Source organism: Syntrophorhabdaceae bacterium, assembly GCA_036504895.1.
Lineage (GTDB): Bacteria > Desulfobacterota > Syntrophorhabdia > Syntrophorhabdales > Syntrophorhabdaceae > PNOM01.
This window is the reverse complement of record DASXUJ010000103.1, coordinates 1-57,671: the sequence shown is the minus strand read 5'-3', so window position 1 is coordinate 57,671 and position 57,671 is coordinate 1. Positions and strand designations below refer to the sequence as shown.

46 protein-coding genes (1 of these 46 running past the window's edge) are annotated in these 57,671 nt (G+C 53.5%); 8 read left to right on the top strand and 38 right to left on the bottom strand.

Annotated features, from left to right (window positions below):
* From VGJ94_14870 to VGJ94_14840, 7 genes are all read right to left on the bottom strand, one after another.
* Positions 1-1,075 carry the start of a xanthine dehydrogenase family protein molybdopterin-binding subunit gene (locus tag VGJ94_14870; protein ID HEY3277898.1) on the bottom strand. Its footprint begins 1,235 nt before the window's first position, so only the first 1,075 of its 2,310 coding nucleotides appear in the window; the start codon lies at positions 1,073-1,075; its stop codon lies off the left edge, out of view.
* Positions 1,072-1,557: a (2Fe-2S)-binding protein gene (locus VGJ94_14865; GenBank protein ID HEY3277897.1), complete on the bottom strand. Its 486-nt coding sequence runs from the start codon at positions 1,555-1,557 to the stop codon at positions 1,072-1,074. The genes VGJ94_14870 and VGJ94_14865 overlap by 4 nt, the downstream gene beginning before the upstream one ends.
* A 21-nt stretch (positions 1,558-1,578) precedes the next feature.
* Positions 1,579-2,448 (bottom strand): xanthine dehydrogenase family protein subunit M, encoded by an 870-nt coding sequence (locus VGJ94_14860; protein HEY3277896.1) that lies wholly within the window; start codon positions 2,446-2,448, stop codon positions 1,579-1,581.
* 105 nt (positions 2,449-2,553) lie between these two features.
* On the bottom strand, positions 2,554-2,814 hold the full coding sequence (locus VGJ94_14855; protein HEY3277895.1) for a hypothetical protein: 261 nt from the start codon (positions 2,812-2,814) through the stop codon (positions 2,554-2,556).
* Between the two features lie 321 nt (positions 2,815-3,135).
* A complete protein-coding gene (locus tag VGJ94_14850; protein ID HEY3277894.1) occupies positions 3,136-4,746 on the bottom strand; it encodes an FAD-binding oxidoreductase in 1,611 nt (536 codons plus the stop codon).
* An 11-nt stretch (positions 4,747-4,757) separates the two neighbouring features.
* The gene (locus VGJ94_14845) at positions 4,758-6,074 is read right to left on the bottom strand and encodes a (Fe-S)-binding protein (GenBank protein ID HEY3277893.1); all 1,317 of its coding nucleotides are present in this window, start codon (positions 6,072-6,074) and stop codon (positions 4,758-4,760) included.
* 10 nt (positions 6,075-6,084) lie between these two features.
* The gene (locus VGJ94_14840; protein ID HEY3277892.1) at positions 6,085-7,542 is read right to left on the bottom strand and encodes an FAD-binding oxidoreductase; all 1,458 of its coding nucleotides are present in this window, start codon (positions 7,540-7,542) and stop codon (positions 6,085-6,087) included.
* 370 nt (positions 7,543-7,912) lie between these two features.
* Between VGJ94_14840 and VGJ94_14835 the strand changes: the two genes are divergently transcribed.
* Positions 7,913-8,371 carry a MarR family transcriptional regulator gene (locus tag VGJ94_14835; protein HEY3277891.1) on the top strand — a complete coding sequence of 153 codons (459 nt, stop codon included), beginning with the start codon at positions 7,913-7,915 and terminating at the stop codon, positions 8,369-8,371.
* Positions 8,372-8,606: 235 nt separating this feature from the next.
* On the opposite strand, the gene VGJ94_14830 is transcribed toward VGJ94_14835, so the two are convergent.
* The 8 genes from VGJ94_14830 to VGJ94_14795 form a co-directional block, all read right to left on the bottom strand.
* Positions 8,607-10,529: an FAD-dependent oxidoreductase gene (locus VGJ94_14830; protein ID HEY3277890.1), complete on the bottom strand. Its 1,923-nt coding sequence runs from the start codon at positions 10,527-10,529 to the stop codon at positions 8,607-8,609.
* 78 nt (positions 10,530-10,607) lie between these two features.
* Positions 10,608-12,146: a 4Fe-4S dicluster domain-containing protein gene (locus VGJ94_14825; protein ID HEY3277889.1), complete on the bottom strand. Its 1,539-nt coding sequence runs from the start codon at positions 12,144-12,146 to the stop codon at positions 10,608-10,610.
* 18 nt (positions 12,147-12,164) lie between these two features.
* Positions 12,165-13,043, bottom strand: a complete 879-nt coding sequence (locus VGJ94_14820) for a DUF362 domain-containing protein (protein ID HEY3277888.1) — start codon at positions 13,041-13,043, stop codon at positions 12,165-12,167.
* A gap of 94 nt (positions 13,044-13,137) precedes the next feature.
* Positions 13,138-13,992: an NAD(P)-dependent oxidoreductase gene (locus tag VGJ94_14815; GenBank protein HEY3277887.1), complete on the bottom strand. Its 855-nt coding sequence runs from the start codon at positions 13,990-13,992 to the stop codon at positions 13,138-13,140.
* A complete protein-coding gene (locus VGJ94_14810) occupies positions 13,989-14,807 on the bottom strand; it encodes a radical SAM protein (GenBank protein ID HEY3277886.1) in 819 nt (272 codons plus the stop codon). Before VGJ94_14810 ends, VGJ94_14815 begins: the two co-directional genes overlap by 4 nt.
* Positions 14,808-15,040: 233 nt before the next feature.
* The gene (locus VGJ94_14805; protein ID HEY3277885.1) at positions 15,041-16,411 is read right to left on the bottom strand and encodes an HD domain-containing protein; all 1,371 of its coding nucleotides are present in this window, start codon (positions 16,409-16,411) and stop codon (positions 15,041-15,043) included.
* A gap of 6 nt (positions 16,412-16,417) precedes the next feature.
* On the bottom strand, positions 16,418-17,002 hold the full coding sequence (locus VGJ94_14800; GenBank protein HEY3277884.1) for a hypothetical protein: 585 nt from the start codon (positions 17,000-17,002) through the stop codon (positions 16,418-16,420).
* Positions 17,003-17,131: 129 nt separating this feature from the next.
* Positions 17,132-19,525: a PAS domain S-box protein gene (locus VGJ94_14795; protein ID HEY3277883.1), complete on the bottom strand. Its 2,394-nt coding sequence runs from the start codon at positions 19,523-19,525 to the stop codon at positions 17,132-17,134.
* A 200-nt stretch (positions 19,526-19,725) separates the two neighbouring features.
* Between VGJ94_14795 and mnmG the strand changes: the two genes are divergently transcribed.
* The 5 genes from mnmG (at position 19,726) to VGJ94_14770 (ending at position 27,188) form a co-directional block, all read left to right on the top strand.
* Positions 19,726-21,588: a tRNA uridine-5-carboxymethylaminomethyl(34) synthesis enzyme MnmG gene (gene mnmG, locus VGJ94_14790; GenBank protein ID HEY3277882.1), complete on the top strand. Its 1,863-nt coding sequence runs from the start codon at positions 19,726-19,728 to the stop codon at positions 21,586-21,588.
* Positions 21,589-21,590: 2 nt separating this feature from the next.
* Positions 21,591-22,262, top strand: a complete 672-nt coding sequence (locus tag VGJ94_14785) for a reductive dehalogenase domain-containing protein (protein ID HEY3277881.1) — start codon at positions 21,591-21,593, stop codon at positions 22,260-22,262.
* The gene (gene carA / locus VGJ94_14780; GenBank protein ID HEY3277880.1) at positions 22,259-23,356 is read left to right on the top strand and encodes a glutamine-hydrolyzing carbamoyl-phosphate synthase small subunit; all 1,098 of its coding nucleotides are present in this window, start codon (positions 22,259-22,261) and stop codon (positions 23,354-23,356) included. Before VGJ94_14785 ends, carA begins: the two co-directional genes overlap by 4 nt.
* Positions 23,349-26,585 (top strand): carbamoyl-phosphate synthase large subunit, encoded by a 3,237-nt coding sequence (carB, locus tag VGJ94_14775; GenBank protein HEY3277879.1) that lies wholly within the window; start codon positions 23,349-23,351, stop codon positions 26,583-26,585. Before carA ends, carB begins: the two co-directional genes overlap by 8 nt.
* 165 nt (positions 26,586-26,750) lie before the next feature.
* On the top strand, positions 26,751-27,188 hold the full coding sequence (locus VGJ94_14770; protein ID HEY3277878.1) for a CBS domain-containing protein: 438 nt from the start codon (positions 26,751-26,753) through the stop codon (positions 27,186-27,188).
* Between the two features lie 130 nt (positions 27,189-27,318).
* Here the strand turns inward: VGJ94_14770 and VGJ94_14765 are convergent, their stop codons facing one another.
* The 4 genes from VGJ94_14765 to VGJ94_14750 form a co-directional block, all read right to left on the bottom strand.
* Positions 27,319-29,091: a phosphoenolpyruvate carboxykinase (GTP) gene (locus tag VGJ94_14765; protein HEY3277877.1), complete on the bottom strand. Its 1,773-nt coding sequence runs from the start codon at positions 29,089-29,091 to the stop codon at positions 27,319-27,321.
* A gap of 227 nt (positions 29,092-29,318) precedes the next feature.
* Positions 29,319-30,104, bottom strand: a complete 786-nt coding sequence (locus VGJ94_14760; GenBank protein HEY3277876.1) for an ATP-binding cassette domain-containing protein — start codon at positions 30,102-30,104, stop codon at positions 29,319-29,321.
* 126 nt (positions 30,105-30,230) lie between these two features.
* Positions 30,231-31,022 carry a 3-oxoacyl-[acyl-carrier-protein] synthase III C-terminal domain-containing protein gene (locus VGJ94_14755; protein HEY3277875.1) on the bottom strand — a complete coding sequence of 264 codons (792 nt, stop codon included), beginning with the start codon at positions 31,020-31,022 and terminating at the stop codon, positions 30,231-30,233.
* Positions 31,023-31,471: 449 nt separating this feature from the next.
* On the bottom strand, positions 31,472-33,526 hold the full coding sequence (locus tag VGJ94_14750; protein ID HEY3277874.1) for an acetate--CoA ligase family protein: 2,055 nt from the start codon (positions 33,524-33,526) through the stop codon (positions 31,472-31,474).
* A gap of 307 nt (positions 33,527-33,833) precedes the next feature.
* On the opposite strand from VGJ94_14750, the gene VGJ94_14745 reads away from it, so the two are divergent.
* On the top strand, positions 33,834-34,277 hold the full coding sequence (locus tag VGJ94_14745; GenBank protein ID HEY3277873.1) for a CBS domain-containing protein: 444 nt from the start codon (positions 33,834-33,836) through the stop codon (positions 34,275-34,277).
* A 236-nt stretch (positions 34,278-34,513) separates the two neighbouring features.
* On the opposite strand, the gene VGJ94_14740 is transcribed toward VGJ94_14745, so the two are convergent.
* From VGJ94_14740 to VGJ94_14675, 14 genes are all read right to left on the bottom strand, one after another.
* Positions 34,514-36,061 carry a long-chain fatty acid--CoA ligase gene (locus VGJ94_14740; protein HEY3277872.1) on the bottom strand — a complete coding sequence of 516 codons (1,548 nt, stop codon included), beginning with the start codon at positions 36,059-36,061 and terminating at the stop codon, positions 34,514-34,516.
* A gap of 115 nt (positions 36,062-36,176) precedes the next feature.
* Entirely contained in the window at positions 36,177-37,478 is a 1,302-nt protein-coding gene (locus tag VGJ94_14735; protein ID HEY3277871.1) for a TRAP transporter large permease, read from the bottom strand.
* Positions 37,471-37,956, bottom strand: a complete 486-nt coding sequence (locus tag VGJ94_14730) for a TRAP transporter small permease (GenBank protein ID HEY3277870.1) — start codon at positions 37,954-37,956, stop codon at positions 37,471-37,473. Before VGJ94_14730 ends, VGJ94_14735 begins: the two co-directional genes overlap by 8 nt.
* Before the next feature lie 44 nt (positions 37,957-38,000).
* The gene (locus VGJ94_14725; GenBank protein ID HEY3277869.1) at positions 38,001-39,032 is read right to left on the bottom strand and encodes a TRAP transporter substrate-binding protein; all 1,032 of its coding nucleotides are present in this window, start codon (positions 39,030-39,032) and stop codon (positions 38,001-38,003) included.
* Between the two features lie 325 nt (positions 39,033-39,357).
* Positions 39,358-41,064, bottom strand: a complete 1,707-nt coding sequence (locus VGJ94_14720; GenBank protein HEY3277868.1) for a 4Fe-4S binding protein — start codon at positions 41,062-41,064, stop codon at positions 39,358-39,360.
* Entirely contained in the window at positions 41,061-41,732 is a 672-nt protein-coding gene (locus tag VGJ94_14715) for a heterodisulfide reductase-related iron-sulfur binding cluster (GenBank protein HEY3277867.1), read from the bottom strand. The genes VGJ94_14720 and VGJ94_14715 overlap by 4 nt, the downstream gene beginning before the upstream one ends.
* Positions 41,729-42,208, bottom strand: coding sequence for a 4Fe-4S dicluster domain-containing protein (locus tag VGJ94_14710; GenBank protein ID HEY3277866.1), 480 nt, complete (start codon positions 42,206-42,208; stop codon positions 41,729-41,731). Before VGJ94_14710 ends, VGJ94_14715 begins: the two co-directional genes overlap by 4 nt.
* A gap of 37 nt (positions 42,209-42,245) precedes the next feature.
* A complete protein-coding gene (locus VGJ94_14705) occupies positions 42,246-43,199 on the bottom strand; it encodes a 4Fe-4S dicluster domain-containing protein (protein HEY3277865.1) in 954 nt (317 codons plus the stop codon).
* A complete protein-coding gene (locus VGJ94_14700) occupies positions 43,189-43,596 on the bottom strand; it encodes a hydrogenase iron-sulfur subunit (GenBank protein HEY3277864.1) in 408 nt (135 codons plus the stop codon). Before VGJ94_14700 ends, VGJ94_14705 begins: the two co-directional genes overlap by 11 nt.
* 167 nt (positions 43,597-43,763) lie before the next feature.
* A complete protein-coding gene (locus tag VGJ94_14695; GenBank protein HEY3277863.1) occupies positions 43,764-45,452 on the bottom strand; it encodes a CoB--CoM heterodisulfide reductase iron-sulfur subunit A family protein in 1,689 nt (562 codons plus the stop codon).
* A 15-nt stretch (positions 45,453-45,467) separates the two neighbouring features.
* Entirely contained in the window at positions 45,468-48,170 is a 2,703-nt protein-coding gene (locus tag VGJ94_14690) for an FAD-dependent oxidoreductase (protein HEY3277862.1), read from the bottom strand.
* A complete protein-coding gene (locus VGJ94_14685; protein HEY3277861.1) occupies positions 48,170-49,099 on the bottom strand; it encodes an electron transfer flavoprotein subunit alpha/FixB family protein in 930 nt (309 codons plus the stop codon). Before VGJ94_14685 ends, VGJ94_14690 begins: the two co-directional genes overlap by 1 nt.
* Positions 49,096-49,872 (bottom strand): electron transfer flavoprotein subunit beta/FixA family protein, encoded by a 777-nt coding sequence (locus VGJ94_14680; GenBank protein ID HEY3277860.1) that lies wholly within the window; start codon positions 49,870-49,872, stop codon positions 49,096-49,098. The genes VGJ94_14685 and VGJ94_14680 overlap by 4 nt, the downstream gene beginning before the upstream one ends.
* Positions 49,869-50,963, bottom strand: coding sequence for a (Fe-S)-binding protein (locus VGJ94_14675; GenBank protein ID HEY3277859.1), 1,095 nt, complete (start codon positions 50,961-50,963; stop codon positions 49,869-49,871). The genes VGJ94_14680 and VGJ94_14675 overlap by 4 nt, the downstream gene beginning before the upstream one ends.
* Positions 50,964-51,349: 386 nt before the next feature.
* Here VGJ94_14675 and VGJ94_14670 point away from each other — a divergent pair, with 386 nt between their 5' ends.
* Positions 51,350-52,492 carry an acyl-CoA dehydrogenase family protein gene (locus VGJ94_14670; GenBank protein HEY3277858.1) on the top strand — a complete coding sequence of 381 codons (1,143 nt, stop codon included), beginning with the start codon at positions 51,350-51,352 and terminating at the stop codon, positions 52,490-52,492.
* A gap of 73 nt (positions 52,493-52,565) precedes the next feature.
* Here the strand turns inward: VGJ94_14670 and VGJ94_14665 are convergent, their stop codons facing one another.
* From VGJ94_14665 to VGJ94_14645, 5 genes are all read right to left on the bottom strand, one after another.
* A complete protein-coding gene (locus VGJ94_14665) occupies positions 52,566-53,711 on the bottom strand; it encodes an acyl-CoA dehydrogenase family protein (protein HEY3277857.1) in 1,146 nt (381 codons plus the stop codon).
* 482 nt (positions 53,712-54,193) lie between these two features.
* Positions 54,194-55,495: a TRAP transporter large permease gene (locus VGJ94_14660; protein HEY3277856.1), complete on the bottom strand. Its 1,302-nt coding sequence runs from the start codon at positions 55,493-55,495 to the stop codon at positions 54,194-54,196.
* Complete coding sequence (locus VGJ94_14655; protein HEY3277855.1) at positions 55,488-55,976, bottom strand: TRAP transporter small permease subunit; 489 nt, start codon at positions 55,974-55,976, stop codon at positions 55,488-55,490. Before VGJ94_14655 ends, VGJ94_14660 begins: the two co-directional genes overlap by 8 nt.
* A gap of 71 nt (positions 55,977-56,047) precedes the next feature.
* Positions 56,048-57,073 carry a TRAP transporter substrate-binding protein gene (locus VGJ94_14650; protein ID HEY3277854.1) on the bottom strand — a complete coding sequence of 342 codons (1,026 nt, stop codon included), beginning with the start codon at positions 57,071-57,073 and terminating at the stop codon, positions 56,048-56,050.
* 362 nt (positions 57,074-57,435) lie between these two features.
* Positions 57,436-57,671: TRAP transporter large permease subunit (locus VGJ94_14645; GenBank protein ID HEY3277853.1), on the bottom strand; the 236-nt coding region annotated here is incomplete at its 5' end.

The window sequence follows — 57,671 nt, the reverse complement described above, 5'->3', positions numbered from 1 at the left end:
GAAGGGTATTGGTGTAAACCCTGTAGCCGTCATAACGGTATCCGCCCCATCTGTAGGGGAAGGAGTGGAAGAAACCCGTCAGGTAGAGAGCTGTTGCGCCCATACCGGTGTATGCGCCGCCGTTGCTCACGACCCTGGACTCACGGGCGAGGAACTTACCGTCTTTGGAGACGCCGGTGCGGACCCAGTAGTGCATGGGGGTCCTGCGCTTGGAAGCGATGAAGTCTTCTTCCCTTGAATAGATAACTTTTACAGGCCTGAAAGTCTTCATGCTGAGGATGGAGGAGCAGAAGATTGCGCCGTCGAGCTCGAACTTACCGCCGAACCCGCCGCCCACGTACTGTGCGATCACGCGGATGTCGCCCTCTCTCATGCCGAGAACGCCTGCCATAAGGCCCTGCATATAATATGCGGACTGGTTTGAGTGCCAGATGGTGAGTTTCTTGTCAGGGGTGAAGCTTGCTACTGCCGCTCTTGTCTCCATGCACATATGTGCCTGGCCGCCGCAGAAGAAGTGGTCTTCCCTGATGTAGTCTGCTTTTTCGAATCCGGTCTCAACATCGCCCCACTCGATGTGGCGGGTGACGTTGATGTTTCTCTCGACGCCGTCGTGAAGCTCGGGGGCGCCTTTCTTCATTGCCTCATAAGGCTCGAATACGCCTTCGAGAACCTCATACTCTACTTCGATGAGGTCGAGGGCCTTCTCTGCGATCTCGTCAGTCGTCGCTGCGACTGCGCATACCGGCTCGCCGATGTAGCGGACCTTCTCTACAGGAAGGATCTGCTCATCGCAGAGCTCGTTGAACCGACGCCAGATACCCTGTTTTACGCCGAGGGTGTCCTTTCCGGTAACTACAGCCTTTACGCCGTTCATGGCGAGGGCTTTGCTTGCGTCTATCTTCAATATCTTTGCGTGGGGATGGGGGCTCCGGAGGATTCTTCCATAGAGCATACCGGGCAGCTTTACGTCAAAGCTGTATGTGGCGCGGCCCGTTACCTTCGCCCAACCGTCGATATTGTGGACGTGAGTATTAATAACGTGTAATTTTTCCTTCGCTAGACTCGTGGTTGTCATAGTGAATCCTCCTTGTACATACCTTTTGCCACTCGCTCGACAGCACGAACTATACTATTGTAACCTGTGCAGCGGCAGATATTTCCTTCAATAGCTTCTTTGATTTCGTCGGGTGAAGGGTTCTTGGTCTCGTTCAACAGCCCGGTAGTTGCCATGAGCATACCGGATGTGCAGAAACCGCACTGATAGGAGCCCTCGTCGAGAAAGGCCTTCTGGATCGGAGCCAGCTTGCCGTTCGTCTCGAGACCCTCGGACGTGGTGATCTCCTTGCCTATGCACTGCATGGCAAGCACTGAGCATCCCTTGACCGCAGCGCCGTCTACCAGCACGGTGCATGCGCCGCAGGAGACCGTCTCACAACCCCTCTTCGTTCCCGTAAGGCCTATGAAATCCCTGATAGCCTCGACGAGAAGAGTCTTGGGGTTGATGTAAATCTCATATTCCACTTTATTGACTGATAACTTTATCTCATATTTTTCCATATCGTCTATGCCTCCCTACCCTTATTTCACTGCCTGTTCCCAGGCCTGCTTTGCCATGCGCTTAGACAGGACTTTGATCAGGTGGCGCCTGAAGTCGTCGGACGCGTGGATATCGGACACAGGGTCTGCATCGGCGCCTGCTGCTTCTCCGGCCGCTGCAAAAATTGCGTCATCGGGTTTCTTTCCGATGAGAACCTTCTCTGCGCTTGTCGCACGGATCGGGGTCACGCCTGCGTTACCGAGAACGATTCTTGCGTCAGTGATGGTTCCGCTTGCATCGACCGTCACTTTCGCAGCCACACCCACAACGCCCATGTCGTTCTGGAGGAGGTTGAACTTCTTGTATGCGCAGCCGGTCTTCGGGGCCATAGGAGGAACCTGGATTTCGACGATCATTTCGTCATGTTCCATGGCTGATTCGAACAGGTCGGTGTAGAACTCTCCGAGATCATAAACCTTCTCGCCCTTCTTGGATGCTACCTTTACTTTTGCGCCAAGAGTAATGAGAACGGGAGCCGGGTCGCCGGCCGCATCGGCGTGAGCAAGGTTGCCGCCGATTGTTCCCCAGTTACGGGTCTGCGTAGAGGCGAGCCTTTCTTCCATTTTTGGCAGGATCGGGTACTTCTCTTTCAGCAGTTTTGAGAATTCGATGGATCTGTGGGTCGTCGTTGCGCCAATTTTGAGGCCCTCTTTGTCGTCGTACTTGATGTAATCAAGTTCTTTCAATCCCTTGATGTCGATCAGGTAGTTCACTACGATAAGGCCCTGCCGCATGACGATAAGAAGTGACTGGCCGCCGCAGATAATCTTACAGTCATCCACGTGGTCGGTGAGCATGGCCAGGGCTTCCTGAACCGTGCCGGGTTTAAGGTACGTAAAATCATGTATCATGCTTATCTCCTTTCCATAAGACTTTCGCTGTCCTCAGCTGTACTTCGTCATTTTTGAATAGTCCGAACGGGCAAACCGGAATGTCCGGGGACTAATACCTGTAGGTCACGTTTTTTCGCCTTTCCATACTATCTTTGCTTCATTGAGGTTTTCATCTCTGTCTTCAAGGTTTGTGCATCGTTTCTCGCTGTACACGAGTTCCGAAGGAAACTCGAATTTCAGATGGGTACACCCATACGTGGGCTTCGGCTTCACTCCGTTCTGATATCGCGCTGCAATACAAAGCTGTGAGTGCCTGCCGATATAGATCGGGCACTCACGGCACGACCGGCTTGAAAATGGGCAGGCAGTTGAAACTTTTGTCATCTTGTCACCTCCTTCAAACGCATACTTTATTGTGTCTAATTTGAACCCAATTTATAATATCGGCTTGTCTTCCGCCGCTGTTTCCGTTGTTATATTAGGCACCCGAATTCACCCGGCATTTTGAGTATACAATATGTTTTATCCGTATATCAAGTAATTTTGTAATCCCTTTCCATAACTTTCTGTTCATAATTATGAACAGTACTCTCGCGGCGGTCTGACGCTCAAGAAAACTGGACAGGCCCATTGATGAGAAGCCTGCCCAGTCTCAGAACGTAAGGTGCTCTACCGGCTCATGCCGATATCTTTCTCAGCAACTTCCTACCACTTGGGCATGGGGAGCTCTTTCGGGGCTTCCCAGTCCTTCATGGGTTTCATCCACTCGGCGCGGTCCACAAACTCGTCATGCGCCAGAGGTACCGGCGGATGGCATACCCACAGAGGATCGAATTCGTCCTTTATTTTGAGCATCCACTGGTGGTAATTCGGTCCGTACATCGGGCCCGTGAGGTACATGGGCTGGTGAGGTCCGAGCAGGGAGGTATAGAACCGCTCCCTGATGTTCATCTTAGAGGTTTCGAGATAGAACTGGTCGACGCCGTTGGTGTCCTCATCCTGATCCCAGTAGACGAGAAATTCCGAGTATCCCTGGTGGCCGCACTCGAAGCTCTGGAACCAGCCCGGATCGCCGTAATCGGGCATAAGGGGCGGAGTATATCTCTTCTTGGTCTCCGCATAGCTTTCGCCATGAGTCGTCGCCTGAGAGAGAGACTCGATAATATAATCGACCGACACGTAGGAACCGCACATGAGCCACATACCCGCGGAGTCGGCATTCTTGATCCACGACTCATCGAGGGGTCTCGTTGCTCTGGGTACTGCGCCGCATTCGGCCATGATGTCATTCAATACGTTTTCGTCATACTGCATCTGCTCTTCCGAGGTGTAGCCGATAAGAAGGACGCGGACGATGAAGAAATTCTTGATCGTATCCTCGTTCTCCTTGCCCCACAACTGCCAGAACTCTTCCTTGCACTCCGCCTTGTTGATAGCGCGCCAGAAGAGAGGCACCTTCGTGATGGCGCCGGCAATCTCTGCCTTTCCCACCTCGAACATGGCCTTTACCTGGTCTGCCTTGCTCGGCACCTGATAGTTGATCCATTTCACGCGGTTGGTGGGCAGCGCAAGTCCCGTATTGGGAGAGATCCCCGTGGGAACGAGCGGCTCCGGCTGGAAGGGCAGGGTCTTTATTGCCATCTTCGTCACGATACCGAGACAGCCGCGGACTCCCGTGAAACCCCTGAGTATCGCCCTCAGGTCCGGTCCCGGTCCGTCGCCCCAGAAGGGGTCGTCACCGTTCGCCAGGGAACCCATCTTGACCAGCTCGCCGTCAGGCAGAACGAGCTCAGTTCCGAGAATACGCCTGTGGGGAAGGCCGATCCTGTGGCTCAGAGGGGACCAACCGTCGCCCAGCAGGTTGGCGATCGCCGATGCCTGCGCGCCGCCGCCGCCGATAACTACATAAGCGCCTTTGTTAAGGCACTCCTGCTGGATCGGGGAGTAGATCACGCCTGCGCCGACATTGATGCAGAAATGTTTCTCGTCGATTTCGAAGTCATTGAGTCTCTTCAGGTCGATAAGAAGCTCGTTTTCGACATGGCAGTGTGAACGGGGGCCATAGAAACCTGTCGCGTACGGTACGTAAGGAACTTTATACCGGTTGCATATCTTTACGATTTTCTGTACATCTTCGGTTGTCTTCGGTAATGCCACCGCGTGAGGAATGGTGGTCATGACCCGCTCATATCCGAGACCGCTCTCGTAGCCTCCGGGCCCTGAGCGGTAGCCTTCACACAGTGCCGGATCTTCGGAGATATATTTAGCCCCGACTACCTGCTCTATTGCATTGTAAGCTGCTTTCACTATACTCATAGCCTTCCTCCTTATAATTCAACTGCGGCAGATATGAGCTCCGCAATATCCATTACTTTCACGCTGTCGCCATTCTCTTTGACTGCCTGGGAGAAATTGCTCTTGCACCATGGACACGCGGCCACGACGGCCTCGGCACTCACATGCTTCACTTCATCGATCCTGTGTTTTGCCGATACTGAGGCGAGATCAGGATAGGCCTCCATGGTCCCCCTGCCTGCTCCACAGCAGAACGCATTCTCTCTCGTCCTGGGCATCTCGACGAATTTTGCGCCGGGTATGGCATTCAGGATGTCTCTCGTCTGGATATAGAGACCCTTGGTCCCGCGCCTTCTCTTCAGTTCGGGCTCCACACAGCCCATCCAGCCCCGGGTGCCTTTCCATTCGATCCACGGATCGGCAAGTCTGCTCACGCCGCAGGAATCATGGTAGGTAAATCGTACGTCCACGGGCTTGGTGAGTTTCAACGAACCGGCCTTGATTGCCGCATCGGCGAACTCTACCAGATGAATTACCTCAAAACCGAGGTCTGCCGTGTTGATGTTGAGGAGCTTCGGGTAATCTACTTTCCACATGCGGTAGCCTTCCGCGCAGCTCAATACGACTTTTTTCGCTCCTGATGCCTTTACTGCTTCGATATTGCGTTTCGCCAACTCCCTGGCCTCGTCGAGCATACCGACGGAGGAGAGGGTATTTCCACAGCACCACTCATCTGCCATCAGCATGAAGGGCGTTTTGGAGGCGTTGAAGATCTTCGCCGTCGCCTTCGCGATCTCAGGGTGTCTGTAGGAGGCGGAACAACCGACGAAATAGAGCATGTCCGCTTTGTCGGCAACCTTGATGTCTTTTGTGATCCATTTCTTTCTGTTCTCGTGGGGAGCGCCGAATTGATTATGTTTGGTGGCGATGTTCTTGGCAATCTCTTTGTGCGCCGGCATCGGGCCCGCGCCGTCCTGCACTGCCCTTACTCTCATAGCCTCGAGGGTCAGACCTATTTCAAGGTCGAGGTTACGCTTGCAGGCTACGTCGCACGCGCCGCATAGAGGATCTGCGTAGACTATTTCGAGGAGCTTCGGGGTCCACTCCAGCTTCTTATCGATAATGCCGAGACCTATTCTCATCTTACCGAAAGCTCCATAAGAGTCGAAATCGTTCCAGTAATTGCTCGGGCATCGTACCGACCAATTCACGCCCGGCATGTAGGTATGCTCGACCCAATAGCAGCCTTTGCACTTGATGCAATGGTCCATGTCATACCTGAAAGTATCCAGTTTCCTTATATCAAGATCTACTGGTGTTTTTGGTGTATCATAGCGATCGCTTGGCATTTTTCCCTCCTTAGAAGACCAAATTTCCGGGGTTGAGAACGTTCTTCGGATCGACGACTTTCTTCACCCGTTTTAAAGCTGCCGTATATCCTGCGGCCTTGTCGAAAACCATGGGGGCAAGGACTCCATACGGCCTTGAAAAGAATGCGCCTTCGTTGAACAGCGCTGTTGCTGCGTCTTTATATATTGCTGCCACAAGCTCTTTTTCCTCTGCGTCATCGGCATCATAGAAAAAGCTGAACTCTACCTGGCAGGCCCTGTTGTGCTCGATAGGCTGAATGTGGCTTCCTATCTCGCCCATAGGATAATCGTATCTCGAGGCCACGAGCTCCATGACTTCCATGAACATGGGCACGCGATTCGGTTTCGTAATGAAGAAAAGGTTCTGACATCCACCCTTCACACTGTTCTTCCAGTAAGGCACGTCCGTCGGCCACGGCGCCCTGAGCATGGGCATCAGCTTACGGCCGAGTCCGGGAAAACCGGGCAGGTTGTCGGTGAGACCCATTTTCGGGAACTCATTTTTCAATACATCGGTAAGGAACTTCTCTTCATAGGCGAGCTTCTCTTCCGGCCTTCTTACGAGACCGCTGATAGTGAGAATGAGGGCCCAGGGGGGAAGCTTCGCTCTCAGTTCGTCGAAATCTTCACCCGAAGCGTCGGCCGCGATAGCCGCGAGGTCTACATTGTTCAACAGCAGACATTCCTGACCGATCCTTCTGGGAAGGATCCTGTAAAGGAAATTGATTGCATATTCAAGATCATAGACCGGCGCGAAGAAGATCTTGTCCATGGTGGGGATTGTCTCCATTTTCAAGCTCATCCAGGTAACGATTCCCATGGTTCCCTGGGCCTGCTGAAAAAGCCTGTAGAAATCGAGGCCGGGTCCGGAAGGATTGGCGCCTCTTGATTTTGAATCGGGAAATCCGTTTACGCTTGCGGAGCCGCATCTGAACAATTCACCGGTAGGCCATACGACTTCGATCGACTGCATGGGCTCGCCGTAATCATACACGATATTGGTGGGCACTTCCCTCTCCAATGTATCGGTAAGCACGGACCGTTCTCCATGGGGAAGCAACGGCATAATTACCCTGTGGCCTTTCTTGGCCAGCTCTTTGGTGAGCTGTTCCCACGTGACGCCCGCCTCGAACCTTACCAGACGGTTGTCAGTGTCGATTTCAAAAATCTTGTTCATTCTCTTAAGGTCGACGACAAGGCCGCCCTGCTTCGGTATGCTGCTGCCGTGAAAATGGACCGCGGAGCTTACCGGGACGACGGGAATATCCTTTTCGTTTGCCCATGTTACAATCTTACCTACCTCTTCGGAGCTTCCGGGCCATACTACGGCATCGGGGAGGCCGGGAGGAAGGAGGCTGTAATCCCGCGAATATTTCTCGCGATCCTTCATGCTGTCACTGACGTAATCGTTGCCTACAATCTTTGCAAGCTCATTCTTGATTTGCATTGTACCTCCTTGTTCTTAACCGTTTTTTCTTCTCTTTGTACTACACTTCGTCCGCACTACCCACTGCTCTTTATTTAAGACTGAATTGCCGGTCCCTCGGAGTAACGGACCTCGCGCACCGTTATGGGATTTTGCCTCTCCTTCGGCCGCCCGTCCCTTTAAGGACGGGATCGCGCGAGCCGGCCGGATAAGTCGGAACCTGGTCCCTGCCCCGGTGTATTATTCGAATACCATAAGGAACAATAAAAAGTCAATACGTTAACTATCAATATATTTACTGTCAATGCATTTATCTCTGGAGAATCGATTCGCAAGCTGCTATAATGCAGAATCCTTCAAGCATTATTTATAGTCAAGATGAGGTGACAACATGGGAATTACCTATCGAAGCGACCTGAGCGCCGATGAAAACGTGCTGATGGCCCTCGTAAGGGCCGCAGAGACTTTCAAGAGAGTGGTCTCCAATATCTTCCGGAAGCATTCGCTCTCTTTTCCCCAATATAATATGTTGAGGGTACTCGATGCATCCAAGGGCGGGCAGAGCCGCATCACCCATGTGAGCAGGATCATGCTCGTGCCGGTGGCCAATATGACCGGCATCGCGCGGCGTCTGGAGAAAAACGGTTTCATAGTCAGGAAGTCGGATCCCACCGATGAACGGGTCACCATCCTTGAGATCACGCCAAAGGGAAAAAGGACGCTCACCTATATCGAGAAGGAGCGTGACGATTATATGCACGCCATGCTGAGAGAGTTTGCCGACGACGAGAAACTCGCCCTCCTGGAGCATCTCAAACTTCTTATTAAAAACAGCAGAAGAATACCCTGAGAACTCTTCGGCTCCGCCCCTGAACATAAGATGGAAGTGCGTCAGGCGCCCCTCGAAAGGGGGAAGGGAATATCGATGATTTCGACGGGACATTCGGGGGCGCAAAACCCGCACTCCTCGCAGAGGTCCTCCCTCACATGAGCCTTGCCGTCCTCTCAGGTCAGGGCCCCCGGAGGACACACCTCCACGCAGTTTCCGCATCCCGTGCATTCTTCCTTATCGATAACAGGTATCATCAGATTTTCATCCCCACGCGATAACCGTCATGGATCGCGTTATTTATTCGTCTCGGCATCTTGCCGTCTCCGATATAATAGACTTCCCGTGCTGACCCGTCCCATACCGCTCCCGGCTCCTGCCTGGCATTTACTATGCCTTCACAGGCGATCGTGGTCTCTCCCGAAGGACCTGTAATCCGGATCCCCTCTCCGGTAATGTCAAGAATGCGGGTACCCGTCAGGAGCCTGACCTTCTTCTCCTTCATAAATCTCACGTATTGCCATAGATAGAAGGGGTTCACGTCCCGTCCGAGGCGGCTCCCCTCTTCCAGAATGGTGATCTCGAAATTGCCATTCCGCAGGAGGAATACGGCAACCCCAAGCCCTACCCCTTTTCCCCCTATGATAGCCAATCTCCCGGGAGGCTCTACCCCCTGGAGCATGACCTGTTCCGGTGAGAGCACCTGCATGGCGGACCCGAGGGGCGCCGGAGCTGCGCCGTGGGCCATAACCACCACATCCGCCCCTTCCCCGGCAATCATTTGAGGCGTACATTCAATGCCGAGACGGAAGTCGACCCCATGACGCCTGCATTGGCCTTCGAGCATGCGGACGGGCCGCAGAAGCTCCGCGGCCCCCTCGTCGACCTTCGCTGCGAGAAGCACCGCACCCCCGAGCAAGCCGTTCTTTTCGAAAACCGTTACCTTGTGGCCCCTTTCAGCGGCCACGGCCGCGCATTGAAGACCTGCCGGACCGCCGCCGACCACAATCACCTTCTTCGGCGCCTCCACTTTTGAGAAACCGTAATATCCCCATTCAGGATCCCTTTCCCTGCCCAGGGTGGGCCGGACCGAGCACCCGATGGGCTGGTGGAAATAGAGCCTCGAAAAACAGAGATTGCAGGCGATGCACGGAATGATCTCCTCTTCTCTCCCTTCCCGCGCCTTCTTCGGAAGCTCCGGGTCCGCGATCATGGGACGGCACGCCTCCCAGAAGTCAATCCTCCCCTCGGAAATGGCTTTTTCGGGTATGGAGGGTAGAAACTGGCGAAAGGCCATCATGACCGGGACTTTGACCTCTTTCTTTATTGCCTCCGCCACGTAAAGCCAATGGCCCATCGGCACGTCTCTCGTAATCACCGACTGGGACGATTCGTGCCACCCGATGGTAACACTGAGATAATCCGCGCCGGCCTGTTCCGCGATCTTGAAGCTTTCCAGGCTCTCTTCAAAACTGTTCCCTCCCCTGTCGTCGAGAAGCTCGAGCCCGCAAAGCCGTATGCCCACGGGGAAGGTATGACCGACCTCTTCCTTGATTGCGCCGAGTATCTCTACCATAAGGCGGCAACGGTCCCGGATATTTCCCCCGTATGCGTCCTCTCTTTTATTGGTATAGCGGGAGACGAAAGTGGAGATGAGATACCCCACGATCCCTGAAATCTCTATCATGTCGTACCCCGCATCAACCCCTCTTCTCGCAGCTTTCACATGGTCCGTGATCGATTGCCTGATCTCTGCCGCGGTAATCTCCCTTGGTTTCTTGAAGTACGAGAGCTTCTGTGCGACGGGCGAAGCCATGAGGCTGTAGTCAAGCTCCACCCCGCCTTCTCTCCCGCAGTGCAGGATCTGCAGGCACGAGAGGGCCCCGTTGTCTCGTATCACATCGGCAATACGCGCGAGACCCGGAACAAAGGCATCGTCATAGATAGCCATCATTCCCTTAAAGCCCTTTCCCTCCCCCTTCGGGTCCGGATAGGCGCCCTGGGTCGTGACAATGCCGGCGCCGCCCCTCGCCTGGGCCTCCATATAGGCTATTTCCCTGTCACTGACAAAGCCGTCTCCAAAGGGAAAATTTGTCTCCGTTGCTGCATATTTGACCCTGTTCTTTGCGGTAAGTTTCCCGATCCGGCCCGGGGAAAAGATGTGGGGGTATTTTTCCATGTCACGTCCTTGCGGTTAATTTTTAAATCATGTCCTGCACACGTTTAACACACGCTAAAATGGAGTGTCAAGCACTTATTATTGCTTGATTTTCCGCTTCACCTTCGCGTAGACCTCTACCGCGGATTTCCCCTCCAGGGGGCAGACATACTCGCAGATCCCGCATCCGTTGCAGAGGTCCTCCACGATGTAAGGCTGCTTCACCGTGACAGTCTTCCCCTCAAAATTCTTCATTTCCACAGGTTCGGTCCGGATGGCCTTCTCGGGGATGGGACAGTGCTCTTCGCACACAATGCAATCTATCTTCTTCGCATAGGGGAGACAGTGGTTCTTATCGAAGGCGGCAGCGCCTATGATATTTTTCTTCTTCTTTTCCAATGGTTGGTTCGGTATGGCCCCGGTGGGGCAGACCTGGCCGCAGAGGTTGCAGTTATACTCACAATAGCCGAGACGGGGGATCAGGACGGGCATAAAAAAGCCGTAGAGGCCGGCCTTATGATAATCGGGATAAAGGGCGCTCTTAAGGCACACCTTCATACACTCACCGCACCGCACGCATTTTTTCAGAAACTCCGCCTCATTTTGAGCCCCCGGCGGCCTCAAAAGCCTCTCCTGATTGGAGGGGGAAGAAAAGGAGAAGGCGCGGCTGAGAAAAAACCCGGAGGCAAGTCCGCCCAGGAGAACTCTTCTCTCCATCACGGGGGGTGCCTCCTTCGCGACTGCCCCTTTTGGCCTCTTCAACGTGAAATTGACGCGATGGAACCTACATTTCACCTCACACTCCATGCAGAGTATGCATTCTTCCTTCTTGAGAATCTCAGAATCGAAGCTGGTGGGGCATATGTCGGCGCACTGTCCGCAATCGGCACAGACCTTTCCCGGACGCCGTCTGAAAATGGAAAATTTACTCAATAAACCGAGGAGGGCGCCGAGAGGGCAGAGGTTGCGGCACCAATTCCGGGATTCATACCTTTCGAGAAAAAGGATGAAGAGAAAAAGACCGAAGGAGAGGAATGCGAGAGGATAGAAAGTCTCCCGAAAAGGCAGTACATAATCCCTGATGAACCCGTAAGCCGGCTCGATAAAATCTCTCTTTTCCCCGATGAGGCCATAGAGGCCGGTCCAGCCCGAGCGGACCGTATAACCGAGGAGCGGGTAGAGAAAGAAGGTGAGGGCCCTCACCAATATGGCGATGGGATCGAGAATACCTGCAAGATTCACATTAAAGAGGGCGGCGAAAAGCAGGGGGAGAAGGAGGTAGTACTTGACGTTCCCCTGTAACATTCTTATGGGTCCCTTTTTTCTGATCTTTCTTGTCGCCATGTCGATTATGGTTCCGAGGGGGCAGATCCACCCGCAGAAAAATCTTCCCAGGATTGCGGAAAAAACGATCATGAGCACGCCCGGGAGCAAAAGCCAGGTCAGGGCCTTTTCCGCGAAGAGGTAACTCGCGGTCACAAGGGGATTTGCCCTGAAGAAACTGTTGATGGCAATGGAAATCTCATCCTTCCCTCTATACTCGGTAGTGACGAAGAGTATAAGGAAAAGGAAGAGAAAGATGAGCTGAGATATAAAAGCAATGTTTATCCTTGCCTTACGGGGTTGTTCGTTGTTCACCGTTTTTCCTTCTCGTGATCAGGCTTTTATTATCTTAATCTTATTAAGGTTCATTTCACCGAGCCCCCTTTTATACGCGGTAAGGGTGGTGGAAATATCCTGGGGACTGAGGTTGAAAAATGTTGTCCCATACGCATCGGCAGCCACGATATCGGTGGAGGCAATTATCTTGTTGAGGACTTTCACGTCCTTGAGGCTTCCCCCCTGGGGTCCATGGTTAAGAAGGATCCTGGTGGCATCGATAATGACGAGGTGGCTTTTCACCACGCTGCTCACGTCCGAAAGGGCGTCGTCCATGCCCCGGTGCAGGTAGCCCCTGTTTCCCCCCATGATGCCCATCATATTCTTGAGTCCAAGAGTCAGCTTCGTGAGATTATGGTGCTTGGCAACGGGGACATTAATGAACACGTTGGCACTCAGGGCCTCGTCGTAGAGCTCCCATTCCTTGAGAAAAATGCCGTTGAGCTTCGTCATCTTATACCGCTCGCTCTCCACGTGCTTCATCTCCACATTTTTGAGCCCTTTGAGCGCGGTCTGAATCCCGCTGTTCTCGTAGCACCTTCTCGGGTCATTGCATGTATTATCGAAGACCTTCACCTTTTTTGCCCCCGCCTTGACGCACTCCTCGGCTATGGTTTTCACTACCACGGGATGGGTGCATGCGGCGAATTCGGGTTTTCTGTCCCAGCCGATATTCGGCTTGATGACCACTACGTCGCCGGGCTTCACGAACTTCTGAAAACCGCCCAGGGCGGCAACCACATTCCTTGTGATGGCGGCGTAATCAGTGCCTTCCGAGAGGGCGACTATTGACGGGTCTTTGGCAAAGGCTCGTGCCGGCAGACTGCCGAGCACCACCGATGAGAGGGCAAATTTCAAAAAATCTCTTCGTTTCATGGTACCTTACCTCCAGGTCGCCCGTGTAGATGCGACAATAGATTTTCACGTATCCTGCTCCTTGTCAATAGGGCCCTCACCTGCACCCGGGGGGTTACAATCCTTTGAGCACCTCGTAGAGGACCGAAAAATCGAGCTGGTCTTTGCCGCCTTTAAAAGTCAGGGCAAATAGCTCCTTCACCGGACTACCCGTGAAGAGGGGCCTTTTTAACGTCCTTGCAAGGTCTTCCAGGTAATGGAGATCTTTGTATATGAGGGCGGATGAGAAATGGGGGGAGAAATCCCCGGTCAGAAGCTTCTTTCTCTTTGCATTGAGGACGCCGGAATTCCCCGCACCTGCAGCGAATATATCGAGGACCTGCTCTTTGTCCACCCCGGCCGCCTCCCCGAAAACCATTGCCTCCGAAATAGCGGCCATAAATGTGCCGAGGAGGAGGTTATTTATCAGTTTCATCTTTGTCGCCGTTGAAGGCCGGGGAAGATAAAATATATTTTTCCCTATAATTTCGATGAGCGGCCTTTGCTGCTCATAGGCATCCTTCTCTCCGCTTACGAGGACGGTCAGGTTACCTTCCGAGGCAGGCACCACGCTTCCCAGTACGGGGGCCTCGAGATATCGGCCGCCCTTCTCCCGGACCCTTTGATGAAAGGCAGCCACCCGGTCGAAATGATTGGTGGTGGTATCGATGATCGTTTTTCCTGAAAGGTCCCCTTCCATAAAACCACCGGGACCAAAAATCACCTCTTCCACTGCCTTGCTGTCAAAGAGGTTGAGAAAGACTACGTCCACTTCCCCGAGAACCTTTACGGGGCTTTCTGCCACGGGGGCGCCGAATTCAACCGCCTTCGCCCTGGTCCGGTTCCAGACCATAAGCTCCACGCCCCGGGAAACAAGTCTTTTCGCAATCGTCTTTCCGAGAGTACCGAGTCCGATAAATCCTGTTTTCATGCCCAGCCTCCTGATTCATTCGGGGAATCAATAGCGCTCCCAGCGCGGCTGCCGCAGCAGTCAAAAAAGACGGAAGCCGCCACCCCGTTCTTCTCAAAGGATTCTTTCAATGCCTGCGCCGTATCCACAAAATAATCTTCCTCGAGGAACCGGGTCAACCCCTGCAGGCGGTAGAGACCTATTACTTTTCGTGAATAATTGAGCTTATCGATACACACTTCATCGACCACACCGTAAAGGAGCCCTGCGAGGCGATCCGGGTCAAGGGGGAGCATGGGTCCTATGAAGGCATAGGTGCGAATGCCTTCCCCATGGAGAACTTTCAGCGCTTTTACCCTCGATTCAATCGGCGGAGCGGAGGGTTCGAACAATTCTCTCACCTCATCACTATCCGTGGTGACCGTGATGCCTACTTTGATGGAAGGGAGGGCTTTGAAGAGGTCTTTATCCCTGGTACATAAGGGGGAGCGGGTAAGAATATTCACCTCGAAAGGCGAATCTCGGAGCGCCTCGAGACATCCTCTCGTAATCCGGTACTCTCTCTCGGCAGGCTGGTAGGGGTCGGTGACCGTGCCTACAAGGAGGGACCCGCCTTTCTTCCTCGCGACCTGCCTCCGGAGCACTTCCGGTCCGTTCACCTTCACGTCCACAAACGAGCCCCAGGGCTCCATATGGCCGGTGAAGCGTTTCATAAATGTGGCATAGCAATAGGCGCAGGAGTGCTCACATCCCACGTAAGGATTGATGCAGTAATCAAAGCCTTCGATTCCGGTGCGGGTGAGGATCGATTTTACGATTATCTCTCTTCTGTCCATGGGCGACCCGGGAAAGCGTGCTTTTGCGGGTGAGAATCCGAGGACCCAAAGCTGCTATCCCTATTATTTTAATATACAATAATCCCCGGTCCCTTACAACCCGGCCCGGGGGTAAATTGGCGTCCTCTTCGTTTCGGGAGATGGCCGACCTGCACGTGCTCCGCCAGACGGGGTTGGGCATTTGCGTGCCCTTGACCGCCCTTCGATCCGGAGTAAGTCGAAAAAAACCGATTCTATTGCGTTCCGGGGCTAAGAAAAGATTCCGCGTATTCGAGTGCCTCACCCTTATCCCTTATCTCTCCGGAGATCTGCCTCTCCCGGATGTCCGCCAGGATCATCCCCACCAGCGGGCCGGCCCTGAATCCGAGGGAGAGCAGATCGCGGCCGCTCACCAGGACCGGCAGGGGCTCTCTTTTCCAATCGAAGTACATGTGAAGCACGTCCTTGCATCTGGATTCGACGCGGGCTGTCGATTCATTTTCGCTCCCGCCCGAACTGCCGTACATGTCGCACATGGTGTGAACGAGAAGGAGCGGGGTCAATTCCCCCATTTTATACACGAGCCGTCGCACCGCCCTCTCGGTCGACTCGCTGCCGCTTATGAGAAAAACCCTCATGTGGTGCTCTATGAGAGTGAGAACAGCTTTTATCTCGTGGGCGCTGAACCGCAACCCCTCCATGACGCGCTCTGCCATATTGCAGGAATATTTTTCGTGGTAAAAGAAATGGACCGCCTCTTTCTCGGGATCGTAGGAAAAAGTGACCGCCTTCCCCAAATCGTGGAAAAGGAATGCATAACCTACGCTCTTCAGATCCTTTTCAGGCAACCCGTAGAGGGCGCCGTATTTTTTCAGGTACCTGAATCCCTCCACCATGTGTCGATAAGTCCCAAGAGCGAATCCCTTTTCCTCGTCCATCTTCCGGAGAGCCTCGAGATCGGGGATAAATTCGAAAAGGAGACCCGTCTCCTCCAACATCTTTATCCCCTCATGGGGCATCGGAGAGGTTATGATCTGGTCGAATTCGGATTTTATCCTTTCGGGAGCGGACTCGTGGATATGGCCTTTCAGCACGGTTACGGCGGCGATAAGTTCCGGGTCGAGGGAAAAATTCTCCAGGGTCGCATAATGACGGACCGCCTTGAGCATCCTTAGCGGATCATCGAGCAACACCTGGCTGCGCGGGCATCTGATGGTCCTTCTCGCGAGATCCGTGAGTCCCCCGAGGGGATCTACGATCATATCGCGCTTCAAATCGTAGGCAATGGCATTGACCGTAAAATCACGCCTCCGGCAGTCATCCTCCACCGTGCCTTCGAAGGAATTAATATCAAGGGAAAGGGTTCCGACGATTATTCTGTGGGTATGGATCGGCTTCTTCCCGAGAACGAACGAGGAGGCGCCGAAAAGGACCTCGAATACCTTGAGGTCCTTTTCCTGATCGATAATAAAATCATAATCACGGGGGGAACTTCCCAGTGCTATCTCCCTGATCGCGCCCCCTACCAGATAGATATTGCCCTCGAAACACCCGCTTCCTACTTTCTTTATGACCGCCTGTTCTTTGATCCTCTCGGTGAGGTCGCGAAGCAGTACGTCCGACAATGAACGCTATACCTTCTCGGCGAATTCCACGAGGCCTCTCGCCATCCGCTTTACGGAATCGGTAATGTCGATATAGAGATAGGATGCCTTGGGCATGCAGACACCCGTGATGAGGCGGTTCTGATGGACCACCGAATACTCGTCCACAAGGTTGTTCAGATCTTCCTTGCCTTTCTTGATCGCCGCCAGCAGGTGGGGGTTCTTTGTAACCACGTAATCGATTAAATCTTTTACCTGTCCGCCAATGAGACCGAAAAGCCCTTTCAATTCCTTCTGGGCCTTCTCACTGAAAAGCGTATTCGATTCGATTTTAATCTCCATCCTGTCCATGACGTTGTCCAGGCCAAGGGCAACGGTTTGAAAGGCGATCACGAGGCTCACGAATTTCTTTTCCGTTTCCCCCTTGTCTACTTCGCCTATAATTTTTTCGGCATAATCGAGACGCGCCTTCAGGAGATTCCTGAATTTTTCGTGCTCTTCTTTTACCATTTTGACGTTTACCGAGAAGAAGCCCCGCCTGACGCTTTCCATCACGGTCAACATATCTTTGAACAGTTCGCTGAATTTCTGGTCCATCTCTCTTTCTTCCATAACCCCTCCTCAAGATAAGCGCATTGGATTCCTATTTATAGCATACGAAGCGCCGTATGTCAGCAGACTTGCAAAAAGAGAGCGGCAAAAAATTTTCCCTGTACCCTCACTGTGTTTCCCTCGGGAAAACTATTCGGAGATGATGGTACGCAGGACTTCGCTCAGTTCCTCTATCTTGAAAGGCTTGGTGATGATGCCGGAAAATCCGTACTTTCTGAATTCCGCCATGACCGGATCATTCGAATACCCGCTCGAGACAATCCCTTTGACACGCGGGTCAAGGTCGATCAGCTTCTGGATCGTCTCCTTTCCGCCCATCCCGCCGGGTATGGTGAGGTCGAGAATCACGACGTCAAAGGGCCGGCCGGAATTTCTCTCCTCCTCGTACATTTCGATCGCCTCGTCCCCGTTCTTCGCAAAGGCGGCGTCATATCCCAGGGCCCCTAATATCTCGGCTGTGATTTCCCGGATCATCTCTTCGTCGTCCATGAGCAGCACCCGGCCTTTGTGCGGCGATTGAACCCCATCCGCCCCGTTGCCTTCAGTTGAATCGCTTTCATAGGCAGGAAGATAGACGGCAAAAGTGGTCCCCTCTCCTACGATCGATTCGACCTTGATATATCCGCTATGCTTCCTCACAATGGAATAACAGATCGCGAGCCCCAGGCCCGTTCCTTTCTTGCTTCCCATCTCTTTCGTCGTGAAATAGGGATCGAAGATCTTCGGCAGGTAGGTCCCCGGAATTCCCGGTCCCCGGTCGTTAATATCGATGCGCACGTAAAGGCCCTGATCGAGGGAGAGGTCGTTGTCCGCCCCGAGGGCGATATTTTTTGCACGGATCGATACGACGCCGCCTGAAGGCATGGCCTCCTTTGCATTGACGATTACGTTGTGAATCACCTGCCGAATCTGCCCCTCATCGATCTCCACAGGGAAGAGATCGTCCGAGATTTCATAGTCACATTTTACATTCGACCCGCTTAAAGACAGGTTTACCGAATCCTCTATCAGGCGGTTTATGGAGACGACCCGCTTGAAAGGTTCTCCCCCCTTTGCAAAAGTCAATAATTGCTGAGTCAAATCCTTGGCTCTCATTGTCGCTTTTTCCGCATCTTTCAATCGTTTTACCGCTTTGTTTTCCGGGTCGATGGACATCCTGGCCAGGGTTATGTTCCCCAGCATGACGGTCAGGATGTTATTGAAATCATGGGCAATGCCGCCTGCAAGGGTTCCTATCGATTCCAGCTTCTGGGACTTGATCAGATTTTCCTCCATCCGTTTCCGGTCGGTGATGTTGCGGGAAATGGTGGCTACCGACACGATAGTCGATCTTTCGTCTTTGATAGGGTAGCGGTTTACATTATACCAGAGCTTATCCCCATCGACCGTAATCTCCTCTTCGGTGGTGAGGCTCTTGCCTGTCTCGAACACGTAATTCAGGTGCTGCATCATCCTCGATGCCTCGGTAGGCTGGAAAACCAGGTGGGGCGTTTTGCCGAGGATCGTATCGCTTTCATAGCCGTACCGGTGGGTGCCGTTGTAATAGAGGAAAGTCCCTTTCCTGTCCTGAAGGGTTATGACGTCATTCGTGCCCTCGATAAGGAGCCTCAGACGCTCTTCCGACTCTTTAAGCCTCTGCTCGCCCCGTTTCCGTTCCGTAATATCCCGGGAGCAACCCACAATCCCCGCAAATTGTTCTCTATCGTCATAGACGGGGGCATTGTAGATCTCGAGCCACACTTTCTCACCCTCCAGGGTGATCATCCTTTCGAATTTGAAAGGCCTGCAGGCGTTCTTCGTCTCCACGTCGCCGGCGCCGTAAATATTTTCAGGAGCAGTCTCATCACCGTGCCCGCCGAGAAGGGTGATCTCCCTGTCGGTCCTGCCGAGGCATTCGTCCTGGGAACATCTGAGGACCCTCCGGCAATGGGGCTTGCTGCTGAATACATATCTGAAATCTTTGTCTTTGTAATAGACCATATCCTCCATCTGGCCCGTCATGATATCGAGGATACGGCTCTGGTGCTCGAGCTCCTCCTGGGTCTTCTTCCTTTCGGTCACATCGATTATTACCCCCACGATGCCCCCGACGGAGCCGTCAGATTTTTTGAATAATCCTTTATTGTTCACCACGTTGCGGACACTGCCGTCGGCATGGGTGAATCGGTATTCACGGCTCACCCTGCCTCCGTTGCTCATGAGGTCGAGGTCTTCGTCATGATGCATCCGGGCCTCATCCTTCGGAAGTATATCGGAGACGGATTGGCCGATAATATCCTTACGGGCCAGACCGTGATATTCGAGGAATGCATTGTTCGCTCCGAGGTACCTGAAGTCGGCTCCTTTGTAGAAGACGGGTGCAGGGACGGCGTCTATAAGGGTCTGAAGAAAATGGATCTGGGCCTGAAGCGGAATTTCCGCCTCGTCCGCGGCGCCCGCCTTTTTCCGGGCATACTCAAGGCGCTCACGAAGGGAACGAATCTCCTTTACGAGCTGCTCCTTCGGTTTCTCCTCATCTCTCATGGAATTGTCCGGGAATGCCGTTTTAGCCCCCCCTTCTCAAGGGCATATAAATTATAATTCCCTTTGACCCTCCTTGTAAATACTTTTAATAAAGTCAAAAACTCAAAAGGCCGGACCCGGGGAGCCCCCCCCACGTTCGTAATAAGTATGGCAAATACAAACGATTTCTGCTAGAATATACCGGTTATTTCGGTGCAAATATGGATACATACGATGTCATTGTCATAGGAGCGGGCCACGCGGGCTGCGAGGCCGCACTCGCCGCATCCAGGATGGGGAGCAGAACACTGCTTATCACCATGAATCTCGATCACGTGGCGCTAATGTCCTGCAATCCCGCCATAGGCGGTCTCGGCAAAGGTCATCTCGTGAAAGAGATCGATGCCCTGGACGGCGAGATGGCGAAAAATATCGACGCCACCGGAATTCAGTTCAGGGTGCTGAACATGAAGAAAGGTCCCGCAGTCCGCTCCACGAGAATCCAGGCTGATAAGGCGCGTTATTCTTTGCGGATGAAGCAGCGGGTCGAGTCACAGGAGAACCTCTTCGTCAGGCAGGGCCTCGTGGAGCGTCTCCTTGTCGAGAACGATAGGGTGAGGGGAGTTTCCACGCTTTGGGGCGAAGAATTCGAATCGACGACCGTGGTCATTACTGCGGGCACGTTTCTGAGGGGGCTCATCCATGTGGGACTCGAGACTTTCGAGGCGGGACGAATGGGTGATTCGCCGTCGGTGAATCTCTCGCTCTGCCTTCGCGACCTCGGATTCGAGATGGGAAGACTCAAAACAGGGACATGTCCCCGTCTCGACGGCAGGACCATCGATTTCTCAAGGCTGGAGCCCCAGCACAGCGATGACCCGCCAAAGCCCTTTTCTTTCCTCACTTCATCCCTGCCCATGAGAAGGGTGCCCTGTTACATAGGGTATACGAACGCTTCCACCCATGACGTCATCAGATCGGGTCTCGACCGCTCGCCCCTCTATACGGGAAAAATAAAAGGGACGGGAGTACGGTATTGCCCTTCTATAGAGGATAAAATCGTCCGCTTCAAAGAAAGGGAGCGACATCGTATTTTCGTGGAACCCGAAGGGCTCGACACCGCCGAGTACTATCCCAACGGCCTCTCCACGAGCCTTCCTCTCGATATCCAGCTTGCCATGCTGCGGACGGTTACGGGACTGGAGCACGTAGAGATTACACGCCCCGGATATGCCATAGAATACGATTACGTACCCCCGACCCAGCTGATGCCGACACTGGAAACAAAAAATATAAAGAACCTCTTTCTCGCGGGACAGATAAACGGCACCACCGGCTATGAGGAAGCGGGCGCCCTGGGTCTTATGGCGGGCATCAATGCGGCCCTCAAGGCTAGTGGGGAGGGAGAATTCATCCTCGGCAGGGAGGAGGCATACATAGGTGTGATGATAGACGATCTCGTCACGAAAGGCGTGGACGAGCCCTACCGGATGTTTACCTCGAGGGCGGAGCACAGGCTCCTTCTCCGGGAGGATAACGCAGACCTCCGGCTTACCGGGAAGGGCTATGAAATAGGACTGGTGAGAAAAGAAAGATACGAGGCAACCAGGGAAAAGGCGGCAAAGATCGGGAATGCCCATGCCCTGCTCCGGTCGGTAAGATTCACCCCCACAAAAGAGACCAATTCCCTGCTCAGGGAAGCCGGCATGGAGGGGATAAAGAACCCCGCCACCCTCGAGGAGTTGCTGAAGAAACCCGAATGCACCATGGAGAATATAAAGAGGCTGGAAAAAAGGCTCCTCCTCGTTGAAGAAGATATTGCTTATCACGTTGAGTTGAATGTAAAATACCGTGGTTATACGGACAGACAGCTCGATATGGTAAGGAAAGCGAAGAGACTGGAGGACCAGAGAATCCCTTCAGGCTTGGAATACGCGGAAATTTCAGGGCTTTCCAGGGAAATGGTGGAAAAATTCTCGCGCATAAGACCCTTTTCTCTGGGCCAGGCTTCCCGGATACCGGGAGTCACTCCCGCTTCCATTACGGCATTGCTCATTCATTTTAAAAAGAAGGGCATTTTATAGATATGATCAAAGAGGAGAAGAACGCCGTCATCGAATATCTCTCACGATTCGATGTGGATGTTTTCGGAATTGCAGATTTTTCCAAATATGACAAGGAGGTCGTGGATCTCCCTGATGACGTGCGCTCCCTTTATCCCTTTGCCATATCTTTCGGCATGGTTCTATCGCGGGGGGTGCTGGAGACGGTGCGGAAAGGACCCAATCCCCTCTATCTCCACCATTACCGCCAGGCAAACAGCCGCCTCGACCGGATTGCATACCTCCTCTCCCGGGAAATCGAGAGGGCGGGCTATAGAAGCCTGCCCCTGGGGGCATCCCAGGTCGTCGACTGGAGGAACCAGAAAGCACATCTTTCTCACAAGCACGTGGGGGTATTGGCAGGGCTGGGCTGGATCGGAAGGAATAATCTTCTCGTACATCCTTCTTTCGGTTCCCATCTCCGCTACAATACAGTACTCACCGATATGCCCCTCGAGGCCTCCGTGCCGCTGGACGAGGGCTGCGGAAACTGCAGGGCCTGCGCAGAGGTCTGCCCGGCGGGCGCGATAAAAGACGACCCGGTTCAATTCGACCATATGGGGTGTTATCACATGATTACGGAATTAAAAAATAAGAGAAATATCGGCCACCATATCTGCGGGATATGCGTTGAGGCTTGCAAGGGGGTAAGATGAAGGCGCTCATTGCACTTGAAGACGGCACCATATTCGAAGGCAGGGCCTTTGGCGCGGAAGGCGAGAAGGAAGGCGAAGTCGTCTTCAACACGAGCATGACAGGATATCAGGAGATCATGACCGACCCGTCCTATAAAGGGCAGATCGTCACCATGACCTATCCTCTTATCGGCAACTATGGAGTGAACGCCGAGGATGTGGAATCGGACATCCCCAAGATCGAAGGGTTTATTGCCCGTGAATTCAGCAGGCTCACGAGCAATCACAGGGCCGAGGACGATTTATCAAATTATTTCAAAGAACACGGCATCACAGCCATCGAAGAGATCGATACGAGGGCCCTGACAAAGCACCTGAGGGTAAAAGGAGCCATGAGAGGCATCATCTCCACTCTCGATCTCAATCCTGAGAGTCTCATCGAGAAAGCCCGCACTTCCAGGAGCATCGTGGGCAGGGACCTCGTGCGGGAAGTGACATGCAAGACGCCTTACGTATTCGGCGAAGATTCAGGCGACCTCAGGTGCGTGGTCATGGATTACGGGGTGAAAGCCAATATTCCGAAAATGCTCAAGAACGAAGGTTGCCATGTCACGGTAGCGCCGGCCGATATGAAGGCGGAGGATATTCTGGCCATGGCGCCTGACGGCATCCTCCTGTCCAATGGTCCCGGCGATCCCGAAGCAGTCACCTACGCGATCGAGGAGATAAGGAAACTTCTCGGAAAGGTCCCCCTCTTCGGTATCTGCCTGGGTCAGCAACTCCTCGGCCTCGCCTACGGCGGCGTCACCTATAAGCTGAAATTCGGACACAGGGGAGCCAATCAACCCATAAAAGACCTCAAGACCGGCAGGGTCCATATCGCCTCGGAGAATCATGGCTTCGCGGTCGACGTGAATTCCATAAAAGACCAGCCCGTGAGGGTGACCCATGTCAATCTTAACGATAATACGGTAGAGGGGATTGAGCACGAGGTGTATCCGATATTTTCCGTTCAGTTTCATCCCGAAGCCTCTCCCGGACCCCATGATTGCTATGGCTTATTCAGAAAATTCAGAGATATGATGGAATCATTCAAGAAGGAGAAGTATGCCTAAGAGAACAGATATCAAGAGCGTCCTCATTATAGGATCGGGACCCATCGTAATCGGCCAGGCGTGCGAGTTCGACTACTCGGGCAGTCAGGCATGCAAGGCGCTGAGGGAAGAAGGGTACCGGGTGATTCTCGTAAACAGTAACCCCGCGACCATCATGACCGATCCTGATATGGCCGACAGGGTATATGTTGAGCCCCTTATCCCCGAGATACTCGAAGAGATTATAAAAAAGGAGAGACCCGACACCATTCTGCCCACCATAGGCGGACAGACCGGCCTCAATCTCGCCACAATTCTCTCTGAACGGGGCATCCTCGGCCGTTATAATGTTGAGCTTATCGGGGCCGATTATGCGGCCATCAGAAAAGCCGAAGACCGCGAAGAGTTCAAGGCGGCAATGGAAAGAATCAACCTGGAGGTGCCGAGAAGCGGCCTTGCCCATAACATGAAGGACGCCAAAAAGGTAACTAAAGAAATCGGCTTCCCCCTCATCATCCGGCCGAGCTATACCCTGGGCGGCACCGGCGCATCGGTGGCATATAATATCGAAGAGTTTGAATCCCTCGCCCAAAGAGGCCTCGAAAGCAGCATGATCAGCGAGATCCTCATCGAGGAGTCCGTGATCGGCTGGAAGGAATATGAGCTCGAGGTCATGAGGGACAAGAACGACAATGTGGTCATCATCTGCTCCATAGAGAATTTTGACCCCATGGGCGTCCATACAGGCGACAGCATTACCGTGGCCCCGGCCCAGACCTTGACCGATAAGGAATATCATAACATGCGCGATGCCTCCATCCGCATTATCAGGGAAATAGGCGTTGAGACCGGGGGCTCCAACATCCAGTTCGCTGTAAACCCTGCAACAGGAAGGATGGTGGTGATCGAGATGAACCCGAGGGTATCGAGAAGCTCCGCCCTCGCGTCAAAGGCAACCGGCTTCCCTATCGCAAAGATTGCCGCAAAGCTCGCTGTCGGCTATACCCTTGACGAGATACCCAACGACATCACAAAAAAGACCCCTGCCTCCTTCGAGCCCACGATCGATTACTGCGTGGTCAAGATACCGCGCTTCACCTTCGAAAAATTCAGGGGCGCAGACGAGACCCTCACGGTTTCCATGAAATCGGTGGGAGAGGCAATGGCCATCGGAAGGACTTTCAAGGAGGCCCTGCAGAAGGGATTAAGATCGCTTGAAACAGGGGTCTTCGGTCTGAATGACGACCGCCTGCCCGGCATCGACGACCATGAGTGGATAAAACAGAAGCTTATCAGGCCCAACAAAGACCGTGTTTTTTATATACGCCATGCGATCCGCCTGGGCTTCGATATCGATGAGATAAATGCGATCTCCGGCATCGACCGATGGTTTCTCAAGAACATCGAGGACATCGTCACCTTTGAGCGGGAGTTGGAGCTCTACCGAAAAGAGCTGCCCCTCTTTTCCGATTCCAGGCAGGTCCTCTCGGAAGAACTGATGATAAAGGCAAAGAAGTTCGGATTCTCAGACCGCCAATTGGGCGCCATCCTGGGCCATTCGGAGGAAGAGGTGCGGGCATGGAGACTCGGCAAAGGCATACGGAGCGTCTTTAAGCTCGTCGATACCTGCGCCGCTGAATTCGAGGCCTATACCCCTTATTATTACTCCACCTATGAGATCGAAGACGAGTCAAGGGAGTCGACCAAAGAAAAGATCATGATCCTGGGGGGCGGTCCCAACCGGATCGGTCAGGGCATAGAGTTCGACTACTGCTGCGTCCATGCCGCCTTCGCCCTGAAAGACCTGGGTTATGAGACCATAATGGTGAACAGTAACCCCGAGACGGTGAGTACCGACTACGATACCTCCGATAAGCTCTATTTCGAGCCTCTCACCTACGAAAACGTGCTGGATATCATTCAGAAAGAAAAACCTGCGGGAGTGATCGTCCAGTTCGGCGGCCAGACTCCCCTCAATCTCGCCGTCTCGCTCCAGAAGGCAGGCGCCCCGATCATCGGCACCACGCCCGAAAGTATCGACGTCGCCGAAGACAGGGACAAATTCAAGACCATGCTCCAGAAGCTCCGCCTGACCCAACCGGAGAACGGCATCGCCGTCAGCTTTAATGAGGCACAAGAGGTGGCCAACACCATCGGCTATCCCGTGGTAGTGAGACCTTCATATGTTTTGGGCGGAAGAGCCATGGAGATCGTGTACGATGAGACGGACCTCAAATCATTCATGATAAAAGCCGCCGAAGCGTCGCCGGACCGCCCCATACTGATCGACAAGTTCCTCGAAGACGCTCTCGAAATCGACGTGGATGCCGTTTCTGACGGCGAAACGTGCGTGGTTGCAGGGATCATGGAGCATATCGAGGAAGCGGGCATCCATTCGGGCGACAGCGCCTGCGCCCTTCCCCCTTACTCTCTGGATGATGCGGTCATAGAGAGGATAAAGAAGGATACTTACATGCTCGCGAAGGAGCTTCATGTCATCGGGCTCATGAATATCCAATATGCGGTCAAGAACGATGTCGTCTATGTGCTCGAGGTAAATCCCAGGGCCAGCCGGACCATCCCCTTCGTAAGCAAGGCCACGGGCATACAGTGGGCCAAGGTGGCTGCCAAACTGATGGTGGGCATGAAGCTCAAGGACCTCGGCATCACGAAAGAAATCGAGATCACCCACGTGGCGGTGAAAGAATCGGTCTTTCCCTTTAACAAGTTTGCGGGTGTCGATACGATCCTCGGTCCCGAGATGAAGTCTACGGGAGAGGTAATGGGCATCGACGTGAACTTCGGGGCCGCCTTCTGGAAGGCCCAGCTCGGGGCCGGCCAGGACCTCCCGTCCGAGGGAAACGTCTTCGTGAGCGTCAAGAACAAAGATAAAAGAAACGTCATATTCATTACCAAGAAACTCTCCGACCTCGGTTTCCGTATCTATGCCACAAGGGGCACGGGAAAGGTGTTGGCGAACAATGGGATTGAAGTGAAGTTCGTCCACAAGGTTTCCGAAGGAAGACCTCACATAGTCGACATGATCAAGAACGGTGAGATCAACTTCATCATCAACACGCCGAGCGGCAGAAATCCGAAACAGGATGAAGTCCTTATACGGTCCGGAGCGGTGCAGTATAAAATACCCTACACCACCACGCTCTCAGGCGCCCAGGCGGTAGTGAACGCCATAGAGTGCATGAAAAAGGAGAAGCTCCAGGTAAGGGCATTACAGGATTATTACCCGTAACAGGGGTCGTGCCTTCATCTTTTGAGATCTTCCCATTCTTTTCCGGCGTATATATTCTACGTTTTGATATTAAAAGTATTGACTAAATACCGACTCCCATAGTAAACAGATAGAAGATAGAACTCTTCGGCCCTTCGGGCGCCGATAAAGCTTTAAGGAGGCACTGTGAAAACAACGGTGAGTCAGATTCTCGAGCGAAAGGGAAACGAGGTGTGGACCGTCACCCTTGATACTATCGTATATAAGGCGCTCATGTTGATGCAGGAAAAGGGAATAGGGGCCGTAGTCGTGCTTGGGGAACAGGGCAGCCCCGCGGGAATTCTCTCGGAGCGGGATTATGCGCGAAAGGTTATACTCGACGGGAGGTCATCGAAAGAGACCGAGGCAAGAGAGATTATGGTGAGAGACCTTTACGTGGTCTTTCCCTCCACCACCGTCGACGAGTGCATCTCTCTCATGACGGAGAAGCGGATCAGGCATCTTCCGGTACTCGATCACGGCAAGCTCGCCGGACTGGTCTCCATGGGCGATGTAGTAAAGGCAATCGTCCGGGAACAGCGCCTGGAGATCGAAACCTTGAATAAGCACATAAAGAGAACGTGATAAAAATGGGCCTGCCGGATTCAAAGCCGGCAGGCCCACGCGCCATCCATATTTTTTCTCTACCGCTTTTCCTCTACCTCAACCTCAACCTTTCTTTTTCTCTGCCTTTGGCTCTACCTGCCTCTTTTCCCTACTCCAGGCCCTGTCTCAGCTTCGCAAGGTGCTCCACCATCTCCCGGGGTATTCTACCGCCGAATCGGGCATAGAACTCCTCGATCCCATCAGCTTCCCTCTTCCAGTCATCCTTTTTGAACTCAAAGAGTGTATCGATTACCTCTTGCGAGAGATTAAGACCCGACAAATCGAGGTCGGAAGGGTTCGGGAGCAGGCCGAGAGGAGTTTTTCTCGCTTCCGCCACACCCTTCACCCTGTCCATCATCCATTTTATAACACGGAAATTATCCCTGAACCCGGGCCAGATAAAGCGGCCCTCTTTGTCCTTCTTAAACCAGTTTACGAAAAACATCTTCGGCGGATTCTTTAGTCTGCCGCCTATCTTCATCCAATGGGCAAAATAATCGGCCATATTGTACCCGCAAAAGGGGAGCATAGCCATGGGATCACGCCTGACCACGCCCACCTGGCCGGCAGCGGCGGTGGTGGTCTCCGAGCCGAGAGAGGAGGCCTTGAAAACGCCGTGGTTCCAATCGAAACTCTCCGAGACCAGGGGCACAGTATCGGACCGTCTTCCGCCGAAGAGGATCGCGGAGATGGGAACGCCGCCCGGGTTGTCGAACTCCGGCGACAGGGTCGGGCAATTGCGGGCAGCTACCGTAAAACGGGAATTGGGGTGGGCCGCTACTTTTCCGGACGCGGCATCCCAGGGATTACCCTGCCAATCGAGCATGTTGCGGGGGGGGATGTCGCTGAGACCTTCCCACCAGGGAGAATTCGTATCGAGGTCGAGTCCCGTGTTGGTGAAGAGCGTGGGGTATGATATACCCGCCTTAAGGGTCTTTATCATCTGGGGATTCGTTTTGTCCGAGGTCCCCGGGGCAACGCCGAAGAAGCCGGCCTCGGGATTGATGGCATAAAGCCTGCCGTCGGCGCCTACGTTGATCCACGCGATATCATCCCCTAAAGTGGTGACCTTGTAGCCCTTGAGAATAGGGTCAATCATGGCGAGGTTCGTTTTGCCGCAGGCAGAAGGAAAAGATCCGAGGATATACACCGTCTCTCCGGTCTTCTCATCTTCCACACCCATAATGATCATATGCTCCGCCAGCCACCCCTCGGTCCTCCCCTGGTAAGAGGCGATCCTGAGGGAAAAACACTTCTTGCCCAGAAGGGCGTTTCCGCCGTACCCCGAGCCGATGCTCATTACGAGGTCCTCCTGAGGGAAATGCATGACGTAGCGCCTCTCAGGGTTCAAGTCTGCGATCGAGTGGAGACCTTTTACGAAGGCCGTGGAATCTCCGATCCGCTTGATGGTGGCATTCCCGACCCGCGTCATGATGTACATGCTTACGACCACGTAAATGGAATCGGTGACCTGGATGCACGGCTTCGCGTAAGGAGAATCAGGATGGCCCATCATGTAAGGGATCACGTAAAGGGTGCGCCCTTTCATGCACCCGTCGAAGATGGCACTCACCATCTCTTTTGCCTTCGCCGGCTCCATCCAGTTATTATTGGGTCCTGCCTCATCTTTGGAGGGTGTGCAGACGAAGGTGAGCTGCTCGGTCCTCGCCACATCATTCGGGTGGCTCCGGTGGAGATAGGAGTTGGCAAACGCCTTTTCGTTCAGCTCCTGAAAGGTATGGTGAAAACCTGTCTTCTCCGTCTCGATTCCCACTTTAATGAGATCCCGCATCTCATTTTCAGTGCCCTGGACCCAGTAAATTTTATCCGGCTTGGTAAGCCTTGCCTGCTCTTCGACCCACTGCTCGACGGCTGTTGCCATGCGTCTCCTCCTTGAAGTTAGGGATAGAAGCTCCGCTCTGTCCTTCGCGAACGCCTGCCCTCCCGGAACAGACGACCCCTTTTTCGCGCCCCATGCTCACACAGGGCAACAATAGCTAATATGTATCATTATTGCGTCAAATTCAAGGAAAAAAGAAAGCCGTCTTTCAATAAAAACGAGGTCTTTCGGGCGAGGAGCAAGGTCGGCAGGGCAATATATGGAGCAGATCAGGCGCGTCCGGGCAGGGCCTGAAAAAAGCCGTTCACCTCTATGACCTCAACCGGTATGTCGAAGAGGCTTGTAAGATTACGGCTTGTAAGCACTTCGTCCTTTGCCCCGTCGCGCACAACTTTGCCTTTCTTGAGCAATAGTACGCGCAAAATGGAAGGGGGGATCTCGTGGACGTGGTGGGTCACGAGGACCACCGTTTTCCCGGAATTGATGAGTGTCTCGATCATGTCCAGGTACTGGAATGATGCCTTGAGATCGAGACCGCTGGTCGGTTCGTCGAGAACCAGTATATCGGGGTCGCTGATCAATGCACGGCCGAGGAGGAGCCTGCGCTGCTCTCCCGTGGACATGCGGGAAAAGAGCTTCTTCCGGCAATCCCATGCCCCGAGGGTACGAAGCAGCTCTTCGGCACGCTCCCGGTCGGCGAGGGTGAACTTCTGATGGTCCCAGATGCCGATGCTCGAATAAAGGCCGGATAGGAGCACGGCAAAACCTTCCGCATCACCTAAATATTCCCCCTGCAGATCGGACGATACGATCCCGAGATGGGAGCGGATATCCCACACATTCCAGAGCCCGTGGCCGAGCACTTTCACCCAGCTGCCCCGCTCCTGTACAGGGTAGATCTCCCTGGTCAGGAGCTTGAGGAGGGTAGACTTACCCGCACCGTTAGGCCCGAGAATAGCGGTGCTCCGCCCGGCTTCTATTTCGAGGGACAATTGCCTGAAAACCGGAACATCGCCGCGGTACACAGTGGCATTCTTTATCTCCAGCACTTTCATAACTTCATCAGTCCTTCCGTGATCGCCATTCGCGCCGGTCGCAGGCTATACAGGGTAACCGATTCATTTCGGACCGGTCAAAAACTCTTACAGAAGGGTATAGAAGGGGGTCAGACAACTGGTGGGTTACTTCCTCAGGAGCATTGCACCGCTCGAATACCCGCCTCCGAATACGGTGATTGCAATAAAATCCCCCGTATTAAAGCGATCCCAGTTCTGGGACAGCGCTATGGCCGTGCTTGCAGAACCCGTGTTTCCGGCGTCTTCGATATTTATTATTACCTGGTTATCCCGCAATGCAAGGCTTTGGGTAATGTGATTGATGATCCTCATATTCGCCTGATGGGGTATGAGGTAGGTCACATCCTCGAGGGCGACATGGTTCCGCGCCAGGAGGCTCTCCATTTCAGATACCATATATTTCGTGGCGTGGACGAAGATATCCCGACCGTGGGGCATCTTCAGCCCCCCCTCATTGGGTCGCAGATAGACTGCTTCGGGACCCTTTCCCACATGCCCCAGTCCCGCGGTATGAATATCGAGTATTTCAAGGCCGTCGTTTCCGTACCGTTCTTTTGAGACAAAGACCGCAGCGGCGCCGTCACCCCACAGATGGCCCGATTGGCCGTCGCTGTCGTCGCTGTAGGCGCTGTTATGCTCCGCCGCGATTACAAGGGCCTTTCGTGCCTTATGGGTGGCGAAATACCCTTCCACGATCTCCAGGGCGTTCAGAAAAGAAGAGCAGGCGGAAGATACGGAGATCGCCCGTGCCTTCGAAATATCAAAACCGCTCTGCACCGCATGGGCGAGGGTACCGACGGTATCGTAAGGCGTATAAGTGGCGCCCACGATAAGATCGATATCCCTGATCGGATAGGGAAGCCTGTCGAGCGCGGCTTTCACCGCCTCAACGGACATGGTATTCGTATTCTCTCCCGACTGTGCTCTCCTTCTGGTGCGAATCCCTGAACGTGAATAAATCCATTCTTCCGTCAGGCCTGTGAGCTTTGTGTAGTATTCACTGGGAAGTAATGTTGCGGGCAAATAATGTGCGACGGCATTGATATACATAGAGGCTCTGGAATCCCTCCATTCCATGGTAATAGGACCCTTTTCCGAGCCCTTTTGAGTTGTGCGGGATATCAGCCAAAGAAGTGAGAAAACCATCGGGTGAAGTGATCTCGGAAAACCTTAGTCTTCTTTTTAGATAAGCCTGTTCGAATGCAAACTATACCAGCTATTCCGGCCCTTGTCAAGGAAGGCCTGAGGATCGGGCTACTCCTCCCGCTCGTACAAATATGTCATCGCGGTAGACCGAAAACCTGTTTCGGCAACCCCGCCGACACTCCTCAAAACCTCGCCGGGCGTTATCGGACCTCGATCTTCCCGTCCACTATCACCCCTCCCTTCCCTTCTTCGAATAATATGAGGGGGTTAATGTCCAGCGCCCCGATCTCGGGATGACTGACCAGGAGCGTCGAGACACGGACGAGGGCCGTCACAAGGTATTCCAGGTCATACCCCGGCCTTCCCCTGAAGCCCGTGAGGATCGGCGCGCCCTTGAGCGATTCGATCATCTCCCGTGCCCCTTTTTCATCGACAGGGGCAACCCGCAGGGAGACGTCCTTGTAAACCTCTACAAATATGCCGCCCATTCCGCACAATACTACGGGCCCGAATTCAGAGTCGTATTTTCCCCCTATGATTATTTCCAGACCGGTTGGCGCCATTTTCTGAAGGAGGTACGAGTCCGCCTCCATACTGCCGAATGCGAGTGAAAGGGCAGGCTCATCCACCAGGTTAAGGAGAACCCCGCCTTTTTCCGTCTTGTGGAGGATATTCGGGGAAGCTGTTTTCAGCGCCACCGGATAGCCCAGCTCGCGGGCAGCTTTGATCCCCGACTCAAGGCCATCCGCCACCTTATAATCCACAACCTGAAGATCAAAATTTTTGAGAAGCTCGAATACTTCTGCGGGCGCCATCACCCCTTCGGGCAGACGGGGAGGCAAGGCCCGCCCTTCCTTGTATCGCACCCTGTCACGGCCCGATGATGCCTCTTCGATAGACCGATGATGGAGGTATGCCTTCCAAACTGCGGCAAGGGCGTCATCCACCTGGTTGAATATGGGGAATTCTTTTACCTCTCTCAGGGTAAGCAGGTGCTCCCGATGGGGCACGGTACAGAAGATGATCGGTTTGCCGTACTTTCTTGTCAGGGAACCACAGCTCGCGATATAGTTGAGGGTCGGCTCGAGATCGCCTCCGAGGGCATAGGAATGGAGCAAGAGGACCCCGTCGACGCCCTCCTCTTTCAGGGCCTTTTCCGTAATCTCCATATACACGTTAAAATCGAATACATCCCCCAGGTCGAGAGGGTTTGTCCTTCGTATTACCCCTGCCCTGGTCTTTTCGGAGAGCATCCCGAAAAACTCGTCCGAGAAAGAGGCGAGGGTGAAACCGTGAAGGTAGACGCTATCGGCGGCCAAAACGGCATGTCCTCCGGAGCGGGCCATTACGGCGAGCCTTCGCCCTTTAAGGGGGGGCAGGGTAAAAGCCTTGAAGCAGTTCACCATTTCCGGCAGGTTTCCCACCCGAATAATACCGGCCTGTTTCAACGCCTCATCTCCCACTCTGTCGTCTCCGGCCAGGGCGGACGTGTGGAATTTGGCAATATGCGTGCTGCCCGGACTCCTGTTCGATTTGAGAAGTATCAATGGTTTTGCGGTGGAGGCTGCCAGATCCATAAGCCTCCTCCCGTCCCTGATGTTTTCGAGATAGAGGCCTATCATATCGGTGGTCGGATCGGAAATGAGGTATTCGAGAATATCGTTTTCATCGCAGACAAGCTTATTTCCGATACTTACAAGCTTATTCACCCCTACATTTTCCGTATTGCTGAGGATAATAATGTCATGGACGAGCCCTCCACTCTGGCTCACCACGGAGACCGGTCCTTTTTCCGCTTCATGGGGATAGAGGGGGTAAAAAGGCAGGATAAGCCCGTTTTCCACATTGACAATTCCCACGCAATTCGGACCTATGATCTGCATGCCCCATTTATGCGCGACCTTCAGGATCTCCTCTTCCAGGCCCTTGCGCTCCTCGCCGAATTCAGAGAATCCCCCGGTTTCAATCACCACCTGCCGTATGCCTTTTTCCCCGCACTCCTCCAGGGTCTCCCTCAATCCACGGGCAGGGATCAGGATTACGGTCAGGTCGGGCACTACCGGAATTTCGCGGATCCCCGAATATATTGGCCTTGCCCCCAAAAAATCCCTTCTTCCCCCTACCAGGTAGAGAGTCCCCTTGAACCCGAAGCGGTCCATGTTTTCAACAATGATCTTGCCGTTATTCGCAGGAGAATTGGAGACGCCGATTATCGCCACCGTGTCGGGAAAAAACATGCTTTTCATGCTATTCATAGGCACCCCGGAATTATATGAAAGTTACCTGAAGATACCACAAATGGAATTGCCGGTAAAAGAAAAAGATCGCTCTCCCGGCTTTAAACCACCATGGTTTCATCAAACTAAATTAATTGATATTCAAATTATTGATAATATGTATATTGACTTTTAAACAACTCCCGTATACAATATCATGAACAGGATAACCGAATCCATTTACAGGGCGCCGGCCTTCGTCCCTTTCAGGAGAAGGAGCGGGAGCTTGAGGAGCACCTTATGCTCATGTCCGTTCGGTGTACCGGACCATAACAGAGGAGGTAAGATGAAAACTACCGTGGAACAGATCTTGAAACGCAAGGGTGGTGAAGTATCCACCGTCTCGACCGACACACTGGTCTACAGGGCACTGGGGCTCATGCAGGACAAAGGCATAGGCGCCCTCATCGTGCTCGACGATGGGGGAAAAGTTGCGGGGATTGTGTCGGAACGCGATTATGCGCGAAAAGTCATACTTGAAGGCCGGTCCTCAAAGGAAACCTTTACCAAAGATATTATGACGAGCGATCTTTATGTCGTGTCGCCCTCGACTACAGTAGACGAATGCATCTCCCTTATGACGGAGAAACGGGTCCGCCACCTTCCCGTGTTTGAACACGGGCGCCTCGCGGGGGTGATCTCAATCGGCGACGTGGTCAAAGCAATAGTCAAGGAGCAGAAGATCGAGATCAAGCATTTAAGCGATTATATCGCAGGCACGTACGTGTAATTCCAATTCTTAAGTCAAAGATGATATCGAGGCGACGAGGAAGGCGCGACGAAGGTGTACTACCAGTACATCGAGGAGCGGATGACGAAGGCAACGAAGAGAGCGCTTTGAATTAGAAATGGAATAAGAGATCAAATTCGCCCCTTGCCGGAATGGCGTCTGCCTGGAGCCGGCAAGGGGTCTGCCTTTATGGAAAGGACCTATGGGGGCCGTCCTTCAGCCGGGATGGCCTTCCGTCAATTATTCCCGTAGAACTTCCTGATTTCCTTTTTCAATATCTTCCCCTGGGGGCTCTTGGGCAGCTCTTTCCAGAAATCGACTGACTTGGGCTTCTTGTACCCTGCCAGCCGCTCGCCGCAGAAGGCGATAAGCTCGGCGTCTGTGGCAGCGGAGCCGTTTTTCAGTACCACCGCGGCCTTGACCACCTCCCCCCAGTGCTCGTCCGGTATGCCTATGACGGAGACTTCCGAAACCGCCGGATGCCGGTAGAGAACCTCCTCCACTTCCCTTGGATAAATATTGACGCCGCCCGATATGATCATGTCATTCTTTCGTTCCACGATATAGATGAAGCCTTCGGAATCGAATTTTCCGAGGTCCCCGGTGCGAAGCCATCCTCCCCTCAGCTTCTCTTCGGTCGCCTCCGGCATCTGCCAGTATCCGATCGTCATAGCCTCGCTCCTGCATATGATCTCCCCTACCTCTCCCACGGCCACGTCCTGGTCATTCTCATCGACGATCCTGATCTCGTAGTTGACCGCCGGTTTTCCCGAAGAGGCGAGTCTCTCCAGATTCGCCCCCGGACCGCTCACGATATGATCCTCAGGCTTGAGGACCGTGGTAAAGGGGCCGCTTTCCGTTTGACCGTAAAGCTGGGCAAAACCGCAGGGGAAAATCTCCAGGGCCTGCCTCAGGAGTTCCACTGGCATGGGAGAGCCCGCATAGAGGATCAGCCTCAAGCTGGAAAGATCGAACTTCTTCACATCCGGGATCTGAAGAAGGCTGTGGATCATGGTGGGGACGAACTGACACCTCGTGATCCCCTCGCGGGCAATATATTCGAGCACCTCGGCGGGGTTAAATCCGCCTTCCTTCTTGATATAGATCGTGTTGGGCATAAAGGAATGGCGCACGATATTGTCTTCCGCGGCAACGTGATACATGGGAAATGTAATCAGCACCTTTTCGTCATATTCGACCCTCAACTCTATGGCGCTCGCCACCGCATCCGACATCAGGTGGCGATGAGTCCTCATGGCGCCTTTGGGCCTCCCCGTGGTGCCGGCGGTAAAGATTATGCTCAGCACATCATCTTCCGTTACCTTCACGCCGGGCTCCACCGCAACCCCAACGGATGCGATGTCTTCATACTGCTCCATCCCCTGCCATTTGGATTCCTGCAGACAGATATACTTTAGAGAAGGACTGAGGCCGGGCCTGATCGCCCCGACCATTTCACTAAAATCCTGATCGAGAAAGAGGAATGCGGGGCTGGAATAGTCGATCAGCTCCTTCAGTTCCTCGGCCTTCAGATGGTTGTTATAAGGACAGAAAATTCCCCCCGTTTTTGCCGCGGCAAAGTAGATCTCCATAAACTGATGGCAGTTGTGGACCACTGCCCCGATACGATCTCCCTTCCTAAGACCCGCACCGATCAGGAAGCGGGCTACCCGATTGACCCGCTCATTCAGGGTTTGAAAAGTGAGTGGTCCGCCCTCATCGACGACAGCCGGCTTTTTAGGAAATTTATTCGCATTTCTCGTAAGTAGATCGCCAATCGTCATTTTCCCTCCTCCTGTTCATGGTTCTTGCGCGGGCCCATCTCAACGATCGAGCGCCCGCGCCTCTTTTCACACGTTAATTGCTAAGGGCCCTTCTTCACCGCCTCCCTCGTCCTCGTTAAGGCATAAGCAGATTAGGCAGGTAAAGGACGATCGGGGGAAATAAAAAACAGAGTACAACCACCATCACCAGAGCGATAAGAAAGGGATAGACTCCGGCATAAATAATGCCCATAGGCACTTTCGTAATATTCTTGACGATGAAGACGCATATGGCCACCGGGGGGACCACGGAGCCGATGCAGACGGTAAGCGCCACCATTATGCCCGCCCATAGGGGATCGTACCCGAGTTTGGTGATGATGGGGAAAAATATAGGCGTTGCCAGGATCATGAAGGCAAGGTCATCGATGAACGATCCCCCAATCAGGTAAATGAGGAGAATCATGCAGCATACCACATAGGCAGGCAACGTGAGGCCCAGGACCCACGATCCGAGAAGGACCGGCATATTGGTCACCGCGATAAAATGTCCGAGCATGTTTGAAGTAGCGATGAGGAGCAGCACCATACACGCGGTCCTGAGGGACTCTCTCACCGATTTCACATAACCTCTGAAATTCATATTCTTTTTTGCGATGCATAGCACGAGGACTGAAAATGCCCCTATACTGCCCGCTTCAGTGGGCGTAAAAACCCCTTTCATCATACCCACGATGATCACCAGGAAAATGACGAGAGGCCATATCACATCCGGCACCGTCTTCCACCGGGCGCTCCACGTGAATGCCTCACACTTAGGGCCGAGAGAGGGATTGATCCTGCACCAGCCGAAGATGACTACCACAAAAAAGAATGCAATGAGCAGCCCGGGAAATATACCGGCCAGAAAAAGCCGGCCGATCGACTGCTGGGTCACGATACCGAAAATAATCAGGACCACGCTGGGCGGGATGAGACATCCCAGGGTCCCGACGGTGGCCACGATGCCGGTAGAGAGTTTTTTGTCGTAACCGTATTTGGTCATCTCCGGCACCGCCACGCTCGCAAAGGTAGCCGACGTGGCCGCTACTGAGCCGCAGATTGCCTTGAAAGCCGTGGCCCCGGCGACCGTGGCCATAGCGAGACCGCCCGGTATATGACCGAGGAACCTGTGGGCACAATCATAAAGACGCTTCGCGATGCCCGCATTGAAGGCGATCTGGCCCATGAGGACAAAGAGGGGGATCACGGTCAGCCCATAGGAGGCAAGGGCATCGAAAAAATCGTTGGCAATAAGGCCCATGGCAGCCGGCACGTCGACAAGGTACGCGAATCCCACGACGCCGATGATGCCCATGGCAAATGCCAGCTCGATACCGGTAAGAAAGAGTCCCAGGAGCAGACAGAGTGCGAAGATTCCCACGACGGTCTCATTCATGTTCGCCCCCGGAAATAGTTTTTATAAGCAACGATATGAGCACGAGACATTCCACGAAAGCGCATAAAGACAGAATGTACGCAGCCGGGTAATAAGGTACGTGGAGGGTGAGGGAGACCTCTCCGGATTTAAAGTGTTCGGTGCCGAGAATGGCGAGGTTGGCTCCGAGGACCGCAAAAAATGCGATCCCCATCACTCTCGTGATAATATTGATCATTTTCTTCAAAGCCGGTGAAAAATGCTCGAGCAGGAAATCTACGGCGACATGCCCCCCTTCCCACGACGTGAGGGGAATGGCGCAGCCGATTACCACGGCGCCTCCCAAGAATACAAGCTCATAGGTGCCGGTGATCGGTTTCTTGAAAAACCGCAGGATCACATCAAGGACGGTAATCAGCATCATGAGCGTGAGAATAATCCCCCCGACCACGTCCATCACCCGTCCGATTCTCAAAACCACGGAATGAAATACCTGCATTCCCTTACCTCCTCGATAGAATGGAAAGCGATGCTGATATCCCCTTATTTCCTGAAAGGTTTCAGGTAATCACGGACGAACTTCAATGCCTCCTCGCCGGGCAGTCCTTTTGCCTTCATTCTCTTTGTATAGTCGTCAAAAAGAGGTTCCGCCTTTGCGACCCATCTCGCCTGCTCCGCCTTATCGAGGGTGATGATCTTGTTGCCCCGTTTTATACAATATTCCTTTCCGCTTTTCTCAATTTCGTCCCACATGACGGCAAACTTCTCGATATACTGGGGACTCATCCCGTCTATTATCTTCTGCACGTCCGGCGACAGGGAATTCCATTTCTTCTTGTTCATGACCACCACAAAGGTGGCGCTATAAGATGTCTCGTAATTCTCCGTATGGTATTTTACCTGCTCTCCGACCCTGAAGCCTTCGAGGGCCTCGTAGGCGGCCATCAGCCCGTCAGCCACGCCCCTCGAGAGGGAGTCGTACACATCCGTCATGGGCATTGCGACCGGGGTTCCTCCGAGGTATCCCATCAATTTAGCGTTCGATCCGTAGGTCCTCATCTTCATGCCTTTCAAATCTTCGAGTTTCGATATGGGTTTTATTTTTGTGTGGACTATACCGGGGGCCTGGGCATGGAACCAGAGGATCTTTATATCTTCGAATTCTTTGGGTTTGAACTTATTGTAGAAGGCATTGGCCATTTTCGTGGGAACCGTGTTGTTCGGGTAACCCAGGGGAAGGTCTATAATCTCCATGAGGGGAAACTTACCCACTGTGTAGCCGAGGACATGGTTGCCCACATCACTGATGCCTTTGGTCACTGCATCGTAACTCTGGGCTGCGGGCACAAGCGTACCGGCCGCGTAATAATTGACCTTGACTTTCCCGCCTGTCTTCTTCTCTACTTCCTTGCCCCAGGCATCGAGAAGAAGGCTCTGCTTATGGGTAATGGGAAACCAGTTCGCTACCTTCAGGGTGACTACCTTCTCCTGGGCAGAACTATAGGAGGGAACGAGAAATGAAGCCAAAAACGCGGCAACCGCGAAACAACATACCATCCATGATGATCTTTTCATAAATCCTCCCTTATGATTTGTGTTTTCCTGGCACTCTCTTCCCAATCTTGTGCAAATACTGTCGTGCGGAAGGGTCGGAGCGGTCATGGAAGCTATTGACAAAAACCCCCTCTCCCACCTTTCTTAGACCCCTGTCTTCGGTATCCACCCCCTTTCTTCACCTCTTTTTCTTATTTTGGGCGACTAATGAAAACATATCCTCCCTGCCTCGCCCCTCGGATATAGCGGGAAGAATGACTGATATTCAATACATGAAATATCAACAACTTTACATTTAAGGCATCAGAGTGTTGTCGTCCCCTGCAACCCCCCTGGCCCCCTTTCCTCAGCTCGCTTCGGGATAGCTTATTACATCCGACGGGCACGTGGATGCGCAGAGGCCGCATCCCACACAGGTGTCCTCTTTCACGTGGGCGACAGGCACCCTGGAGACGGTACGGGGGCCGAAGACCGCGATACTTTTCTCTTCGATACGGATCTCGATCGCACTATGGGGACATGCATCTTTGCACGAGCCGCAACCGGAGCAGCGCTCCTCGTTGACCGCGGGCAATACCCGCTCCTCCTCCCGGTCAAGGAGCATTTCACCGAGGGCGCCGTAAACTTCCCGCTCCTCCCATCTTTTCTCGCGGGGATGTCTGATAAAGCCTGCATGATATCTCTTCCGTCCCCATTTGGTGGGCGACCACCTCAGCTGGGGCTCCGACCTGTAGAGAGAAAGAAATTCCCTGTCCCTGAAAAGAGGTTCGTAATCATCCGATTTCACTACAAGCTGTGCTTCGAGCGAAAGGTTTCTCCCTGAGATATGGATACTTTCTCCATCGAAGGTTATCTGCTCGCCCTCTTCCAAGTGGATGAAGAAGACCCCATCCCGTCTCGCCTTTTCATATTCCAATTCCGCAAGGGACGGGGTCACGAGATTTTTCGTGACCACATACACCTTCTTTCCTTTCCGGATCAGAGCGGCAGCAATCCTGATGAACCTGGAAGAGAGGTATTCGGCGAAAAAAGCCATTGAAGGCTCCCCCGAACCGATAAAGAAAAGATAGGAATCCTTATCCTCCGGTATTACAAGCTCGGGCTCGGGCTCCCGGTAGATCAGCTCCGAATGTTCCTCTTTACCCAAGGCACGTATGGCGGCGCCGAAGCCCGTAAGAATGGAATCTTTGATGTTCATGGGTTCGAGTGCCCCTCCGGAGACAAAAAGGCCCGGGGCATCGGCGGCCAGCGGCGTCTCCTCTTTCACGAATCCATATTCATTGAGGGTAAAACCGAAAAGCCCGCTCAGCCTCACGAGCTCCTTATTAGGACGCAAGCCTATGGCAAGGACCACATAATTGAACCGCTCAACATGGAGGGTATCGGTATAATAGCGTATCGTGACCCCGTCTTCGTCTTCGTCGAAATACCTTGTATTGGCCCGGACAAAACCCACACCATTGTCCCGATACAATTTCTCCAGATAGAATTCCTGTCCGAAAAAGCGGAGGTCGTTATAGAACACCTTGATCTCGGGGGCGCTCCTCTGAAGGGTCCACTTGATTTCCCGAAGCGAATAGGAGCAGCAGACCGAGGAGCACAGAGGGTATTCCTCCGAGCGGGAGCCCACGCAGAGCACAAATGCGATCTTTTCAAAATCAGGAGGCAGCTCGCCATTCCTTTGGTCGATAAGGGCGTCATATTCGAGGCTCGTGAGCACCCTCTTCCCTTTGTATCGGGCGGGATCGTAAGGCGTGAGGCCTGTGGAGATGATTATCTTTTCTGCCTCGAGAGTCTCCCCGTCGTCCAGGGTCACCAAAAAACCGTCTTTTTTCTTCACGGAGTCTATGCCGCGGCCCGTGATCACCCTCAGGCGGGGATTATCTTTTATCTCGTCAAAGAAAGTGGAAAATCCGACCCTGCAATTGGCGATACGAGCCATGAGTCCCCCCGTCGCCGGAGAAGATTCGAGGATCGTCGCCTCGCCGCCCCCTTTAAGAATCACCTTTGCGGCGGAAATGCCGCTTATGCCGCCGCCGATTATGAGTATCATAGCGTCTTTTGCTCTCCCATGACGTAAAGTATCAGGTCCGTAAGATAGATTACCTTCTTCTCTTTCGAGAAAGTGTGGAGCGCCATATGGCAAAGGGGACAGAAGACCACGACCGTTCCCTTCGACTGATCGAGAATCAGGGTGGAGAGCCTTGCGGTCGCCCATTTATTCGCAAAAAACTGGTTCCCTCCGCAGCAGCGATCCTTTATCTTCTCCCCACCAACTTCTCCCCCGAAGGAGGTGATCAACTCCTCCATAATGTTCCTGTTTTTGATCGCCGTCCCCTCAGGCCTCAGGAGCACACAGCCGTAATAAGGGGTAAAGACCATGCCCTTCAAGTCTCTGGAAGCCTTTATATCCACTTTATCTAGGAGCTCGAGAGGGTTCAGGATGGTGAAAGCCCCTTCCCCGTCCGCCTCTTTGAGATTTTTGTAGCATGCAGGACAGGGGGCGACAATCTCTTTCATGGCCCCGGCTTTCGTAAGGTTTTGTTTCGAAAAAGAGACGAGCTCGCTTCGATCCCCATATTCCAGTGCGCCGCAGCAGTTCCAATCGGGTATCTCCCTCAAAGTATGGCCGAGGTGCTTCAGGACTTGCTTCACCCCTTTGTCGAGCTTACGGGCAGAGCCCGTCAAAGAACAGCCGGGATAGTATCCGTATTCCATCATGACCCGCCTTTCACTTTATGGGGCAGATGGATGCTCATGTACCCCGTCCATTTCATCATATGCTTGATATATCCTTCCTTGAAGAGAAAAGGCACGGACATCAAGAAAACGTAAGGCTCGTACACCCTGCCCCAGATTCTCACCGATCCTTTGAAGGCTTTTTCGAAGGGAGATGCGATCTCCAGGGACTCCCGCAAACCCCGGACTATCTCGGGTATCCTGATCTTCCACGGACAGGCATCGGTGCACCGGTAGCAGCTCGTACAGTAACGCACAAGGGGATTATCCGCCGATATTTCCTCACCGAGAAAGAGGCGGACGAGAAGCTCCTGGGGGTTCACCATGATGTCGGCATTATGGGGATCTTTGCCCAGGTCGTTCACCGTGCAGACGGAGGCGCAGATCCTGCATCCCATGCAAACCGAGAGATCTTCTTTCTTATGCCCCGCGAGTCCTATGATCGCATCGATCTGCATTTAAACCCGCCTTAAGGGAATGGGTTCCCTGTATGTGTCAATCTTCCGCATCTTTTAATTCATCCTCTTGAAACGAGAGATAGGGAATCTCCTCTTCGAGGCTTCTCCCCGACATGTAAGAGAACATGGACTGGAGCCTTTCGGAAACGCCTTTGAAATATTTCGTGAGGGGGATACCCTGGGGACATGCCTCCTCGCAGGCGCCGCAGCCTACGCATACCTGGGACACATGGAACATCCGGATCATGTGAAAAAGCTCTTTGCCCTGGGGCATCTCAAGGGAGCCGGACCTGAACACCTTGTTCAGGAGCGCGTCCCCTTTCGGCAGGTACTCGTCGCCGTTGAAGACGCAGTCGATGCAGTAGCAGACGGGACACATAGCCTTACAGTTCCGGCACATGATGCAATGGGCCAATTCTTCGGAGAAGGCTTCCATATTGGTGGAGAACTTCTCCGTCCCCCTCTCTTCCTTGTCGGGAAAGGGTGGTATCTCTTCGGCTTCCCCCTCTATGAGCCTTGTAAACTCCTCACCCTTTTCGGTGTACGGGAGAAGCCAGGGAACGCCTTTTGCATCGAACCTTATGCCTGCGTCGCCGATAACTCCCCGTTTTTCCCTGCATGATTGGCACGCGGTACGGGGCTTTCCAGGATCTTTTAAAGAGGAGGCGCCCGCACAGTCGATGGAGACGGCGACGATCTTTTCCGCTTCGATCTGGTTCAGCTTGACCAGTTCATGGTATGCCCGGATTTCACAAGGCCTCAGCATGAGGATAATCTCCGCCCCCTTGGAGAAGAGGCGGCGCAGGTAGAGTGCGCCGTTTGCGGAGAAGAATGGGTTTACAAGAGTGAAGCCCTTGAGATCATTCTTGAAGATCCGATGGCCCACTTCCTTCCCCTTCTCTTCGAATCCCAGGACCAGATGGGAGTCATCCTCCAGGAATTTGCCGAGGGTCCGTTCCAGGGCGACCTTGCCGATCATTTTACCCAGCATTTTTCTTTTCCTTTATGTCCCCATACATGGCAGTTACCTTTTCTACGAATCGCCTCGCTTCCGCGGCGCTTACCCAGAAGAGGCGGAGCTTATCTTTCATAGAGAAAGCATCGAACATCTCTTTCAGGGCGGCTATTTTCCTCCGTGTAAAGTAGTTCCCTTTAATAAAATGGCAGTCGCCCGGATGACAACCCGCCACAAAGGCGCCATCCGCGCCGTCCAATATGGCCTTGATCACAAAAGCAGGATCGACCCTGCTCGAACAGGGCACCTGGATGAGCTTTATTCCATCGGGATACTTCATACGAAGGCTCCCCGCCATCTCCGAAGCCTTAAAAGTGCAAAAAGAGCAGGCAAAACCCACGATCTCAGGATTCTTCTCTTTCTCTTCCGTCATTATGCCTCCTTGAAGAACCGGTCGTTGGTATAGTCGTTAGTCGTCAGTTAAAACCTATACTCTCGCCCGTGCTTTTTTCTACCAACGACTATATACCAACGACTATCGACTGCCTCTCTACTAACAACTATATACTAACGACTAACGACTGCCTTTCTAACTAGCTACTAGAGACTAGCTACTAGCGACTGCCCCTCAATCATTGCTCCTATTTCGTCATCTATCGCACTGTCCATATGCCCCTTCAGACTGATCGATGAAGAGGGACAGGTGGCGTTGCAGAGGCCGCAGCCCATGCAGGCCGCTTCTTCCACGTGGGCGATCCTTTTTTGTTCATCATATTTTATTGCTTTGGCCACACAGGCTTGCTCGCACATCCGGCAGCCGCTGCATCTTTTGGGATCGACCCACGATATGAACGGATCGACAAAGGCGTATCCCAGGTTCAGAAATCCGAATAGCTTGAGCGCCGATGCCCTGCCGTGATTGATCGATTCCTCCATGTCCTTGGGGCCCGAGCATGTGCCCGCGATAAAGATGCCTTTTACCGCCGTGTCGAAGGGCCTCAGTTTTATGTGGGCCTCGAGGAAAAACTTGTCCTTGTCGAGAGTTACCTTGAGGAGGGATGAGATGAGCTTACTGTCCTCCGGGGACGACATGCCTGTAGAGAGTACGGCATAGTCGAATTCCCGTTCGAAAGTCTCCCCCAAAAGGGTATCCTCTCCTCTCAAAAGCAGTCCCCCGGACGAGGGAATGATCTCACCGATATTGGATCTCGTAAAGAGCACCCCCAGTTCCTGGGTCTCTTCGAAAAACTCCTCCCCGCCTTTGGGATGGGCGCGCATATCCATGTAAAAGGACTCCACATACGCGTCCGGGTGCCTGACTTTTATGGCATTAGCCGCCCGCAATGCATTGATGCAGCATACCCGGGAGCAATAGGGCTTATTGACCTGCTCGTCCCTCGAGCCCACGCAGTGGAGTATGGCGACCCGCGGGTCTTTGGACAGCCCCTCCTTCCTTTCCTCGAATTCGAGGGTGGTCATGATCCTGTCGTCCCTGCCGTAGTTCAGCTCCGGCTTCAACCGGGGGTCGAAAGGTGAAAAACCGACCGCCACGATGACCCCTCCCGCCACAACTGTTTTGACTCCCCCGGGGGTATTCAGGGTTGCCTGATAATTACCGAAAAAGCCTTCGAAGGCGCTCAGGGTGGTAGACGTGAAGATCTCCACATTTTCCATTATCCCGAGCTCACTTACCATCGGATCGATCACCGCCGATTTCCCATCCTCCCTCGCAGGCCAGATATTCTTAAGCGCCCCCACGTGCCCCCCGAGGTGATCTGCCTTTTCCACGAGGTACACTTTCATGCCCATCCTCGATAGAAACAGGGCCGCACTGAGGCCCGAGACGCCTCCCCCGATGATGAGCGCAGATTTGACTACGTCGACCTTTTTCTCTTCCAGAGGCACGTAATGGGCGGAGGCGTAGAGTCCTGCCTTGATGAGCTTTATTGCCTTTTCCGTATTGGGTCCGGGATCATCTCCCACCCACGAGCAGTGCTCCCGTATGCCCACCCTGCGGAGAAGAAAGGGGTTGAGATTCGATTTTTTGAGTAGATCTTTGAATAGCTCGCCATGGAGAGACGGGGTGCACGATGCGATGAGCACGCGGTCGAGGCCATGTTTCTTTATGGCTTCTTCGATCATGTCCTGTCCCGGCTCGGAGCAGACGAAGGGATAATCCTCGGAGACGACCACGGTCGGAAAGTCCTTGAAGAAGCGGCTCACTTTCTTCACATCTACCGTATGTTTGATATTATGCCCGCAGTGGCAGATGAAAATCCCCGTCCTCACCTGCGTTCTTCTCCTTCAGTTTCCAAAGACCCTCTCCTCGTGGATATACTCCATGCATCGTGCCGCTGCTTCACCGCCGGAGGCCACGGTATCGGGAACGTCTTTCGGACCCGAGGCCATGCCGCAGGCGAATATGCCTTTCACGTTCGTCCGGGAAGGATGGATCGATGTTACTTTGACGAATCCGTATTCATCCTTTTCCACGGACATAATGTCGAGGAGCTTCTCAGTCTCTTTGCGGGGCCTCACGCCGGTGGCCAGCACCACGACGTCCACCTCTATCTCCCGAAGCTCCCCGCTCAGCATATCCTCTACCCTGACGAGGAGCCCCTCCGCGGTTTTCGAGATCTCTCCCGGAATGCCCCTTATATAGGAGGCGCCGCTCTCCTGGGTGCTCTTGTAAAATTCCTCATAGTTTTTGCCGTAAGCCCTCACATCGATGTAAGAAACGTACACCTCCGCGTCGGGAATCCTGTCCTTCACGATGCTCGCATGTTTTGCCGTATACATGCAGCAGACCCTGGAGCAAAAACGGGCGCCGCTCTGACGGTCTCTGGAGCCGACGCATTGGATGAAAAAGAAACGTTTGGGGGTCTTTCCCTGGATGAGGATGTCGCCCCCAGTAGGGCCCGTGACGGAGCAGATGCGCTCGAACTCTATGCCCGTCACCACTCCGGGCAATGTTCCATAGCCATATTCTCCCTTTTCCGTCGGATCGTAAAGGTCGAAGCCGGGGGCAAGGACGATGCTGTCGAAATATTGCTCCACGACCTCATCTTTCATGGCATAATCGATTGCGTGAACATCGCAGCGCTTCGCGCATTCCCCGCATTCGATGCACCCATCGATCGCGCCCGCGAGACAACGGGAAGCTTCAGAAATCGCTTCCCCCGGGCTGAACCCTAGGGTAACTTCAGCAAATCCCGCAGTCCTTTCCGGCACGGGAAGCTCCGGCATAGCGAGCCTCTCCTCCCTCGCGAATCTTTGCGACAGAGCGGAAAGCTCGTCGTCTGGGAGCGCCTGAGGTTCCGGTTCCGGCTCAGAAATAATCTCTTCGCCCTTAAGAAACTTCCCTATAGAGCGCGCGGCCTTTTTGCCTGCGGCGATGGCGTCCACCACGTAGGCCGGTCCCGTGGTCACGTCGCCTCCGGCAAAGACGTCTTCCAGGCTTGTGGCACCCGTTGGGTCCGCGATGATGGTCCCGCTCCTGCTGCGTGCCAATCCCGAAGCAAAAGAGGTCTCCACGGCCTGACCGAGGGCGGTGATGACCGCATCCACAGAAAGGGTAAATTCCGATCCTTCCATAGGCTGGGGACGCCTCCTGCCGCTCTGGTCGGGGTCGCCCAGTTTCATGCGAATGCATTCTATGGCGAGCCTGTTGCCCTCTTTACGGAAACGCACTGGAGCAGCGAGAAACTCTATGGCGATGCCTTCGTGCAGCATGGCCTCTATCTCTTCTTCCGCGGCGGGCATTTCATCCCTGGTCCTCCGGTATATAACGATAACTGATTCACTTCCCAGACGTTTTGCGGTCCTCCCGCAGTCTACCGCCGTATTGCCGCCGCCTATAACGGCGGTTACTTTGCCCGGGGCGAGAACCTCGGAGCTGCGGGCGGACCTGAGAAAGCGGAGGCCGTCTATGACGCCTAGCAGGTTTTCCCCTTCTATCCCGGGGAGGAGACCCACCGGCGCACCCGCGGCGATAAAGACCGCATCGAATCTCTCCCTGAGGCCGGCAAGGGTAATCTCTTCTCCTATCCGCACGCCGCACGCGATCGTGACACCCAGTCGCTCGATATAATCTATCTCCCGGTCGAGCTCCTTCCTGGGCAGCCTGTATTCCGGTATGGCATAGCGCATCATGCCCCCCGGTTCGGGAAGGGCTTCATAGACCGTTACATCGTGGCCATTGAGGGCAAGATCGTGGGCACAGGCGAGCCCGGCGGGGCCGGCGCCTACGACGGCAATCTTTTTCTCCGTCCGCTGCACCTGCGGGATTGTAAGGTTCGCGGGATCGAACTGGTCGACGGCAAAGCGCTTGAGGTCCCGGATTGCCACGGGGTGATCGAGCTGACCCCTGTTGCAGGCCTTTTCGCAGGGTGCGTAGCATACCCTCCCGCATGCGGAGGGAAAGGGGTTGGTTTCCCTGATGAGGAGATAGGCATCATTGAACCTCCCCTCCCGGATATGCTTCACGTATCCGAGCACGTTCGTATGAACCGGGCATGCGTCGACGCAGGCAGCTTTGCAGGGCCGGTCTTCGCGCTTATCGATGGAGGCCTTATTAGGTATGGCCTGGGGAAAGGGAATGTAGACCGCTTTTCTCGAGCCCGTCCCCATGTTGAATTCACTCTTCATGACCACGGGACAGAAGACGGAGCAGCTCCCGCAGGCATTGCATTTCGTCGTGTCTACAAACCGGGCCTTCTTATGAATGGTCACGAGAAAGCCTTTTTCCTCCTTTTTTACGGCCCGGGGCATGGCCCACGAGAGAAGCTCGATCCTCTTCTGAAGGGCCACTTCCACCATTTTGGGCGACAGGGTACAGGTAGAGCAGTCGAGGGTGGGGAAAGTTTTATCGAGCTGAATCATCCTCCCCCCTATGGATGGCCCCTCTTCGAGCATGGTGACCCTCACCCCGCACGAGGCGAGCTCCAGGGCGGCGGTGATCCCGCCTATACCCCCACCGACTACAAGGACCCTCTTCTCGTCGTTCATTATCCCCTGACGATATCCTTAAGTTTATCCCTCACCTTATGCACATCGCTCACAATACCGAAATGGGCATATTGAAAAATTGGCGCTTCCGGATCTTTATTGACCGCGATGATGCACTCCGAATCTTTCATCCCCGCGATGTGCTGAAACGCCCCGCTTATGCCCATGGCGAGATAGACCTTAGGCTTTACCGTCTTGCCCGAGGTGCCCACCTGCCGGACCTTGGGAAGCCACATCTTGTCGATGACAGGGCGCGAGCCGGAGAGCACTGCCCTGAGAATCCCGGCGAGCTCTTCATAATCGGCGATCTCGTCCTTGCTTCCTATGCCCCTTCCCACGGAAAGGAGGAATTCAGCCTTCGTGATGTCGATCTCGCCCTTCTCCTCTTCCACATAACCGAGGAACGTCCGCTCGCCTCCTGCGGCCACAGCCTCCATGGCCTCCGTGGCGGGTATTTTCGTGACCGCGAACTCCTTGAAGCTCCCGCTCCGCACGGTCGCTATGAATTGTCCTTCTCCTTTCACTTTGAATTCTCCGAAGATCTTGTCCGAATAATAGCTTTTGAAGAAGACGGCCCGCTCTTTGTCGTAGGCAGATAAATCGGTGATAAGAGGGAGGCCGAGTTTCCCTGCACTATACGAGGCAAGCTCCGTGCCCGAGGAAGATGAGGTGAAAATCACCGCGTCCGGCTTTCCCTTCAGTTCCGTTACTTTTTGTATGAGGGTGGACATAAAAAGAGGGTTCAGGAAAGTTGCCTCTTCCACCGGGACTTTGAGCACGCGCTCCGTAATGGGGGGGATCTCATAGGGGCCTTCCGGGATAAGGAGCACCGTTTCTTTTTGGAGAAGGGAGGCAAAGCCCGCTGAGTCGAGGTTCCTCTCTTCGAAAATGCCTTTTCGCACTTCGGCGACGATCAGCGCGTAGCTCATTGGTATACCCCCTTTTCTTTTAAGATCCCGAGAAGGTCTTTGCATACCGCATCGAGCTCTCCCGCGAGCATCCGGGCCCCTCCTTTTTTCGGCGGATAGACCCATCTCTCCACTTCGATAAGCCTGGGGGCGTCATTATATACTTCAGCCTCATAGACCTTGCGCTCGACCTTGGATGCTTTTCTCACCCCCATGATCGATACGTACCGGGGTTCATTGATCCCGCTCTGTATAGCAAGTATTGCGGGAAGGGAGACCCTTATCTTCTCCTGGAGCCCCCCTTCAAGCTCCCTTCGCACGATGACGTACTCTTTTTCGATCTCATCGATGCCAATCACCATGGAAACGTAAGGGAGGTCGAGCTTTGCCGCGAGGATCCCTCCCATGGCGGCGAACTGGTCGTCTTCCGACTGGACGCCCGTAAATATCAGATCAAAGGGGATATTTTCTTTCTTTATGAAATTACAGGCAATGGCAGCCCTCTGAGAAGGGTCGTGAAGCGGTTCCGTGAGTTGAAGGAGAGAGCCGTTGTGGGCTCCCATGGCAATGGCTCTCCGCAGCACCTCATCCGATTCCCGGTCCCCCATGGAGATGGCGGTTACCGTGCCCTCAGTCTTCTCCGCGATGCGTACCGCCTCCTCCACCGAGTAATTGTCCCAATCATTCACCTTGAAAGGGATTTTGGCAAGATCAATCCCCTTCCCGTCATCGATGATGCGCACTTCCTCTTCCTGGGTTGCGGGAACTCTTTTGGTAAAGACCAGTAAGTTCATATTCCCTCCATGAGTATCTCGGATATTTCCCTGACGATAAGCCCTTTCTCCGTGGCCGGGTCCTCCAGGGTCATCACGCAAAAGGGGCAGCTTGTGGCGATTACCTCCGCCCCTCTCATTAACGCCTCGGTCACCCGTATCTCACTGTTTCGCGGGGAGGTCGTCTCGGTTTCGTAAAACATTCTCCCTCCTCCGCCTTCGCAGCAAAGGGAAGTCTCTCGCGAGCGGGAGAATTCAAGAAGCTCGAGGCCCGGTATCGATTTCAGGATCTTCCTGGGCGCGTCGAAAATGCCGTTTTGCTTACCCAAAAAACAGGGATCGTGATAGATCACCTTTTTTTCGAAAGGGGTATTGATGGTAATCAAGCCCTCCTCGATCAAAGGGGCCACAAGCTCCGTATAATGGGAGACGGTGATACCGAGCTCGCCGTACTCTTTCTTGAGGCCATTCATACAATGGGGCGACAGGGCAATGATCTCCTTTACCCCGTATTCCTCGAAGACCGCCTTATTCTCTTCCCGCAGCTCCTCGAAAAGGCCCGACTCGCCGATCCTGCGGATCTCATTGCCGCAACAGGCTTCCTCTTCCCCGAGGATGCCGAACTCCACTCCGCCCATTCGCAATATCTTCGCCACATTGGAAGGGATTACCATGCACCGGGGGTCATAGGCCTGGATGCAGCAGGTGAAAAGGAGCCTTTTTGATGCCGTATCGCGTACGTGAGGGATATCCATATCGAGCTTGTCGGCCCACGCGCCCCTCTTCGCCCTGGAGCGGCCCCACGGGTTCTTCTGGACAAAGGTATTCTCAAGGGCCTTCTGAATCGACACAGGTATCTGCCCGTCTTCCACGAGCTGTGATCTCACATCGATAATGATTTCGGAGGGTTTAACGTCGCGGGGGCACCGCAATGTGCAGGCGCCGCAGGAGGTGCAGTACCACGGGATCGACTCTTCTATTCCCTGCTTGAACTGCCTCCGCCTGACGAGCATCCTTATATTGAAGGGAGTCCTTCCCGATTCCGGACAGCTCCCCGTGCACTTCCCGCATTGGATACAGGTAAGGAGCCTGCTGGTCTGCTGCTCACCCATTATGGCGACCTCCGATGAACCGTTTTTCTGCTTTCCCAGGTCCATTGCAACATGAATGCCATGAGGCTATTTTCGCACAATAACACGTGTTTTCCCCCTAAGGCGGATCGGGATGGTTCATAAAAGAGACTACTTTGTATACAATAGTAAATTATTTATACACAATGGACAAAAATCGAATCCAGCCTCGCAGGCTAAATTGTCCGATTATCAGGCATCCTTTCTCCTGGCACTGAATTTGCTGGGCGAGTAACAGACAAACACGAACAGGTGAGATGAACTCAGACCGATTTTTCCTGGAAATCACTTATTTGAAAGAAATCGTTCCGAAGAATAGAGGTTTAACGTATCCCACGGGAGAGTAAAAATCGAGAAAGGAGAACTGAATGGAACTTACTCACGAACAGCGGGACATCAAGATGGCGGCAAGGGAGTTTGCAGAGAAAGAGTTCACCGATATCGCCAGGGTGCTGGATGAGGAGGAGCGGTTCGACGACAGGCTATGGAAAAAGGCGGCGGAACTCGGCTTTCTCGGGGTCTTTATTGACGAAAAATATGGTGGGGCCGGCCTCGGGCAGCTGGACCAGGCACTGATTATAGAAGAATTCGGCAGGGTGGACGGGGGGATAGGCCAGACCCTAATCGCCACTTACTTCGGTACCCAGATGATACTGGCTGTGGGAACGGAAGAACAGAAACAGAAGTACCTCCCCAAAGTCGTAAGCGGGGAATGGAGGGCGGGTATGGCTTCCACGGAGCCGGATGTGGGAAGCGATGTGGCGTCCATCGCCACGACCGCGATAAAAGATGGCGATGAATATGTATTGAACGGCAACAAGATGTTCATCACGAATGGGAGCCTCGGCGATTTCCTCGTGGTTCTCGCCGTCACAGACCCCGGTAATCCCAGGAAGCATAATCGCTTGAGCACTTTCATCGTGGAAACCAACAGGCCCGGATATGAGGCGAATAAGCTCCACGGGAAGCTCTCCATCAGGTGTTCCGATACCTGTGAAGTAGCGTTCAAGAACCTGAGGATACCCAAGGAAAACCTTCTCGGACCGGAAGGCAGGGGCTTCTATATACTGATGGATTTCTTCAACCGTGCCCGAATCGACATTGGGGGCATCGCCATAGGCACAGCCCAGGGCGCCCTTGACAAGGCCATCGCCCATGTAAAGAAGAGGAAACAATTCGGCGCGCCTCTCGCCGCATTGCCCACGGTGCAGACCAAGATCGCCGATATGGCAACCCTCCTCGAGGCGGGCAGGAGCCTCCTCTATCGGGCCGCCCGTGACCTGGACGAGGGGAACGTAGACCCCTCTCTCATTGCCATGGCCAAATGGTATACCTGCGAGCTTGCAGTCAAGATCTCCGACGAGGCGATCCAGCTCCACGGAGGGTACGGTATCCTCAAGGAATATAACGTGGAGCATTACTGGAGGGATGCAAAGGTTTTCGAGATATTCGAAGGGACCAAGGAAGTGGAGAAAATACTTATCGGAAGAAAGCTGCTGGGAAAATTCTAACCCCTCTAAGAAAGTCTCAAATAGAAGGGGCCCGTATATTTACACGGGCCCCTTCTCATGATATCAGTTTCGATTAAGGATTCAATCCGAGGCTTCTCGCGATGATGAGCTTCATGATCTCGGTTGTTCCCGCAAGGATCGAGAGGGCCCGGACATCGCGGTAGATGCGGCTGATCTTGTACTCTTCCATGTAGCCGTAGCCGCCGTGGAGCTGAACCGACTGATAGGCGATACGGTTGACCATCTCGCCCAGGAAGGCTTTCGCCATGGAGACTCTCGTATTGATATTGTCGCCGTTGCTGTATTCCCGGACCAGGGTCTCGAGGAAATTCCGGCCGATCTCGAGATCGGTGGCCATCTCTGCAAGTTTGAATGCATTATGCTGAAAATTAGCGATGGGCTTCTTGAAGGCTTCCCTGACTTTCGCATACTCAAGGCCTTCCTTGAACGCCGATTCCGCCATGGCCTGGCATTTTACGCAGACTTCGAGTCTCTCGCGCGCCAGCTTCTCCATCATGTACTTAAAGCCCATGCCTTCCTCGCCCAGCAGGTTCGATGCGGGAACGCGCACATCCGTGTAGGCGAGCTCGGCAGTGTCCTGGGCGTGCTGTCCCATTTTCTCGAGCCTGCGCCGGGTAAGGCCCTCTGCGTCTCCCTCGACCACGATCATGCTGATGCCTTTCTGGCCGATGCTATTCTCCACTTTACAGGCCGTCATGATGATGTCGCATGACATGCCATTGGTGATAAAGGTTTTCTGACCGTTGATTATATAAGAATCACCGTCTTTTACCGCCTTCGTGCGCAGCGAGCCGAGATCTGATCCCGCATCGGGCTCGGTGAGGCCGACGGCGCATATGCCTTCTCCCGTTGTCGTCTTGGGGAGCAGTCTTTTCTTCAGTTCTTCCGTGCCGTAAGAGTAAAGGTAAGGGGTTGCCACATCGCTGTGCAGGGGTACGCCTACATGGAACCCGTCGCCCCATGCCAATTCCTCGTTGATGATGAGGAGAGAATATCTGACATCGAGATCCAAACCACCATACTCTTCAGGCAGCCAGGGGCACAGAAAACCCTGTTTGCCCATCTTCAGCCAGAGTTCTCTGGGTACTACACCGGCTTTTTCCCATTCTTCGCGATGGGGGGTAACCTCTTTCGCCACAAATTTCTTGAACACCTTCCTAAAATCATTTTGTTCCTGGGTTTCTGTAAATAACGGCATACTGTATCTCCTCCTTCTCCGTGATAAGTGAAATATTTTTACTGGTTGCTTTGATCCATGGTCATAGGGATTATCCGGTGCATCCCTGGTCCGTTCCTATCGAATTGAAAAATAAAAGCAATTGCCGTGCCACGATCCGGGGGAATGAAATTTCTTTTCTGAGATCGACCTTTCTTCCGAGAAACATCAACTCCCCTTTATGGTTCCGATCTGTTTTTTGAGGAAGCAGTTGCGCCTTTTCACTACATCACATGTGCCTTTGGAAACATCAATGAATGGATAAAAAAGCTCTGCAATAAGGCGGTTGAATATGCATCGTCGAATACCTGTCTGCACCCAAAATAGTACAATAACGATTTTGGGATGTCAAGAACAATTAATGAGTTTCAATGGTTTCAAGGAATGGGAAGAAAGGATCCGGAAACAACAAGCCCTTCTCGGGGGACCGCTTTACGCGCCGGCCCCCGAGAAGGGCTTCTGTACTATTTCATGAACACGCTCGGCAGATAGAGAATCAGATCGGGAAATGCAAAAAAGAGCAAAATGCAGATCACCAGGGCTATGAGAAACGGGTATACCCCGGCATAAATTATGCTCATCGGCACCTTGGTGATATTCCGTACCACAAAGACGCACATGGCCACCGGCGGGATAACCGATCCCACACAGACGGTGAGGGAGACCATGATGCAGGCCCAGATCGGATCGTACCCCATGGAAAGAATGGCGGGGAAGAATATGGGCGTGGCGAGGATCATGAATGCGAGGTCGTCGATGAAGGAGCCGCCTATGAGGTAGACAAAAAAGATGATGCCCATGATGAAGTGCCGGTGAATAGGCAATGTCACCACCCACTGGGCTACGATATCGGGTATGTTCGTGACGGCAACGAAATGGCCGAGTACATTTGAGCAGGCGACGATGAGGAGCACCATACAGGAGGTACGCAGTGCCTCGAGGATAGAGCGCTTCACCCCTTCGAAATTGATGTCCCTTTTAACGAGGCAGAGGATGAGAACCGCGAAAGTCCCGATGCTGCCTGCTTCGGTAGGAGTGAAAAAGCCTTTCATGAGGCCCCCGATCATGACGCAGAAGATCACGATGGGCCAGATGATAGCCGGCATGGTCTCCATCCGTGCTTTCCAGCTGTAGGTCTCACTGGCCGGGCCTATCTCCGGATTAATTCTCGCCCATCCGAAAATGACTACCAGAAAGAAGAAGGCAAGCATGAGTCCGGGGATTATACCTGCCATGAAGAGCTTGCCGATCGACTGCTGGGTAACGATCCCGAGGATGATGAGAATGACACTCGGGGGGATGAGCACACCCAGGGTACCCACGGTAGCCACGATGCCGGTAGAAAGTTTCTTACTGTAGTTGAAGCGGTCCATCTCAGGAACTGCCACGCTTGCGAAGGTCGCGCAAGTGGCAACCTGGGAGCCGCAGATGGCCTTGAAGACCGTGGCGCCCGCGACGGTTGCCATGGCAAGTCCGCCGGGGATATGCCCTAGGAACCTGTGGGCACTGTCGTAGAGCCGCTTTGCGATACCCGCGTTAAATGCAATCTGCCCCATCAGGACGAAGAGGGGGACTACGGTGAGGCTGTAGGATTCGAGGGCATCGTAGAAGTCATTTGCCAGTATATTCATGGCAGGGCCGGGGCCGACGATGACCGCATAGCCCACCACACCGATGATCGCCATGGCAAAGGCGAGCTCGATGCCTGTCATGAACAAGCCTAATAAGACGATAATTCCAACAATTCCGACGGTTATTTCATCCATTTTCTCTCTCCACGATAAATATCTTGAACACATCTCCGATAAGGGCGAAGACCTCTATGAAGAAGCAGAAGGCCAGCGCACAGGCAGCAGGGAAATAAGGTATGTGGAGGGTCAGGGAGACCTCACCGGTCTTGTAAAGATGGATCCCTTTTTTGAGCAAAAAAACGGCAAGAAGGGAAAAGAGTAAAATCCCCATGATGCGGGTGATAAAAAATACAATATTTTTCACTCGTTCCGTGCGGTTCTCCACGAGGAAGTCCACGCAGACATGGCCTTTGTCCCAGGTCGTTTTTGGTACCGCGAAACCGACAACTATCGCTCCCGAGACGGCCACCAGCTCATAGGTGCCGAGGATCGCACTGCCGAACGCGCGCAGGATCACATCCGCCACCGTAAGGAGCATCATGAAAAAGAGGACGACCCCCGCCAGCGCGTTCATCCAGCCGACGAGCCTCTTAAATAGTGCAAGATATGCGTTCATCAAACCTCCTAAAGAGACGCCGGGGAGTAAGACCCCCCGGCTGTCGTAATGTCTAATATATTTTCAGCTGGTTACTTAATGGGAGGGTTATTCTTCTTTATGAAATCCCGGGCAAACTTCAACACTTCGTCGCCGGGAAGTCCCTTCGCCTTCATATTCTTTAAATATTCGTCGTAGAGGGGCTGAGCCTTCGCAGCCCATCGAGCCTGTTCCTCATCGGAGAGCTTTATGATCTTATTGCCTCTCTTGAGGGAGAACTGCTTGCCGGACTCGTCAATGGCATCCCATACCTTGATCTGCTTCTCGATCCATTCCTGGTTGATCTGCTCGATGATCTTCTGGCTGTCGGGAGGAATGCTGTCCCATTTCTTCTTGTTCATGGCGACCAGGAAAACGGCGGTATACGCAGTTCCGTAGTTCTCCGTCGTATACTTGATTACTTCGCCCAACTTCCAGCCTTCGAGGGCTTCATAGGCGCAGAGCAGGCCGTCGGCGACACCCTTGGAGATGGCGTCATAGGCATCGCCCATAGGCATGGCAACGGGCGTACCGCCGAGGAGTGACATGAAGCGTGCGTTGGAGCCGAAGGTCCTCATCTTCATACCCTTCAGGTCTTCGAGCTTGTTGACCGGTTTACGTGCATGGAGGATGCCGGGGCTCTGGGCGTGAAAGTACATGACCTTCACTTCGTCAAATTCTTTCGGTTTGAACTTCTGAAAATAGGCGTTCGCCAGTCTCGTCGATACCGAGTCGGCATGATATCCCATCGGGTAGTCAAGGACCTCGGTCAGGGGGAACTTGCCCATGGTATAACCGAGGACGATGTTGCCTACGTCTACGACGCCCTGGACGACGCTGTCATAGGTCTGGGCGGGAGGGGTAAGAGTGGCCCCTGCATAATGGCGGACTTTCACTTTGCCGTTGGTTCTCTTCTCTACCTCTTTACACCAGTCGGCCGTGATGACCGCCAGTTTGTGTGTGGGAGGATGGAAAGCGGAGAACCGGAGCGACACGGCTTTGTCCTGAGCTGAAGCGACTGTCACGAACAAACAACTTACTGCAAAGGCCAAGAGCGCAACTGTACTGATACGTTTCATAATACCCCCTTTGAGTAAAATTAGTGTGCCTTGCAACAAAGCATAACAAATTTGTTTTTGTAAACCAAGTAATTAATCGATTGGTCTAAAATACGGATAACCTATCCTGACTTGCAAAGGTGATGCCGGACCATGGGCGCTCGCCGGCAAGGAAGACTTCGACCGCGTATGGAACCCGCGCAGGCGGGAATCGCCCGCAGAGAAAGGGGGTCATGGGGTCTATGTAAATCTGCAGTTATTATCGGGGTTGTACCGCTGCATGCGGCACAGGTGTAGCAATAGGAAACAATTGGATCAAAAAGATCCCGCCCCTTGCATCAGTGGCGGGATCTTTTTGATCCGGTCTATATTTCGGTCCGAAACTATTTCATGAATACGCTTGGCAGATAGAGAATGAGGTCCGGGAAGGCGAAGAACAACAAGATACAGATAATGAGTGCGATGAGGAAGGGGTATACACCCGCATAAATTATGCTCATCGGCACCTTGGTGATATTCCGTACCACAAAGACGCACATGGCCACCGGCGGGATAACCGATCCCACACAGACGGTGAGGGAGACCATGATGCAGGCCCAGATCGGATCGTACCCCATGG

Coding starts and splice junctions, on each gene's coding strand:
- VGJ94_14865 (HEY3277897.1), bottom strand. CDS start 1,557: ATGGAAAAATATGAGATAAAGTTATCAGTCAATAAAGTGGAATATGAG.
- VGJ94_14860 (HEY3277896.1), bottom strand. CDS start 2,448: ATGATACATGATTTTACGTACCTTAAACCCGGCACGGTTCAGGAAGCC.
- VGJ94_14855 (HEY3277895.1), bottom strand. CDS start 2,814: ATGACAAAAGTTTCAACTGCCTGCCCATTTTCAAGCCGGTCGTGCCGT.
- VGJ94_14850 (HEY3277894.1), bottom strand. CDS start 4,746: ATGAGTATAGTGAAAGCAGCTTACAATGCAATAGAGCAGGTAGTCGGG.
- VGJ94_14845 (HEY3277893.1), bottom strand. CDS start 6,074: ATGCCAAGCGATCGCTATGATACACCAAAAACACCAGTAGATCTTGAT.
- VGJ94_14840 (HEY3277892.1), bottom strand. CDS start 7,542: ATGCAAATCAAGAATGAGCTTGCAAAGATTGTAGGCAACGATTACGTC.
- VGJ94_14835 (HEY3277891.1), top strand. CDS start 7,913: ATGGGAATTACCTATCGAAGCGACCTGAGCGCCGATGAAAACGTGCTG.
- VGJ94_14830 (HEY3277890.1), bottom strand. CDS start 10,529: ATGGAAAAATACCCCCACATCTTTTCCCCGGGCCGGATCGGGAAACTT.
- VGJ94_14820 (HEY3277888.1), bottom strand. CDS start 13,043: ATGAAACGAAGAGATTTTTTGAAATTTGCCCTCTCATCGGTGGTGCTC.
- VGJ94_14815 (HEY3277887.1), bottom strand. CDS start 13,992: ATGAAAACAGGATTTATCGGACTCGGTACTCTCGGAAAGACGATTGCG.
- VGJ94_14810 (HEY3277886.1), bottom strand. CDS start 14,807: ATGGACAGAAGAGAGATAATCGTAAAATCGATCCTCACCCGCACCGGA.
- VGJ94_14800 (HEY3277884.1), bottom strand. CDS start 17,002: ATGGAAGAAAGAGAGATGGACCAGAAATTCAGCGAACTGTTCAAAGAT.
- VGJ94_14795 (HEY3277883.1), bottom strand. CDS start 19,525: ATGAGAGATGAGGAGAAACCGAAGGAGCAGCTCGTAAAGGAGATTCGT.
- mnmG (HEY3277882.1), top strand. CDS start 19,726: ATGGATACATACGATGTCATTGTCATAGGAGCGGGCCACGCGGGCTGC.
- VGJ94_14785 (HEY3277881.1), top strand. CDS start 21,591: ATGATCAAAGAGGAGAAGAACGCCGTCATCGAATATCTCTCACGATTC.
- carA (HEY3277880.1), top strand. CDS start 22,259: ATGAAGGCGCTCATTGCACTTGAAGACGGCACCATATTCGAAGGCAGG.
- carB (HEY3277879.1), top strand. CDS start 23,349: ATGCCTAAGAGAACAGATATCAAGAGCGTCCTCATTATAGGATCGGGA.
- VGJ94_14765 (HEY3277877.1), bottom strand. CDS start 29,091: ATGGCAACAGCCGTCGAGCAGTGGGTCGAAGAGCAGGCAAGGCTTACC.
- VGJ94_14760 (HEY3277876.1), bottom strand. CDS start 30,104: ATGAAAGTGCTGGAGATAAAGAATGCCACTGTGTACCGCGGCGATGTT.
- VGJ94_14755 (HEY3277875.1), bottom strand. CDS start 31,022: ATGTCCGTTGAGGCGGTGAAAGCCGCGCTCGACAGGCTTCCCTATCCG.
- VGJ94_14750 (HEY3277874.1), bottom strand. CDS start 33,526: ATGAATAGCATGAAAAGCATGTTTTTTCCCGACACGGTGGCGATAATC.
- VGJ94_14745 (HEY3277873.1), top strand. CDS start 33,834: ATGAAAACTACCGTGGAACAGATCTTGAAACGCAAGGGTGGTGAAGTA.
- VGJ94_14740 (HEY3277872.1), bottom strand. CDS start 36,061: ATGACGATTGGCGATCTACTTACGAGAAATGCGAATAAATTTCCTAAA.
- VGJ94_14735 (HEY3277871.1), bottom strand. CDS start 37,478: ATGAATGAGACCGTCGTGGGAATCTTCGCACTCTGTCTGCTCCTGGGA.
- VGJ94_14730 (HEY3277870.1), bottom strand. CDS start 37,956: ATGCAGGTATTTCATTCCGTGGTTTTGAGAATCGGACGGGTGATGGAC.
- VGJ94_14725 (HEY3277869.1), bottom strand. CDS start 39,032: ATGAAAAGATCATCATGGATGGTATGTTGTTTCGCGGTTGCCGCGTTT.
- VGJ94_14720 (HEY3277868.1), bottom strand. CDS start 41,064: ATGATACTCATAATCGGCGGCGGCATAAGCGGCATTTCCGCCGCAAAG.
- VGJ94_14715 (HEY3277867.1), bottom strand. CDS start 41,732: ATGATGGAATACGGATACTATCCCGGCTGTTCTTTGACGGGCTCTGCC.
- VGJ94_14710 (HEY3277866.1), bottom strand. CDS start 42,208: ATGCAGATCGATGCGATCATAGGACTCGCGGGGCATAAGAAAGAAGAT.
- VGJ94_14705 (HEY3277865.1), bottom strand. CDS start 43,199: ATGCTGGGTAAAATGATCGGCAAGGTCGCCCTGGAACGGACCCTCGGC.
- VGJ94_14700 (HEY3277864.1), bottom strand. CDS start 43,596: ATGACGGAAGAGAAAGAGAAGAATCCTGAGATCGTGGGTTTTGCCTGC.
- VGJ94_14690 (HEY3277862.1), bottom strand. CDS start 48,170: ATGAACGACGAGAAGAGGGTCCTTGTAGTCGGTGGGGGTATAGGCGGG.
- VGJ94_14685 (HEY3277861.1), bottom strand. CDS start 49,099: ATGAGCTACGCGCTGATCGTCGCCGAAGTGCGAAAAGGCATTTTCGAA.
- VGJ94_14680 (HEY3277860.1), bottom strand. CDS start 49,872: ATGAACTTACTGGTCTTTACCAAAAGAGTTCCCGCAACCCAGGAAGAG.
- VGJ94_14675 (HEY3277859.1), bottom strand. CDS start 50,963: ATGGGTGAGCAGCAGACCAGCAGGCTCCTTACCTGTATCCAATGCGGG.
- VGJ94_14670 (HEY3277858.1), top strand. CDS start 51,350: ATGGAACTTACTCACGAACAGCGGGACATCAAGATGGCGGCAAGGGAG.
- VGJ94_14665 (HEY3277857.1), bottom strand. CDS start 53,711: ATGCCGTTATTTACAGAAACCCAGGAACAAAATGATTTTAGGAAGGTG.
- VGJ94_14660 (HEY3277856.1), bottom strand. CDS start 55,495: ATGGATGAAATAACCGTCGGAATTGTTGGAATTATCGTCTTATTAGGC.
- VGJ94_14655 (HEY3277855.1), bottom strand. CDS start 55,976: ATGAACGCATATCTTGCACTATTTAAGAGGCTCGTCGGCTGGATGAAC.
- VGJ94_14650 (HEY3277854.1), bottom strand. CDS start 57,073: ATGAAACGTATCAGTACAGTTGCGCTCTTGGCCTTTGCAGTAAGTTGT.